Origin of the sequence: Agrobacterium sp. DSM 25558, assembly GCF_900100825.1 — a bacterium.
Lineage (GTDB): Bacteria > Pseudomonadota > Alphaproteobacteria > Rhizobiales > Rhizobiaceae > Agrobacterium.
This window is the reverse complement of record NZ_FMUD01000018.1, coordinates 1-57,671: the sequence shown is the minus strand read 5'-3', so window position 1 is coordinate 57,671 and position 57,671 is coordinate 1. Positions and strand designations below refer to the sequence as shown.

52 protein-coding genes and 2 pseudogenes (1 of these 54 running past the window's edge) are annotated in these 57,671 nt (G+C 57.3%); 21 read left to right on the top strand and 33 right to left on the bottom strand.

What is annotated here, in order from left to right:
* The 3 genes in view from DSM25558_RS16160 to traA are tightly spaced (at most 1 nt apart) and all read right to left on the bottom strand, a layout consistent with a single transcriptional unit that may run on beyond the window.
* Nucleotides 1–98, bottom strand: partial view of a conjugal transfer protein TraB gene (locus tag DSM25558_RS16160; RefSeq protein WP_077105777.1) — the beginning only. 1,045 nt of this gene lie to the left of the window's left edge; 98 of the gene's 1,143 nt are visible here — the first part of the coding sequence; the start codon lies at nt 96–98; the stop codon falls past the left edge of the window.
* A 1-nt stretch (nt 99) separates the two neighbouring features.
* On the bottom strand, nt 100–633 hold the full coding sequence (traF, locus tag DSM25558_RS16155; RefSeq protein WP_077105729.1) for a conjugative transfer signal peptidase TraF: 534 nt from the start codon (nt 631–633) through the stop codon (nt 100–102).
* Nucleotides 630–4,718 (bottom strand): Ti-type conjugative transfer relaxase TraA, encoded by a 4,089-nt coding sequence (gene traA, locus DSM25558_RS29825; RefSeq protein ID WP_077105728.1) that lies wholly within the window; start codon nt 4,716–4,718, stop codon nt 630–632. The genes traF and traA overlap by 4 nt, the downstream gene beginning before the upstream one ends.
* Nucleotides 4,719–4,929: 211 nt before the next feature.
* On the opposite strand from traA, the gene DSM25558_RS16145 reads away from it, so the two are divergent.
* The 5 genes from DSM25558_RS16145 (at nt 4,930) to DSM25558_RS16125 (ending at nt 8,153) form a co-directional block, all read left to right on the top strand.
* Nucleotides 4,930–5,154: a TraC family protein gene (locus DSM25558_RS16145; protein ID WP_077105727.1), complete on the top strand. Its 225-nt coding sequence runs from the start codon at nt 4,930–4,932 to the stop codon at nt 5,152–5,154.
* Nucleotides 5,155–5,182: 28 nt separating this feature from the next.
* Complete coding sequence (traD, locus tag DSM25558_RS16140) at nt 5,183–5,461, top strand: conjugal transfer protein TraD (protein WP_077105726.1); 279 nt, start codon at nt 5,183–5,185, stop codon at nt 5,459–5,461.
* Nucleotides 5,382–7,337, top strand: coding sequence for a Ti-type conjugative transfer system protein TraG (gene traG, locus DSM25558_RS16135; protein ID WP_077105725.1), 1,956 nt, complete (start codon nt 5,382–5,384; stop codon nt 7,335–7,337). The genes traD and traG overlap by 80 nt, the downstream gene beginning before the upstream one ends.
* Before the next feature lie 263 nt (nt 7,338–7,600).
* Entirely contained in the window at nt 7,601–7,723 is a 123-nt protein-coding gene (locus tag DSM25558_RS29670; RefSeq protein WP_256387074.1) for a hypothetical protein, read from the top strand.
* A gap of 163 nt (nt 7,724–7,886) precedes the next feature.
* Nucleotides 7,887–8,153, top strand: coding sequence for a WGR domain-containing protein (locus tag DSM25558_RS16125; RefSeq protein ID WP_077105723.1), 267 nt, complete (start codon nt 7,887–7,889; stop codon nt 8,151–8,153).
* Nucleotides 8,154–8,211: 58 nt separating this feature from the next.
* On the opposite strand, the gene DSM25558_RS29040 is transcribed toward DSM25558_RS16125, so the two are convergent.
* From DSM25558_RS29040 to DSM25558_RS16030, 21 genes are all read right to left on the bottom strand, one after another.
* On the bottom strand, nt 8,212–8,385 hold the full coding sequence (locus tag DSM25558_RS29040) for a hypothetical protein (RefSeq protein WP_200800769.1): 174 nt from the start codon (nt 8,383–8,385) through the stop codon (nt 8,212–8,214).
* A gap of 291 nt (nt 8,386–8,676) precedes the next feature.
* Complete coding sequence (locus DSM25558_RS29035; RefSeq protein ID WP_200800768.1) at nt 8,677–8,841, bottom strand: hypothetical protein; 165 nt, start codon at nt 8,839–8,841, stop codon at nt 8,677–8,679.
* Between the two features lie 307 nt (nt 8,842–9,148).
* On the bottom strand, nt 9,149–9,460 hold the full coding sequence (locus DSM25558_RS16115) for a DUF736 domain-containing protein (protein WP_077105721.1): 312 nt from the start codon (nt 9,458–9,460) through the stop codon (nt 9,149–9,151).
* 365 nt (nt 9,461–9,825) lie between these two features.
* On the bottom strand, nt 9,826–11,205 hold the full coding sequence (locus tag DSM25558_RS16110) for a Fic family protein (protein ID WP_083716508.1): 1,380 nt from the start codon (nt 11,203–11,205) through the stop codon (nt 9,826–9,828).
* On the bottom strand, nt 11,202–11,447 hold the full coding sequence (locus tag DSM25558_RS16105; protein ID WP_077105720.1) for a hypothetical protein: 246 nt from the start codon (nt 11,445–11,447) through the stop codon (nt 11,202–11,204). The genes DSM25558_RS16110 and DSM25558_RS16105 overlap by 4 nt, the downstream gene beginning before the upstream one ends.
* 174 nt (nt 11,448–11,621) lie before the next feature.
* Nucleotides 11,622–11,933 carry a DUF736 domain-containing protein gene (locus DSM25558_RS16100; protein ID WP_077105719.1) on the bottom strand — a complete coding sequence of 104 codons (312 nt, stop codon included), beginning with the start codon at nt 11,931–11,933 and terminating at the stop codon, nt 11,622–11,624.
* 618 nt (nt 11,934–12,551) lie between these two features.
* Nucleotides 12,552–12,968, bottom strand: coding sequence for a hypothetical protein (locus tag DSM25558_RS16095; protein ID WP_077105718.1), 417 nt, complete (start codon nt 12,966–12,968; stop codon nt 12,552–12,554).
* On the bottom strand, nt 12,965–13,231 hold the full coding sequence (locus DSM25558_RS16090; RefSeq protein ID WP_077105717.1) for a type II toxin-antitoxin system prevent-host-death family antitoxin: 267 nt from the start codon (nt 13,229–13,231) through the stop codon (nt 12,965–12,967). The genes DSM25558_RS16095 and DSM25558_RS16090 overlap by 4 nt, the downstream gene beginning before the upstream one ends.
* Before the next feature lie 151 nt (nt 13,232–13,382).
* Nucleotides 13,383–13,547: a hypothetical protein gene (locus tag DSM25558_RS29030; protein WP_200800767.1), complete on the bottom strand. Its 165-nt coding sequence runs from the start codon at nt 13,545–13,547 to the stop codon at nt 13,383–13,385.
* Between the two features lie 434 nt (nt 13,548–13,981).
* Nucleotides 13,982–14,908, bottom strand: a complete 927-nt coding sequence (locus DSM25558_RS16085) for an ArdC family protein (protein WP_077105716.1) — start codon at nt 14,906–14,908, stop codon at nt 13,982–13,984.
* 439 nt (nt 14,909–15,347) lie between these two features.
* The gene (locus tag DSM25558_RS16080; RefSeq protein WP_077105715.1) at nt 15,348–15,947 is read right to left on the bottom strand and encodes a hypothetical protein; all 600 of its coding nucleotides are present in this window, start codon (nt 15,945–15,947) and stop codon (nt 15,348–15,350) included.
* A gap of 339 nt (nt 15,948–16,286) precedes the next feature.
* Nucleotides 16,287–16,691, bottom strand: coding sequence for a hypothetical protein (locus DSM25558_RS16075; protein WP_077105714.1), 405 nt, complete (start codon nt 16,689–16,691; stop codon nt 16,287–16,289).
* Entirely contained in the window at nt 16,688–17,575 is an 888-nt protein-coding gene (locus tag DSM25558_RS16070) for a DUF7007 domain-containing protein (protein ID WP_077105713.1), read from the bottom strand. Before DSM25558_RS16070 ends, DSM25558_RS16075 begins: the two co-directional genes overlap by 4 nt.
* Complete coding sequence (locus DSM25558_RS16065; RefSeq protein ID WP_077105712.1) at nt 17,572–18,045, bottom strand: hypothetical protein; 474 nt, start codon at nt 18,043–18,045, stop codon at nt 17,572–17,574. The genes DSM25558_RS16070 and DSM25558_RS16065 overlap by 4 nt, the downstream gene beginning before the upstream one ends.
* A 92-nt stretch (nt 18,046–18,137) precedes the next feature.
* Nucleotides 18,138–19,916 carry a ParB/RepB/Spo0J family partition protein gene (locus DSM25558_RS16060; RefSeq protein WP_077105711.1) on the bottom strand — a complete coding sequence of 593 codons (1,779 nt, stop codon included), beginning with the start codon at nt 19,914–19,916 and terminating at the stop codon, nt 18,138–18,140.
* 330 nt (nt 19,917–20,246) lie between these two features.
* Nucleotides 20,247–20,564 (bottom strand): hypothetical protein, encoded by a 318-nt coding sequence (locus DSM25558_RS16055; protein ID WP_077105710.1) that lies wholly within the window; start codon nt 20,562–20,564, stop codon nt 20,247–20,249.
* 432 nt (nt 20,565–20,996) lie between these two features.
* Nucleotides 20,997–21,305: an integration host factor subunit beta gene (locus tag DSM25558_RS16050; RefSeq protein ID WP_077105775.1), complete on the bottom strand. Its 309-nt coding sequence runs from the start codon at nt 21,303–21,305 to the stop codon at nt 20,997–20,999.
* A gap of 86 nt (nt 21,306–21,391) precedes the next feature.
* Nucleotides 21,392–26,491, bottom strand: a complete 5,100-nt coding sequence (locus tag DSM25558_RS16045) for a DEAD/DEAH box helicase family protein (RefSeq protein ID WP_077105709.1) — start codon at nt 26,489–26,491, stop codon at nt 21,392–21,394.
* Between the two features lie 101 nt (nt 26,492–26,592).
* The gene (locus DSM25558_RS16040) at nt 26,593–26,991 is read right to left on the bottom strand and encodes a DUF3085 domain-containing protein (protein ID WP_077105708.1); all 399 of its coding nucleotides are present in this window, start codon (nt 26,989–26,991) and stop codon (nt 26,593–26,595) included.
* 12 nt (nt 26,992–27,003) lie between these two features.
* Nucleotides 27,004–27,606, bottom strand: a complete 603-nt coding sequence (locus DSM25558_RS16035) for a DUF1419 domain-containing protein (RefSeq protein WP_077105774.1) — start codon at nt 27,604–27,606, stop codon at nt 27,004–27,006.
* Nucleotides 27,607–27,748: 142 nt separating this feature from the next.
* Nucleotides 27,749–28,705: a DUF3991 and toprim domain-containing protein gene (locus tag DSM25558_RS16030; protein ID WP_077105707.1), complete on the bottom strand. Its 957-nt coding sequence runs from the start codon at nt 28,703–28,705 to the stop codon at nt 27,749–27,751.
* Nucleotides 28,706–28,978: 273 nt separating this feature from the next.
* Here DSM25558_RS16030 and DSM25558_RS16020 point away from each other — a divergent pair, with 273 nt between their 5' ends.
* Nucleotides 28,979–29,245, top strand: coding sequence for a helix-turn-helix domain-containing protein (locus DSM25558_RS16020; protein WP_083716506.1), 267 nt, complete (start codon nt 28,979–28,981; stop codon nt 29,243–29,245).
* A gap of 37 nt (nt 29,246–29,282) precedes the next feature.
* Nucleotides 29,283–29,711, top strand: coding sequence for a helix-turn-helix domain-containing protein (locus tag DSM25558_RS16015; RefSeq protein ID WP_077105704.1), 429 nt, complete (start codon nt 29,283–29,285; stop codon nt 29,709–29,711).
* A 133-nt stretch (nt 29,712–29,844) separates the two neighbouring features.
* On the opposite strand, the gene DSM25558_RS16010 is transcribed toward DSM25558_RS16015, so the two are convergent.
* The 3 genes from DSM25558_RS16010 to DSM25558_RS16000 all read right to left on the bottom strand — a co-directional run bounded on the left by DSM25558_RS16010 (nt 29,845) and on the right by DSM25558_RS16000 (nt 32,536).
* Nucleotides 29,845–31,071 carry an MFS transporter gene (locus DSM25558_RS16010; protein WP_244554226.1) on the bottom strand — a complete coding sequence of 409 codons (1,227 nt, stop codon included), beginning with the start codon at nt 31,069–31,071 and terminating at the stop codon, nt 29,845–29,847.
* Between the two features lie 158 nt (nt 31,072–31,229).
* Nucleotides 31,230–31,781 carry an FCD domain-containing protein gene (locus DSM25558_RS16005; RefSeq protein WP_077105702.1) on the bottom strand — a complete coding sequence of 184 codons (552 nt, stop codon included), beginning with the start codon at nt 31,779–31,781 and terminating at the stop codon, nt 31,230–31,232.
* Complete coding sequence (locus tag DSM25558_RS16000) at nt 31,778–32,536, bottom strand: GntR family transcriptional regulator (RefSeq protein WP_077105701.1); 759 nt, start codon at nt 32,534–32,536, stop codon at nt 31,778–31,780. Before DSM25558_RS16000 ends, DSM25558_RS16005 begins: the two co-directional genes overlap by 4 nt.
* A gap of 326 nt (nt 32,537–32,862) precedes the next feature.
* On the opposite strand from DSM25558_RS16000, the pseudogene DSM25558_RS15990 reads away from it, so the two are divergent.
* The 9 genes and pseudogenes from DSM25558_RS15990 to DSM25558_RS15945 form a co-directional block, all read left to right on the top strand.
* Nucleotides 32,863–33,117: pseudogene (locus tag DSM25558_RS15990) on the top strand (isocitrate lyase/phosphoenolpyruvate mutase family protein); the annotation flags it as partial.
* A gap of 321 nt (nt 33,118–33,438) precedes the next feature.
* Entirely contained in the window at nt 33,439–35,526 is a 2,088-nt protein-coding gene (locus DSM25558_RS15980) for an ABC transporter ATP-binding protein (RefSeq protein ID WP_083716502.1), read from the top strand.
* Between the two features lie 183 nt (nt 35,527–35,709).
* Nucleotides 35,710–36,183 carry a hypothetical protein gene (locus tag DSM25558_RS15975; protein WP_143240131.1) on the top strand — a complete coding sequence of 158 codons (474 nt, stop codon included), beginning with the start codon at nt 35,710–35,712 and terminating at the stop codon, nt 36,181–36,183.
* A gap of 513 nt (nt 36,184–36,696) precedes the next feature.
* Complete coding sequence (locus DSM25558_RS15970; RefSeq protein WP_077105696.1) at nt 36,697–37,239, top strand: hypothetical protein; 543 nt, start codon at nt 36,697–36,699, stop codon at nt 37,237–37,239.
* Nucleotides 37,240–37,584: 345 nt separating this feature from the next.
* Complete coding sequence (locus DSM25558_RS27810) at nt 37,585–37,962, top strand: restriction endonuclease (protein ID WP_143240130.1); 378 nt, start codon at nt 37,585–37,587, stop codon at nt 37,960–37,962.
* Entirely contained in the window at nt 37,963–38,277 is a 315-nt protein-coding gene (locus DSM25558_RS27805) for a restriction endonuclease (protein WP_083716499.1), read from the top strand. It abuts the gene before it with no gap.
* A 1,265-nt stretch (nt 38,278–39,542) separates the two neighbouring features.
* The gene (locus tag DSM25558_RS15955) at nt 39,543–39,833 is read left to right on the top strand and encodes a DNA-binding protein (protein ID WP_083716498.1); all 291 of its coding nucleotides are present in this window, start codon (nt 39,543–39,545) and stop codon (nt 39,831–39,833) included.
* Nucleotides 39,834–40,048: 215 nt separating this feature from the next.
* Nucleotides 40,049–42,976 (top strand): HsdM family class I SAM-dependent methyltransferase, encoded by a 2,928-nt coding sequence (locus DSM25558_RS15950; RefSeq protein WP_200800766.1) that lies wholly within the window; start codon nt 40,049–40,051, stop codon nt 42,974–42,976.
* Nucleotides 42,973–43,632: a hypothetical protein gene (locus DSM25558_RS15945; RefSeq protein ID WP_077105693.1), complete on the top strand. Its 660-nt coding sequence runs from the start codon at nt 42,973–42,975 to the stop codon at nt 43,630–43,632. Before DSM25558_RS15950 ends, DSM25558_RS15945 begins: the two co-directional genes overlap by 4 nt.
* Nucleotides 43,633–43,671: 39 nt before the next feature.
* On the opposite strand, the gene DSM25558_RS29820 is transcribed toward DSM25558_RS15945, so the two are convergent.
* Together DSM25558_RS29820 and DSM25558_RS29025 are read right to left on the bottom strand one after the other, a co-directional pair.
* Complete coding sequence (locus DSM25558_RS29820; protein WP_077105692.1) at nt 43,672–43,875, bottom strand: helix-turn-helix domain-containing protein; 204 nt, start codon at nt 43,873–43,875, stop codon at nt 43,672–43,674.
* Nucleotides 43,876–43,913: 38 nt separating this feature from the next.
* On the bottom strand, nt 43,914–44,924 hold the full coding sequence (locus tag DSM25558_RS29025; RefSeq protein WP_200800773.1) for a hypothetical protein: 1,011 nt from the start codon (nt 44,922–44,924) through the stop codon (nt 43,914–43,916).
* 155 nt (nt 44,925–45,079) lie between these two features.
* Here DSM25558_RS29025 and DSM25558_RS15930 point away from each other — a divergent pair, with 155 nt between their 5' ends.
* Nucleotides 45,080–46,636, top strand: coding sequence for a ComEC/Rec2 family competence protein (locus DSM25558_RS15930; RefSeq protein ID WP_143240128.1), 1,557 nt, complete (start codon nt 45,080–45,082; stop codon nt 46,634–46,636).
* Nucleotides 46,637–47,316: 680 nt separating this feature from the next.
* Here DSM25558_RS15930 and DSM25558_RS15915 read toward each other — a convergent pair.
* The 3 genes from DSM25558_RS15915 to DSM25558_RS15905 all read right to left on the bottom strand — a co-directional run bounded on the left by DSM25558_RS15915 (nt 47,317) and on the right by DSM25558_RS15905 (nt 50,919).
* Entirely contained in the window at nt 47,317–48,177 is an 861-nt protein-coding gene (locus DSM25558_RS15915; RefSeq protein WP_077105688.1) for a hypothetical protein, read from the bottom strand.
* Nucleotides 48,174–50,135: a caspase family protein gene (locus tag DSM25558_RS15910; RefSeq protein WP_077105687.1), complete on the bottom strand. Its 1,962-nt coding sequence runs from the start codon at nt 50,133–50,135 to the stop codon at nt 48,174–48,176. Before DSM25558_RS15910 ends, DSM25558_RS15915 begins: the two co-directional genes overlap by 4 nt.
* Before the next feature lie 400 nt (nt 50,136–50,535).
* Nucleotides 50,536–50,919 (bottom strand): hypothetical protein, encoded by a 384-nt coding sequence (locus tag DSM25558_RS15905; protein ID WP_077105686.1) that lies wholly within the window; start codon nt 50,917–50,919, stop codon nt 50,536–50,538.
* 327 nt (nt 50,920–51,246) lie between these two features.
* Between DSM25558_RS15905 and DSM25558_RS15900 the strand changes: the two genes are divergently transcribed.
* The 3 genes from DSM25558_RS15900 (at nt 51,247) to DSM25558_RS15890 (ending at nt 54,885) form a co-directional block, all read left to right on the top strand.
* Nucleotides 51,247–52,134, top strand: a complete 888-nt coding sequence (locus DSM25558_RS15900; RefSeq protein WP_244554225.1) for a hypothetical protein — start codon at nt 51,247–51,249, stop codon at nt 52,132–52,134.
* A 190-nt stretch (nt 52,135–52,324) separates the two neighbouring features.
* A complete protein-coding gene (locus tag DSM25558_RS15895) occupies nt 52,325–54,070 on the top strand; it encodes a DUF262 domain-containing protein (protein WP_077105685.1) in 1,746 nt (581 codons plus the stop codon).
* A gap of 32 nt (nt 54,071–54,102) precedes the next feature.
* Entirely contained in the window at nt 54,103–54,885 is a 783-nt protein-coding gene (locus tag DSM25558_RS15890; RefSeq protein WP_077105684.1) for an AbiJ-NTD4 domain-containing protein, read from the top strand.
* Between the two features lie 1,402 nt (nt 54,886–56,287).
* On the opposite strand, the gene DSM25558_RS15885 is transcribed toward DSM25558_RS15890, so the two are convergent.
* The gene (locus DSM25558_RS15885; RefSeq protein WP_077105683.1) at nt 56,288–57,370 is read right to left on the bottom strand and encodes an RHE_PE00001 family protein; all 1,083 of its coding nucleotides are present in this window, start codon (nt 57,368–57,370) and stop codon (nt 56,288–56,290) included.
* 90 nt (nt 57,371–57,460) lie between these two features.
* Between DSM25558_RS15885 and DSM25558_RS15880 the strand changes: the two are divergent.
* A pseudogene (locus DSM25558_RS15880) lies at nt 57,461–57,671 on the top strand (IS630 family transposase); the annotation flags it as partial.

Genomic DNA, 57,671 nt, shown 5'->3' with positions numbered 1-57,671 from the left:
GGGAAGGCAACGCCGATGGGAAGCATAAGCGCATGCCCGCTCCAGCCAATCGCACCAGTAAAAGCCCCGCCGGCGACGAACGCTGCGCTGATTGCCAGATTACGGGGAGAAGGTGAGAATTTCTCGCGCGAGGCCAAGGATGCCGTTGGACGGGAGTGGGCCAAAATATCTCGAGTCATATGAACCAACAAATTCGGAATGCAGGAAAACCTCGCCCTCAGGAATGGTGCCGCCCGCGTAGACCGGCATGGGCCGTCCTTCTGAGTCGGCCTTGAGGACGCGTGATGAATGAAGAGGATGCCCGTCAATGATGACCTCTCCACCTATTTCGACCGACTGACCGGCAGTCGCTTCCACAGTCTTGATGAGCGGACCGCTCCCGGAGGCGCACAGACCTCGCGGCAGATAGTGACGTTCAAGCGCCAGCGACACGGCTTCGCCATCGGGCGGGCAGATAAATATGCGATCCCCTGCCCTGACATCTCGATCCAGAGCGACGATCTGCCAGAGACCAAGATTGTACGACGGCGTAAAATTGATGCGGAAGCCGCCAATCGTAAATGTGCCAGCTATGCCGCCGATCAATACGATCCCGACAACAAGGATGACGAGGGCGTTGCGGCGGGCGTTCAACGGTTCATCCCCGGCTTCTGCACTTGCGCTCTCGCCTGCGCCTGTGCCTGCTCCTTTTGATGAGCAGCAACCTTCTGCGCGGCGTGAAACAGCGGCCAAGACTGAGCGAGCTTGCCGTGATCGTCAGGGGTGACTTTCGCGGCGGCCGCATCAAACTTCCTGCCCTTCGGCTCGGCGCTGCTGAAGGTGTTCGCGCCGAACTTTTCATCGAGCGCCTTATTCAATCCCTCGATTTCAGCCCGAACGATCCTATCGGAAAGCGCAAAGCCTAAATGCGAATGCAGGTCATTGCGGTCGATCGCATCGCGGATGCGCTCGAGCGTGTGTTTGGCGTTGTTCGAGATCGATGGCACATCGACCCGCTGGCGATCACGCTCCTGCCGGAGTGTGCCGGTGTGAAGCTCCTGCACTTCGGCGCGAATGCGGATATAGTCCCTGATCGATTTTGCCAGCGGATCGACATGGCCTAAAGCGTTCTGACGCTGAGCCCTGGAGGGGCCGGAAGCCAGCAGGCCGGTCTTGCCCTTGATCGCACCATAGGTTTCGGGATTGCTGGCGAGCTGGTTGATGATGCGGTCCTGAGCAGCCTTGGCGGTCGCATCGTCGCCGTTCAGAGCCGGGGCAAGATTCATTGCCTTCATCGCCTCATCCGGCTTCTCGTAGATGAATTTCATGCGCTCGTTGATTTTGATCCAATGAACGGTGAGGGTCGCGTCGCCTTGCACTTTTGTCTCCACAGCTTGCTTGATGGAACTCGCCCAGGTCGCGATACCGCGTAGCCAGGGCTGGCTAGGTGCCGCCGCTATGGCAGCCCGCTTCGAGACGGTCTGCCCCATCGGCTGATGATGGCCGAACCGTTCGATGAATTGCGAAAGTTTCGCGCCTGCTGCCGCGATCCTGTCGCGCTGAATCCTGATCCAGCGAGCCTGATCCCTCGCGAGCGCCCTGGCAACCCGAAGCCCATACAAGCCTCTGTTGTTGGCATAATCAAGCGCCTGGCCGTAGTGGCGTGATCCCGTAAAGTCGAGCGTCGTCGTCTTGGCCGCGGAACGCGACATACGGGTGGCAAGCTGTGTCAGGAGCTTCGATTGTTCAGGCTGCGGCGCGGCAGTCTCGATCCGTGAGGCCCGAGCTGTAGCCGTCTCTATGACCTCGGCCGTCCAGACGTTGCGCTGCGCGCTCTCCCATGTGGTCGTGGTCTTGCCCGTCACTGGGTCGACCTTGCGCACCGGCACATTGACATCCTCGACACCATCGCGTCGCAAGCGAACGGTGGCACCGGTGGCAGCGCCCGAATGCTCGATGGCCTTAGGCAAGGAAATGCCCCACACGCGATGGACAGCGCCATCGGGGGTGCGAATATCGGCATATGGCGTTTCGCGGCCCTTCTCATCCTCGCGGTAATGAGCCTTTCCGCTTTCCACCAATTCACCAGCAATGCCGGCGCTGTGATCGACGCGTCCGCCTTTCGTGTAAAGATGCGTGGCCGCGATGTTTCGTGCTGAAGGATCGCGATCGCCGACAAGGATGACGGTCCAGACGTTGCGTTCGCCAACGCGTTCCTCGAACGTTTTTGCCCCAGTCATCTCGTCTATGACCGGCACGGTGATCACGACTTCCTCGGTGCCATCCTTGCGCAACGTCACCACGTCGCCAACGGTCGCGCCACCCTTCTCCATCGCGTCGGGCAGACTGACGCCCCATAGGCGGTGCGTCATCCCGGCCGCGTCGAGCAGGTCGGCATAGGGCGTCGGCTTTACATCATCGCCTTCGCGGAAATTCGCCATCCCGGCATCAATGAGCTTGCCGGTAATACCGGCCGCATGATCGACACGACTGTAGCGGGCGAATTCTTGTGTCGCAGCGTAAAGCTCCACGCTGTCTCGGTGGCGGGTGAGCGCGACATAGGAAAGATGCCGATCGAACATGGACGAGGCTAGAACCTTGACGCGATCGACGGTCGCGCCTTGGCTCTTGTGGATAGTAGTGGCATAGCCATGATCGACGTTGCGATAGATAGCCTGATCGATCTCGACACGGCGTGATCTGCCGGGGCCATGCCCCTCACTGCCGACTTCTGCGACGATCTTGCCTTTCTCGGCTTCTACGACGCGGGCAATCATGCCGTTCATGACGCCAAGAGATTTCTCGTTTTTGAGGAAAACGATCTGATCCCCGGCGCTAAAATTCCGCATCCCGTCCTCGGTGCGAAACTCCGCCCCCTGCCCAACGATGCCACGCTCCTGCAACGCAGCTCTTGCGTGCTCGTTGAGCGCCCGCACGTCCTTGCGCATATAGGCGAGTATCAGGCTGGACCGGGCCGGGTTATAGTCGGCAATCCAGTCCTTGATCAAGGCGGCGATCGCATCCGCCTTGGTGGTGGTTTCGATGACGTGGCCTCTCTCGTGATAAGCGGCCAGCGCCTCACGGACATTGCCGCGCGCAAGATCCATCGACGCATCGCGCATCCACTGCTCACGCTGGCGCCAGATCGTACCCAACTCGGCATAGCCGATAGTGTCGGCAAGCTTGCGGAAGGCGCCGCCAGCTTCGATCGGCTGCAACTGGTCGGCGTCACCAACGAGGACAAGTTTGGCTCCTGCCCGATCGACGGCAGACACAAACTCTGCCATTTGCCGCGACGCGACCATGCCCGCTTCGTCGATGACGAACACGGTCTTGTTGTCGAGTGCAGCGCGGCCCTCCTTCCACTGCAATTGCCATGAAGCCAGGGTGCGGCTTTTGATGCCGGCCTCTTTTTCGAGCCCTTCCGCCGCCTTACCCGCAAGCGCCGCGCCGACCACCTTGTAGCCATTCGCCTCCCAAATCTCGCGGGCGGCTTTCATCATAGTGGTCTTGCCTGCGCCGGCACGGCCGACGACCACGGCCAAACGCTCGTCACCAGTAATGCGCTCGATGGCTACTTTCTGCTCATCGGACAGTTTGCCATTGGCGGCAAATATTTCCTTGCGTATCGACCGCGACACGTCGAAACCCGAAACGACCGAAAGACGCTGTGCCTGATCCGCCATATCCGCCTCGATGCGGATCATGTCGCGCGTGGCATAGCGGTTCGGCAGAATTTCGCCTGTTGCGAAATCAACTTCTTCCGCCTCAAGAAGCGCAAGCTCCGGGCTCTGCAGGACCCGCGCCATCAGGTTCGCAAACTGGCCTGAGTCATCAATATACCGATGGAGATATTTGGCGATATCACGCTCGTCGAACACCGATTTTTCCCATGAAATCGCGTCAAGCACGATCTCCGGCCGCTGTTCTATCCGGCGCGCGTTTTCGCGCCGTGCAGCCTGATGCAGCGCCAGTCGTTCAAGATCGACAGTGCGGCTTTCCGCTTGCGCCTCACGATGAATATTTTTCGTCGAAACGCCGATATGCGGCGTTGGCACAAGCCCGATCCCGCGCTCGGCATAAGAACGGCCGTCGACGCGAATGTCATGTCCGTTCAGGCGCAGATGCTTGTTCTGAATGGAGTACCAGGCATCCCGCAATTCGAGAAAGTCTGTCTTGTCGCCAGCCCACAGTTTGTACTGGATCTGACCGGACTTTGATCGTTGCGGCTGTCCGTTCTCATCGAGGATGGCGACCTTCTTTCCCCCGAACCCGTCATGGGTCAAGGGTCGCAGGCTCGTCATCAAATGCAGATGCGGATTGCCCGTTGCATCGTGATAGACCCAATCGGCCACAAGGCCGCGAGCCGTCACGACGGAGGATACGAAGTCCCGCATCATTGCGATATTCTGCTCGGTCGAAAGTTCGATGGGGACCGCCAGGATGAACTCCTTGGCGAGCTGCGCGTCCTTCCTCGTCTCGAACGCTTCGACCTTGTTCCAGAACGCCTCGGACGACTGCGCCGGTGTCCTGCCCTCTTTCAGCGCTCGTGCCCAGTCCGGCGCATCGTCCGGTAACGCAAACTCGCTATGGACAAGACCCGACTTGTTGGAGAAGTCGGCAACCCGCCCCTCCCGCTCGTTCTCCATGCGCGCCGTGTGACGATACGCGGCCGCGGCAACAGCCGATCGGCCTTCACCGCGGCTGATGATCTGGGGGGTGAAATGCGTAATCGCCAAGAGAGCGAACTCCGGACAGCCAAGCGCCCATTCAAAGGGCGCGTAGAGCAGACGTTGCGCAGCAACGTATCACTGCGCTGTTAGAAACAGACCAAAAAGTACCGGCAAGGCCGGTGCCTTGTAAAGTTGATTTCAGCTAACGCAGAAATCTGTGGTTGAAGGAAGCTGACGCTTCCTCCAAAACTGCCGGGAATGGAAAGGAGCAAGCACAATGGCAAAGAGAACCAAATCGCCCGCAGAGATCAAAGCGGCCATGGAAGCGCTCAAGGCTGAGCTGAAAGAGGCCGAAGCGCGAGAGGCAGAACGCCTCGGATCTCTCGCCGTCAAAGCCGGATTGCACGAGATCGACATTGATGATGCCGTTCTCATGACGGCCCTGAAAGAACTGGCCGCTCGATTTCAATCCTCGTCGCAACTGTCTCACGCGACGGCTTAGAGGCCGCATCGCTCAGAAGGAGAGACAGGTGCAGGCAGTCCGTGCCGAAGATCGCAAGAAAGACACGCGCGAGAAAATCCAACTCGGCGGCCTGGTGGTCAAAGCAGAGCTTCGGGACATCGACAAAGCCGTCCTGTTGGGCTGGCTGATGGAACTCCCCGATCGCCTGAAAAAGCATGAAGAGGAATGGGCAAGGCTGCAAGCCATCGGCAAAAGAGGGTTCGAGGATGCTGGCGAGAAAGATGATGCTCGTGATGATGCCGGCCGCCCTGATGCTGGCACTTACAATTGGAATGAAAGGGATTGAATTCTGGCTGGCCGGTTTCGGCACCAGTCCGCAGGCCTACCAGACATTGGGACGCATCGGTCTCGCCATTCCCTATGCAACGGCTGCATTCGTTGGTCTCATCTTTCTGTTCGCCACGAAAGGATCGCTTCTCATCCAGTGGGCAGGATGGAGTGTGCTGATCGGCGGGTTTTCGTCGATGGCACTGGGTGTTGGCCGTGAGGCATTGCGGCTGATCGAAATTCGAGCCAGCCAGCCGAATGTTCTTCTTTTGCCTCTGGTCGACTGGTTCACAATCGCCGGAGCCATAGCCTGCTTCTTTGTCGCGATCTTCGGTTTAAAGGTCGGGCAGCGTGGCAACATGGCGTTCGGCCGGACAGGTCCGAAGCGCCTGAAAGGCACAAGGGCCGTCCATGGTGCAAACGACTGGATAAGCCTGTCTCACGCCGCAAAACTTTTCCCGCCGACCGGCGGGATTGTCGTTGGAGAAAACTACCGGCCTGATCAGGATAGTATCGGTCAGGTTGGTTTCGATCCCCGGCGAAAGGAGACCTGGGGCAAAGGCGGCAAAGCGCCCTTGCTTAGTTTCGATGCCGGGTTTGGATCCACACATGGCCTCGTGTTCGCCGGCTCTGGCGGCTTCAAAACCACGTCCGTTGTCATCCCGACGGCCCTGAAGTTCAAAGGGTCCATGATTGTCCTTGATCCATCGACCGAGATCGCGCCGATGGTCAGCGAGCATCGGACACGAAACCATCAGGAGGTCGTGTCGTTGGATCCGCGCTCGCCTCATCTTGGGTTCAACGTCCTCGATTGGATCGGCAAACACGGCAATACGCCGGAAGAGGATATCGCATCGGTCGCCGCATGGCTGATGAGCGAAAGGCCGCGCGTCAGTTCCGGATCGGACGACTTTTTCCGAACTACGGCCGAGCAGCTCATCGCGGCGGTTATCGCCGACGTGATGCTCACCGATCTCGATGAGATCGAAGACGACCCGGACGAAGATCCCGAATTCAAGACGGGCGAGAAGTCGCTGCGCATGGTGCGCAAGCGGCTCGCCCAGCCCGAGAAAACACTGCAGAAGAAGCTGGAAAAGATCCACAAGAACACGTCATCGCGGTTCGTACGGGAGAATGTGGCGCCCTTCATCAACATGACCGAGCAGACGTTTTCGGGCGTCTATGCGACCGCGACGAAGGAGACGCACTGGCTGTCCTACGAGAATTATGCGGCACTCGTATCGGGAAACTCTTTCCAGACCGAAGACATCGCCTCAGGCAATATGACGGTGTTCATCAACATCGATCTTTCGACGCTTGAAAATCACCCGGGCATGGCGCGCGTGATTATTGGGGCGTTCCTGAAGGCGCTCTATAACCGAAATGGCGACGTATCCGAACGCGCGCTCTTCCTTCTCGATGAGGCGGCGCGTCTTGGGTATATGCGGATCATCGAAACCGCCCGCGATGCTGGCCGAAAATACGGGATAACCCTGCTGATGCTGTTCCAGTCGCTCGGCCAGATGCGGGAAGCATTTGGCGGGCGCGACGCGACGAGCAAGTGGTTTGAATCCGCGTCCTGGGTTTCGTTCTCCGCGGTCAACGACACAGACACTGCGGATTACATTTCGAGGCGTTGCGGCACGACGACCATTGAGGTGGATCAGGTGACGCGCAACTCCAACGGTGGGCGAAGCGGCCGCACACGCTCGAAACAGCTCACGCAGCGTCCGTTGATCCTGCCTCACGAGGTCACGCAGATGCGAACCGACGAGCAGATCATTTTCACCAGCGGCAACCCGCCGCTGCGCTGCGGCCGTGCTATCTATTTCCGCCGCGAGGAAATGGCATCACGGGTAAAAACCTCGCACTTTGCACCGAAAGCGGCCGGCTAACGCCGGCTCATTATACGGCGGCCTTCGGCCAGGTTTACCACAAGCTGCGGCATTCTCTTCGGCGCTATGGGGAGCGCGTTCATGCCTTCGCTCGCTTCGCGGACTTCCTATCAGGAAGTCCGCTCCGGCCCTGCGGGCTGGAAAACCAAATTCACCCGGAAAAGGAAATGGCTTGGGGAAAAGACGACGGGCAGCGATCGCCGGATAAGACCGGAGCGCATCAATTCAGGAAGAAAGGCAGATTGGGTGTAAAGAGGGCGTCTATGCTGGCGCGCTCGACCGTCAGCCAGTCCGGCACGGCGGGGGCTCACCGTAAGCTTTCGCCTTCCGCCTTGCCGCGGGAGGATCGTTACCGCATGGACGAAACCGTGCAGCGGGTTCGGTGAGCGAAGCGAATAGAGCCGTCTGATCGAAGAGCGGCCCGCCCTCCAATCTCTTGGTTCAACGGACCTGCCAACGTCATCCGCATATCAAAAACGTGAATCGAAAGTCGGTAACCGATTCAAATCTGTCATTGGACCACGTCCCCGAAATCGCAGATTCTCGGCTATGCTTGCTCAACCCTACCAGATCTACGTCGAACGGACCGACCCGGCCAGAAACATGGCCCGCTATTATGTCATGGAGATTTCCGAGACATTGTTTGGCGAGGCGTGCCTGACGAGAACATGGGGCCGCATCGGAGCAAGGGGCCAGGCGAAGACACATCTGTTCGAACGGGAAGAAGAGGCCGTTCGGCTGTTTCTTGATCTCACGAAGCAGAAACGCGCACGCGGTTACCGGCCGAGGCAGGCCGCCCTGACAGCCAGAAGCTGACGATCAATTCGAGGAGCAGGAAAAAAAGAGCCGCGCGATGCGGCCCCCCAAGGCTTTGTCATTGTCGCCGATCCCAGTCGGTTTCGAAGGACGCCTCAATCTCGACGAAGAACGGGATCTTGATTGCGAGCTTCAGGCCGAGCTTTCCCTTGCGGAAGAAGTGAACAATCACCTTACCAAGGGTGCAGAGACGTCGGCCGGTGCGGTTCAGGAACTGAGCGAGTTGTTGCATGGTGTTTCTCCTTGTCGATTGCGGTCATCGCGGGGACCAGTGGCAGACCGGATAAGGAGTGCTGCACCTGCCAAGGCCGCAGTGAAGCGGAGGACCTGCCGGCACCAGAATTTTGTCGGGCAAGGAGGCGCAAAGCGCCGGGGAAAATTCTGGTGCCACAAGGTTGCGGCATGACGAACGGGATGCATCGTCCCCGATGCAGATGAAGCAGGCCGACATGGAGAATGCAGCGGATCTTCGCTTCACCGTCATGAGGCGCCGACGTCTGTCGGCAAAGGAGTGGTACCGCCCTCAGAAGGGCGGCTCGGCGTCAATGATGCCATCCTGTTCGGCCTCGATGACAGCGAGTTCGGCCAGAGCCATTTCAAGCTCGCCTTCGATTTCGCGGCGCTCGATGACGTCCCAGGCGTTTCTCAGCTCGGCGCGCAGTTCCTCGATGTGTTGTTCGATCATCATCGTCTCATCTCCTTAAGTTTGTGAAAGACGATGACCGGCGGCGGGACGGCATGGCGGGGTCAGGGATCGCGTCAGCGACCGCCAGCGGCGGCGAGTGGGGGAGCCGATTTTGTCGCTGGCGGCAAAATTGGGGGAACCGCTCGTCCTTGACGCTGTCATGGCGGCCCGGCACCATAGGTCGATCTGATCAGACCATTCCCTCTCCGTATGGCACCGGAAAAGCTGAAGGCGGGCTCGATGCCCGCCCTTCAGCTTAGTGTTCAGACGAGGAAGAGGCCCCGCCAGGTTGGCGGGGCCGGTGGGACCGTCAGTCGCGGTTGGGGCGGGACCAGATCAGCTGGTAGCCGTCCTCACCTTCGACTTCGGACAGCGTCGCGTAGATCGGAGCCGGGAAGCTTGGGTCATCGAGCTTGACCGAGAGGTAGTCGCGGTCGCTCTCGGCGGAGCGCTTTTGCCAAGCGGCGCCTAGCTCAACATTACCGGCGTAGATGCGGAAGTGAGGGCCCTTTTCAGAGGGGGTCTCGACCCGGGCGATGCGGGCCTTGACGTTGAGGGCGAGAGTGCGGATCGAGCCGGTGAAGCCGGTCTCAGATGAGGTGAAGGTGCCGATGGTAGCCATTGTCATATCCTTTCGCTGGTTCAGGGCCGCGCTCTTCGCAGCCTCGATGGCAGTCGCAAAGACCGGGGACGATCGGACCGCACCCCAAAGGGGCTGAAACGAAGAGGAAGGCGGCCGGCAGGGGCTTTCTTGGTACCGCGAGGAATGCGAACGCAGTTCGCAGGGGAAGAAAGTCACGGACAGCCGTTGCGGGACAACGATCGAGGCGAAGCCGCTCTTCGGTCAGACATGCCCCATCGAGCCCGCAAAAGAGCCGGATGTATGAGTGTAAGGACATGACAATGGCAGACTGCCGGCAAAGTCGGGTGATTGGCATCATCTACGCAACGGACTGGTGACCCTTTGTCTTGGGGGGCCGGTACTGCCTATCGCGTGGGGCCGCCCCTTACCTGGCCCTGAGACTGCTTGATAGCCTGTGCCTGCTCGCGTGCCAGGGATTGCCCCTTGTCGAGCGCTTTCAGGACCTCGCGCGCCGCGGTGATCTGCTGTGTGTCGAGCCCATGCTTGCTGGCTAAAGGCTCGAGGTTACGTTCAGTCCGTAGTTTGCCGAGATCCTCGCCAAAACGATGCTCGAACGACCGAATGGCCTTGTCTATTTCGGCCGCCTGCGTGTCAGAGAGGGGACGTTTTTTTTCAATGGCATCCATTAGCACGGGGTCCGGCAAGCGGATCTCCACCTTACTCCGCTCTACCAGCTGCCGCTTTTCGTCAGAGATGGCCTGGCGCACGCCGTGAGCAATTGAGATCAGCTGCTCCGCTGCGCCTTTCAGACCGAATCGAGCCGTGATCGCATTGCGATGATCCTTTCTCTCCTGCTGGCTGGAGAAGATGCCGCTTGCACCCTTGTATGATCCGTAGAACTCCGGGTGCAGCTCGATGCGTTTCAGCACCGACCGATCGCCGATGGCACCTGACAGCGCCACCTCTTGAATTGCCTTGATGACTGGCGCCGGCTCCTTGTAGACACTGAAGGCCATCTTTTCTAGCTTGCTATTACTGTCGGCGAAGGCAGCGTTTGTCGCCAATGCATTCTCGACGTCGGCTTTTGTCACGATCGGGTCGATCGCGCGCTTCGGCACGATGACCGGCCTCTGTTGTGCAACCTGCGAAGGACCAAGCCCTGGCAAATTGCGAAGCATGTTTGCGGCCTGAGACGTTACGAGAGTTTCGATCCGGAGGAATGGCTTCAGGTAAACATCGAGGTGACCTTTGCCGGGAGCGTCCAGTTCTTTCGTCAATGCGTTGAGATAGTCGGTCTTGTTGGTCTGCGACCAATCGATGTAGATCCCTGCGCGACGACAAAGCTCGGCATGCACGGTCATGATCGTGCGTCCGTTTCCGTCAAGAAAAGGGTGTGCATAGGCAAGATAGCCCATGATCTCGCCGGGCCTGGACCGCATTGTGTTCGTGTCGGCGGCCATATCCAGGGCTGTCTCTACAGCCCTGCGCGAATCCCCTGGATGCGAGAAAAGATCGAAATTGCCATTCTTCCCGATGGCACTGTCAGGAGCAGTGACCGTCCGATCCTGGCCAGCCCAGGGATACAAACCGGAAAAAAGCTTGGCATGGGTTTGCAAAACGTCTTCGTAAGCCAGTTCGGTTCTGGACTTGAGATATTCGAGCGCGAAATCAAGTTCGCCGCGGAAAGCGGCATGTTCCAGCCGCTTTACCGCAACCTCATCGGCACCCCGGACATTCCTTAGATAACCTCGCGTCGCGTAATCACCGAAGGGATCGAATGTCATGCGGACTCGAGATAATCGCCGTACAGGGCTGTCGCCTGCTCAGACGTGATAATGCCCTTGCGGCGCATCGTCACCACAAGGTCCTCTATCTCATCATAGATCACTTCATCGCCCGACAGATGCGTGATGGTATCGGCCATGGCGTCAGTCGCGGTACGCTCGGCGACAATGCCATGCTGACGCGCCAATGCACGAATAGCCTGCTCGGGAGTGGTGTCGGAATGACGGATTGCATGTGCCATGACGATCCTCGTTTTGTTGGAACAACAGTAGCATAGACGGTCAGTTGAATCGAGAGCCGTGGTACGTCTGCGGTCTTTCTAGACCTTGTCGAAACCATTGAACGACGGTGAATCCCCGCTCCGCGTTCAGACGAGGAAGAGGCGCCGCCAGGTTGGCGGGGCCGGTGGTAATCCTCAGTCACGGCTGGGGCGGGACCAGATCAGCTGGTAGCCGTCTTCGCCTTCGACTTCGGAGAGTGTTGCGTAGATCGGAGCCGGGAAGCTCGGGTCGTCCAGCTTGACCGAGAGGTAGTCGCGGTCGCTTTCGCTGGAGCGCTTCTGCCAGGCGGCGCCCAGTTCGACATTGCCCGCGTAGATGCGGAAGTGCGGACCTTTGTCGGAGGGATTGTCAACGCGAGCGATGCGGGCCTTGACGTTGAGAGCCAGAGTGCGGATCGAGCCGGTGAAGCCGTTCTCGGTGGTGGTGAAGGTGCCGATGGTAGCCATTGTGATTTTCCTTTCGCTGTTTCGGGCCGCGCCCTTCGCGGCCTCGATGGCAGTCGCAAAGACCGGGGACGATCGGACCGCACCCCAAAGGGGCTGAAACGAAGTGGAAGGCGGCCGGGAGAAGCTTTCTTGGCTTGCGCGAGGAATGGTGGCGCAGCCGCCAGGGGAAGAAAGTTTCGGACGGCCGTTGCGGTAAGACGATCCGAGGCGAAGCCGCTCCCCGGTCAGACATGCCACATCGAAGCCCGCAGATGAGCCGGCAACAGACGTGAAAGGAATGCGCGGTGGTGACCGCACTCGCCGTCTATAGGCTTAACAGCGAGCCACCAGTCCCTTAGTCGTTCAACCTAGCCATAACAGAAGTCGCGACCAGCTCCATATTGAACGAGGCTGCCTTCTCGGTCAAAACGCGCAGATAGTCGTCGACCGCGTTGTGGCTTGCGCCCGTAGCACTGGCTGCCTCCGTCACGGTCAAAGCGATCGACCGCCGCCATGGAGCGTCGCAACCTCCCCGTTCGATCAGTGACGATGTGGGTTCTTCCGGACTCGACGCGTACGTCAACGGCAGTGCCAATCGCCGCCGTCCCCGTAGCCAAACGGGGTCGGTCTCTGAAGGTGTTATCGAAAGCGACTGATTTCTGTCAGGGACTTCCGGCGCGCGATGAACTCGCGAAGCAGGGGCAGGAAAAACGCCTTGCTGAACCGGCCGATCGGCGGCTCAGGCTCGAGATAAAACGAGCGGCCGATCACATCGCTGTTGAACTCGTCGAAAATGATCCAAAGCCGGAGATCGGCATCCAGCCCCGCTCGCCGCTTTTCGATCGAGGGAATTTCGGCGGCAAAGCGTGCCTGCTCCGGCTGCTTGGTGGTGATCGGAAAGAACAACACCAGATCGCCATCGGGCCGGAGAATTCTGACACCGACCGCGACCGGTCGATTTTTCCGGCCTTCGGTTTCACCTTTGCCGTCTTCCCGCGCCCAGAGATACGGATAGCGAACGATCGCTGCGGTCTGAATGTCGTCATAGCCGCTCACCGGCCAGCCTCGTCGCTTTCGGCATACAGATCAACCGCTGCCTCGAACTCACCGAGCAAGCCGTCCGGCATGGTTTCAATCGTGCCGGTCGATCGGGAATCGGACTGGCGCATCAGTCGATCGTAATCCTCGATGTTAAGCAGGACCAGGCGCGGCTTGTTGCGCTGCGTGATCGTCACAGGATGACGAAGCGCCTCTGCAATAATATCGCCTGATTTTCGCGACAGATCACTTGTCGTGTAAGAACCTCGCGGGTGGGACATGCTGACCTCCTGATGCATCGTATCGATGCCGATATTACTCGGGACGAACGCAATTACAGCATATACAGCATTTCTGTATTTGTTGAAATTGATTTCTGCGGCGGGCTTTTAGCGTTGACGTTATGCCGTGCCAGCTCAAGCCGACCGACCCCTAGTAGGGGTCGTACTCATACATCACCTCAACCTCATCGCCGTCGATTTCGTCTGCGGGCAGGACGCCGAACTCGTCGCCGGATCTGAACAGGACGACCGGGACCATCAGGGTGCGTGAGAGATTGAAGGCGTGGTTTTGTGCGAGGCTGAGATCGTGTGACATGGCAGGTTGGCTCCATCCGGGAGCGGGACCATTCCCGCTCGATGGCTCCCCCTGAAGTCGGGCCTCCGGCCGCGATCACCGCAGGCACTGCCTGCGGCGGCACGCTTGCGTAGTCCGACCCTTTACGGGTTGATCGTAGAAGGCCGGGGCTCGACGGAGCCCATCGACAAAGAGCGGGCATGGGTCTGCTCTCGGGCGGTGACTGCGGATATTGCACCCTCGTCACCTCGCTGCAGCACATCCGCCTGATCACACAATGCGTCATGCCGCCGTTCAGTTATCCGGGCGGATCAAAGTCCACACATGCCCTCCCACTCGTTCGGCCAAAGGTCGAGTTGGCAGTGATCAGCCGCCGTCGATAGGTCTACATCGTTCGGATCGTTTGGTTGACTTCCACAAAGTCAGCCCAGGCTTGTGAGGGTGATGCGCGTTCATCAGGCCGCCTCCTTTTCTTCAAAAACCTGAGGCTGAAGGCCATGCAGGTAGGCCGCTGCGCGTTGCGCGTGGGCTGCGGCCTGGAAGATCGCCCGTTTGTCGTTGGCGAGCACGGAGAGCCATGATTGCAAATAGGAAGCGTGATCGGGTCTCGGCTCCAGTTCCGGGACGATACCGAGATCGGCGCAAAGAAAGCAGCTCCCAAGCTCGGCGATCAATTCCTCCCGGGCACGCTCGCTCTTGTCGCGAGCATAGCGGCTGAGATCGCGACCAACCCGGTCTGGATGCGCTGTCCAGTGGATAGTTTCATGGCTCAGCGTCCCGACATACGCCTCTGCATCCCTGAAACTCTCGAACGGCGGCATCTGGATGACGTCGCTACCGGGAGAATAGAAAGCTTGATTGCCGCCATGGCGGATGATCGCGCCGGTATTGTGGAAGAACCGATCGGCCTGAGCGATGCGCTGGACAGGTTGTGATACCGGTTCGCCGACACCACGGTATCGGTCCGGCAGCCCGTCGATCTGCTCGACATTGAAGACGGTGTACGCTTTCAGGAACGGGATATCGCGCTCGACCTCGCCCCCGTTTCCATTGGCTTCTGTCTTGGTGAAGCGGCTGGCATAGATGACGGTGGTGCCGGTTTCGCCCTTGCGGACTGCGGCACCCAGCTCGAGCGCCTGCTTGAACGTCATCCACATCGGCGAGGAATAGCCGTGCGCCGTGCCCTCAGACCACAAAAGGAGCACGTTGAGGCCGCTATAGGGCTCGCCATTGTGACGAAGGGGCCGGCTGATCCTGCCCGTCGTATTGGCAACCGACCATGGTTTCATCCACGGGCGGACACCCTGTTCGAGATCCGCCACGATCCTGTCCGTGATCCTCGTGTAAAGATCGACGCGTTCCTTTTCATTCTTGCTTGTCATCTTTCAAAACCTCCGATTCAGGGCCGCTCCATGCGGCCCGTTACGGCGGTCTCAAAGCGGCGGGCAAAGGAGGCGTGCACCCGCAGTTCGCCGGTTGCGCCGGCGACCAGGGCCGCAACGAAGAGGAGGACAGCAAAGCTGTTGCGCGGTGACGGACCGGCGCAAGACCGATCAACCGGAACGGGCCGCATGGAGCGGCATGACAGGTTACCTCCGTCCTCTCTTGCTGTTGATCTCCAGATCAATCGGCTCAGCCGGGCAATGTGGCTCCGCGCCTCGTTGTCAGACCGAGGGACAGCTTGAAGACCTGGGCCGGAGGGTCTTTTGATTGGACTGGCGCAGGAGCTCGCCTGATGAGGGTCATATCCACTCCCGTATTGACGCGATTGGCTTCCGACCGCGCAGGGAAAAGGCGGGACCGAAGTCCCGCCATACGGCCTCACTCGAAGGCCGACATCTGGGTGGCGGCCGCCTTGCGGTCAACGGTCTGGCCGGGATTTTCGACGGGGCGGTCGAAGGGCTTCCAAGTTTCACCAACCATCTGCTCGTAGGCTGATACAGCACCCTCGGCGGCCATCCGCAGCGCATGTGCCTGAATGCCCATATCAGCTGCAAACTCGCGTTTGCGCTGGGCGGCGCTGTCGTACCCGACCGGACCGTCGAGATCCTCGTCGCGATGATCGCCTGCACCCTTCGCGGTGGCGTCACGTGCTTCGGTGACAGCCCGGCTGTAGAACTGGCCTGCGCCATGAGCGGATCCGACATAGGCACCGACGATCCGCTGGAGATGGATCTGCATCGCCCGCTCGCCAAGCCCATCGGAAAGAGCCGTGGCGGTCTCGACGAGCAGTCGCTCGTGCAGGTCGCGGACACCATCGCTGTCGAGGATGGCCGTTCCGAAACTCTCGGCAATCTTCAGCGCCTGCGTTTCATTAGGGCATGTGAGCCGGACCATCTCGATCGTGGCACCCTTGCGCAGCGGGACAACACGGGCAGATGGGCGGGAGGTTTGACGGGACTGGGTTGCGGGCTTTGCCATGATGATTTCCTTTTCTCGTTCCCGAAGCGGTTCCGGCCCTCGGCCGGTCTGTCCTTCGGTGCGGTCGAAAGGAACCGGCGCAAGCCGGGCGGTTCAGGGTCCGGGCAGGCCAGACCGAGCGAAGCCGGTGCGCGGGAAAGCAGGGCATCTGCCCTTGCGAAGCCCGCGTGCCTGCTTTGTCGAGAGCGGCATGCCCGGCCGCCCCGCGGCGCGATAGCGGCCTTGAACCGAACGGGCGCTGGTTCAGACCGTCACAAACCCGAAGGACAGGCCGGCCGGGGATCGGGCCCGGGCATAAGGCTGCGAAAGGATACCATGCAAAGCCTCACCAGGTGTCCATCAATGCATCAAGTCCCGCTGCACCGTTCGCCCGCCGCTCCGGCTTGGATCGCGATCGTCGTTAGTTCCCTGCCCTGCGCCAGCGCAATCATGCATGAGAGAGATACGAGCATGAAACGATGCGATTGCCGCTTCCTGCCGTGCGAGCCTGCTGGAGAGCGCATCGATTTCCGGCTGGCGCTCGGCTGTGATGGCAGCAAGACTGGAGCGGTATCGGCAGAGGAAGGCTTCGGGCTCCAGGCGCTTGCCTCGGTGGTGTCCGGGTCTGCGTTGCCCAAGTGACGGAACCAGCGCTGTCATCTTGCGGATGATCTGACGCTCGATGAGACCGATCTGGTGGCGTGTCTGACGACATGCCTCTTCCAGCCGCCGCAATTCCACCCGGGCGTCAATGGAGTGCATCATGTCGCGCACCTCCCCGACCAGGTGACGAAGCTTGACGGGCCATCATAGGCTGCATGCCGCGTCTCATCGATGACGAAGCCGAAACGGCCCACCTCGTATTCACAGGCTGGGACCAGAAAGCGGCGCTCCTCGAGGTGGGCATCTCGCTGGCCTCCCCGGGTTGTGATAACTTCCGTATTGCCAGGATGATGGTTCGACCGGAGAGCGGAGATGACAATCCAGTCTTCGGCATGTTGCGTTTCGAACGCATGACGATCCTTTGCGTGGGACTGGCCAGGCGCTAGAACACGTCCGAGGATCGCCTCCCAGGCGTCGGGCCGCCAGTCCCTGATCGTCATCTCTGCGCAACGCCGCTCAAGCCCGGTAAACAGATCCGGAAACGTAATTGCCACGGCTGCCCAAGCGCAGTCTTCTTCGTAAAATCCGTCTTCAACTCGCAGTGACGGGTGAACCTTGCAGTTCCGCATGGATGAGAGCTTGAAGCCACCATGGCTGGCCGTGGAGTGGCGCTCGACACCATCGGCATAGACTGTCGTGTGCTGCGACAATCCCCATGGCGTGTGCGCACGGGGGGAAATCTCGTGTCGGCCCAATACCCGGCTCTCGCGCTGATGCTCGGCATGTTCGAAGACGCGGGCGCGAAACGCCGCCTCATCGGCAAGGTCACCGGAATGCCCGTGGAAATCCGCTCGCCGCCATTTGGAAAGCGGCCCGGCAATCTTCCAGCCGGTCGCCAGATAATGCCGCTGGCCTCGACCAGGCAACATGGCAAAGGCGGTGTCGCCGACGCGGGCGACAGGATCACCTTCGATGGATCGTCCAAAGGAAACCCCTAAAGATCCGGGGGTGTTGTCGACGTCGGTTTTGGCGGGAATGGTGTTCATGCCACGGCCCTCCCTTCCACCATGTTGGCGGCGACCTCGTCGGCCGTGACCTCTTCCACAACGGCGTTGGGATAGCCGTGCCGCGACAACCAATCCTCTGCCGCCGGTCGGGACGCGGCGAGATGTACAAGCTCCGCGTGGTCGCCCGCACGGTCGAACACACGGAAACTGCCCATCGCCGGAGGCCCGATGATCGCGAATGTCAGGCTGGTATCCAATGAGAACGTCCGGTGGACCCGGATAGCGATAACGCCGCCCGCGCCATAGTCGGCCTCGTGAAGGGTGAAGCACGGCGGCATGGTATGGTTGCCGACGGTACGCTCGTCCTGATTACGGATCAGGCGACCACTGCTGTTGTTGGTCCGCCAGGCTGACAGCTTTTTGCGGTGGCGTTCAGGCGGACGTGGCCTGCCGTCCGACCAGCCAATGATCGAGCCGATCGGAGCACCCAGTGCGATATGAGCAGACATGCAAATTCTCCCTGATTTTTGAGGGTGCTGAAAACAAAACCGCCGCCAGAAGCTGGCGGCGGTCATAGGAATCTGGATGTGAGACAAAACCGCTATTCGGCGGCGATGCCGTAATGGTCGTCGGTGGAATGTTCGTCTTCCACGACATCATCCGCATCCTCGCCGGTAGCCGGATCGGATGGAACCGGCTCGATTTCGTCGTCGGCTGGAGCGGCTTCCGAGCCGTCATTATCGGCGCCATCATCGTCCGTGCCGATAGAGGCGTCGTCATTGTCATCGTAAGGTGTCGCACCCGCTTTGAGCAATTCTGCAAGCTCTTCGGTCGCCGGGGCAAACAAAGCTGACCCGTGAACGAACCTTTCCTCCTTGAAGTGATCGACAAGCGCTGCGCGGGTTTCCTTGACCTTCTGACGAGGAAGAACGGCGGTTTCCTTGGCCGAGGCTTCCAGCGCGTGGCGCGATAGGCATGACAGGAAGTCTTCCGTGCCCATGTTGGGCAGGAACGCGTCAGCTCCGATCGCGTCACCCGCGATCCGTGCTGCCACGCCACTGTTGGAGGCATTGCGCCTGCACGACAGCACATCGATCAGCACGGAACGGGCAGCGATACGCAGTCTGTCCATGTCGATATCGACCTTGCCATTCTCGTCGAGCAGCGGAACCACGTGGCGCTTGAACCGAGCCGTACCGTAGACATTGCCACCGGCTCCTGTGTCGACGCGAACGTTGAGACCGGCAAACGCGATTACCAGGAGCGCCATCAGCATATCGTCCTCGATCGGCGCCCGGCCAAGCGCTTCGTGCAAAGCGTCGGTGCGGAAATCCCCGATCATGTCCTGGCCTTTCTGGGTAACGTCCGGACGTGGCTTTGACACGACCTCCACGGCGTCATCATCGTGACCACCATCGGGCGAGCCCGCACCATCACTGCCCTTTGCCTTCTTGACCTCCGGCATCCGGAAATGAACCGACTGTACCTTGCCGTCCCGGTCGAGATACATCGCCGTCAGATCGCCCTTGCCCGGCTTGCCATAGACCCGGTCGGCCTTTGCCGGTAATTGCGGCTGGCCCCAGCTGTTGAGTTCGACGATCGCGCCCTTCTTGGGCAGATTGCTCGTCATCCATTCTTGCTGAGCACCGAGAAAGGCCTCGACATCCGTGGTGTAGCGGCTGTCTTCGTCAGCCGGTGCGAACAGGTCCTCGATCCAGGCAATGCCATAGGCCTGCGAGAGATCATCTCCAAAGCTCGCGTCCTTGGCATACATGCGGGTCTTGCTGAGACCGTTGGCAATCGCCCACCAGGATGCCGTGTCGCCCTTCTTCGGCTTCTGTGCCTTCCAGACTTCTTTCTGATCTTCCAGTGAGGCCGCGGCGATCGTGCGAAGCTGTTGCTCGGACGGCATGTCGCCTTTCGCCATCTGCTCGAGCATGGCTGGCAGCACATTGGCCAGAAGCCGAAGTTTGCGGATCTGACGGACGGGAAGAGCGAGAGCGACAGCAATCGCCTCCTCGGTCCAACCGAGCGCGACCAGACGCTCGATGCCACGCCACTGATCAACGGGGTTGAGCGCCTCGCGAACCGAGTTTTCGACCATCGAGCGCATGGCACCGTTGTCGTTGGCGGCGTCCACAACAAGGATTTCGATTTCTTCCAGTCCGGCGGCGATGGCAAGGCGCACGCGGCGATGACCGGCATCGATGATATAGCCATTTCCGCCATCGGGTTCCGGTGCGACTACGGGCGGCTGGACGATGCCGACGGCCTTGATCGTGGCCAGCATCAGGGCGTCGGCCTGCGGCGACGACATCGATTGGCGCATACGGTTGGGATTTTCCTTCAGCGCGCGCGGGTCAACCTTCATGATCTGCATGATGTCTTTCCTTTCGGGAGAGTTCCGGACCGGCGCCTTGCCAGCCCTTCCTGTCTTCATCTTTTCTCGAAGACACCTCCCGGACCGCCGAGCGGCCGGACCGCCGCAACTGCGGCCGAGCATCCCTGCTGTGCGGGACGAGCGGGGCTAAAAGCCCTGCGCAGGACAAGCGGCCGGGATCGCGCAGGCGGCGGTTGAGCGACAGCGTCGGTGGGAGGACCGGTCTGCGACCGGTTCATCCTTCCTGCTTTTCTTTTCAACCCCCTCTTCTCAGTTCGAGCCCACGCCCGAAGACGATAGATCTTGGCGGTAGCGCTACCTGGAGGGGGACTAGGTTCGGCGCCCTAGGAGGGCCAGCGCGTCAGCCATCATACGCTTCAAGATGAGAGCTCTGTTTTCCGGTGCGACAAAGACAGCTTCCGGGATAGCAACAGCAGCAGGCGACGGCATGGCGGTTTCGGAGGGCGGGACCGACAGGGGCTCTTCGACCATTGCGGGGACAACGATGGGTGTGATCGTTGTTTCATCGGACTTTACCGAAACGGTGACCTGTGCTCCGGAGCGGAGACGGTCGACCCCAGTTTGAGCGGCCTCTCGCTCGTCCTGAGCTTCTACCAGCGATGACTGCGTCACAAGAAAAAAAGGCATGTTTTTCCACGGAGTGTTGTGATTGAGGTCTCGTCTGCAAATCGGTCTCGGTCAAGGTGCAGGACCACGTTTGCGGTCGCCTCCGACGCAAAAAAGGCGCTCGACCCCTAAGGGGAGCGCCTTCTTTTGGATCCCGGGACAACATCAAACACCGCTGCGATTGCAGTGATATAATCGCTCTTCAAGCTGCCGAGTGGAGGGGTCTGCGCAAAAGCCCATGAGTACAAACCTCTCGAAATGGTCGGACGAGGCGAACGAAGAATAAAAAAATGGGCCGACGGAAAACCGTGGCCCATGAAGTGTGGAGGTCAAAACCTCCAGAGGGGAACAGCTGATACGGCGGGAACTGGGAGGAAACCCGCCAAATGCATCGACTGAAGGCAGTATGGCGACATTCTGAGCATATGAAAAGTCATTTATTGTGCAGTGCGGCTATGCGTTTGCCGCGGCATCAGGCTTCCCGTCATCATTGATGCGCTCCTTGATTTCCTTGCCAGCGCGAAAGAACGGCACCCATTTCTCCTCGATGAAGACCGCTGTGCCGTTCTTGGGGTTTCGTCCTGACCGTGACGGCCGGTGTCGCACGACAAAGGTCCCGAAACCTCTGAGTTCAACCCGTTCTCCGCGTTCCATGGCGTTTGCTATGTCGTCAAGGATAGTATCGACGATCCGCCCCGCGTCCTGGTGATAGAGGTGCGGATTGCGTGCGGCGAGAATATCGATGAGTTCGGATCTGATCATGGAGCTTTTGTAACGCATCTGTCGGGTTTTGGAAGATCCGCCCTGACTTCGATCAAAGCGATCGTGGAAGCGAGCGCAAGGCGGGTTCACGCGGCGATATCTTCCGCGTCGGAGCTGGCGCGCGCGGAACTGGCGAGCGCTTCTTCAACCTCGCGTACCTGGCGACGTTTGTCCGCCAGTTCCTCAGCGAACGCGAACGTGCCGCCCTCGCGCGAGCGATAGGATGCAAGCCGCCGGTGGGCGTCGTCCAGACGATGGCGATAACGCTGCTGCTCTCCCTCGAAATCACCCAGGGCGTGTTCGAGACGCGAGATGGCGCCAAGCGGCGTGACCGTGACCTCAAGGTCGACTTCGTAGTCGGCGCCGGTGCGCTGGAGTGCGGTCTGGAAACGGTAGCCGTCACCTTTGCCAAACCTCTCGCCATCATAAATGAGGTCGAACCCGCCAATCGTTCCAAGAACGGCTTCTCCCTCGGTCCGCAGCTGCAACAGCGTGAGGATTTCCTTCATCAGCGCCCGGCCAGCCGCCTTGCGATCATCGTAGGCCTTACCGGTCACGGTCATTGCGAAGGCATCGCCCGACGTCGGAACCAGTCGCTCGATATCATGACCGATCTCGTCGATGCGCCGGGCCGAGACCTCGATGTCGCGCTCGGCGTCACGGATCTGGCGCCGCACAGCATATTGGTCATCTTCGTGCGCAGCGCGCAGCCGCTCGAGACGAGCGATATCGGCCTCCAGTCCGGCCTTTTGCATCAACCGCTCATCGCCGGACGCGATCGCCTTGGCCATGGCGAACTGATTGGCCTGACCTTCACCCATATCTTCCAGTCGGCGGATCGACGTGTCGCCCGACAATGCCGCAGCGATAAACCGGGCCTTTCGCTCGTTGTTCTGCCACATCGAGGCGTCGAGCGAGCCTTGCGTGGCATAGGCGAAGATGTCGACCTCGTCGTGCTGGTTGCCCTGACGGACAATGCGGCCTTCACGCTGTTCGATCTGGGACGGAAGCCATGGTACGTCGAGATGATGGAGCGCCTTCAAGCGAAGCTGGGCATTGACGCCAGTGCCCATGGTCTCGGACGAACCGATCAGGAAGCGGACCTTGCCAGCCCGAACATCGCCGAACAGCCGCTGCTTGGCCTCGGTCTTCTTGTAATCCTGCATGAAAGCAATTTCGCTCGCCAGCACGCCCATGCGGACCAATTCATCCCGGATCCAGCGATAGGCCGAAAACCCCCGGCTCTTTTCGACATTGATGGTGCCGAGATCGGAAAAGATCATCTGTGCCGCGCCGGGCAACTCGAAAGGCTTGCCGTCGGGCCGGACATACTCTCGCTCTGCGGTCTCCGCCCAGATACGGTGAGCGTTCTCAACGAGCAGATTGAGCTTGTTGTCGGGCTCGTTGTCATTGTCGGGGTCGACGAGACGCAGGTCAATCGCTGCATGCCGACCATCGGTGATGACCGAGAGCAGGATATCGTCGCCGGGTTTGGCAGGTCCCTCGCGCCGCTCGATAGCTTTGATGCGGGCATCGAGAATGGCTTGGTAGTTCCTGAACGACTGCGTTGGCTTTGCGGTCAGGATTTGCCGCCGGCCCGTCGAGATCGCCGGCACCTTCACATATTGGCGGAGATCGTCCGGTAACACGACATCCGCAAAGCTGCGGAACATCGCAATTAGCTCGGGGACGTTGACGAAGCTGGCAAAGCGGCTGACAGGCTTGTATTTGCCGGACGGCTGGATTTCGAGCGCAGTTGTTGTGTCCCCGAACGTGCTCGCCCAGGCGTCGAATTCGTGTAGACCGCGCTCTGCAAGCGCTTCGTGTCCCAGCAGGCGCTGTATCGAGAACATCTCGCCGAGCGTATTGGTGATCGGCGTACCCGAAGCCAGAACAAGGGCACGGCCAGGGTTTTTCGTCTCGATGAAGCGGGATTTGACGTAAAGATCCCAGGCGCGCTGCGACCCGTTCGGGTCGATGCCCTTCAGTGTCGCCATGTTGGTGGCGAAGGACAGCTTGCGGAATTCCTGCGCCTCGTCGACGATGATCTGGTCGACGCCGATTTCCGAGATCGTCAGGAGATCATCCTTGCGGGTTGCAAGTGCCTCTAGGCGCTCCTGCAAACCTTCCTTCAGACGCTCGAGACGTTTCCTCGATACGCGGTCATCGCTTTCGACCCGCGTCAACAGGTCCTCAAAGAGCTCCAGCTCATCATGGATCATCTGTTGCTCGAACGCGGATGGCACGGCGATAAATCGAAAAGCGGAGTGCGTGATGATGATCGCATCCCAGGTCGACGTCGCAGCGCGGCTGAGGAAGCGTGCGCGCTTGTCCTTTGTGAAGTTGGTCTCGTCAGCCACCAGGATATTGGCGTTCGGATAAAGCGCTAGAAACTCGCGCGCCGCCTGTGCCAGGCAATGGCCGGGAACGACAAGCATGGCCTTGGCGATCAGGCCCAGCCGGCGTTGCTCCATGATGGCTGCGGCCATCGTCATGGTCTTGCCGGCGCCAACCGCATGGGCAAGATAGGTCGAGCCCGACGAAATGATCCGCCAGATCCCGCGCTTCTGATGCCCATACAAAGCAAAGGCGCCCGAGGCGCCAGGGAGTTTCAGGTGGGAGCCGTCGAATATGCGCGGCGCGATATTGTTGAACCGGTCATTATAGACCCGCGCCAATCGGTCTGTTCGATCCGGATCGGCCCATACCCAGGTCTCGAATGCCTGTTTGATCTTCTGCAGCTTGTCACGGGCGGCTTCGGTATCGACGACGTTCAGCACCCGGCGCTCCCCATCGGCATCCTTGAACACATCGAAGATCTGCGGGACCCGGCTATTGAGCGCGTCGGCCAGAAGCTCGCCGGCGTGTCGACGGCTCGTTCCCCATTCCGAGGTGCCGACGGCGCTGTAGCCAAGCTGGCGCGCCTCGACAGTCCAGGAGCCCAACTCCGGCATGTGATGGATGCGGATCTCGGTTCCCATCGTTACATGCACGAAGCCAACGACATCCGAAGCCGGGATCCATGGGGCACCGAGACGGGCGGTGATATCCGATGGCCGAAGGTCGGCTGGCTGAACTGCCTCCAACGCAATGACGTTGCGCTTGAAGCCTGGATCAAGGTCTGCCGCTGCCTGCGCTGCGACCAGCTTGCTACGAACCGCACCGGACAGATAGGCATCCGACGTCTGCCAGGAGCCGTCGGTAGGATCACAAAAGATGCCATCGCCCAGCTCGTCGATGACGGCGGACGGATCGCGATGCAGCAGTTCGGCAATATGGTCGATATCGACATGCCCGCGCTCATTGAGCACGACAGCGAGCGCGTCGGCCGCTGATGTGATCACCGGTGCGGCGGGCGGCGAGATCACCCGATCGGTAAAGATCGGACCGGGACGCGCCGTGTCGGTCTCCAGATCGTAGTCTTCGATCGAGGCGACCAGCCAGCAGTCGGGGTCATCCCGAAATGGCTGAAGGTTTGGCTGGCGGTGCGTTTCCCGCACTTCGCCCGTTTCAGGATCCTCACTGACCGAAACAGCGGTGTGATTGACCGGGCCGAAATCTCGCACGAAGCTTGACCAAGCGATGCGAAGCCGGACCTGAAGATCGTTCCACGGGCGGTCCTGCTCCTGCGCCTTCAGGATCGCGCGCACCGCGTCGCGGACGGGGATCAGCTTGGTGATGATGCGGACGTGTTTTTCCGGGATTCCTTCGCCGCTGCGGCCCTTACGAATGGGAACGGCGGTAGCAGTGCCATCGACAAGCTGCATAAGGCCTCTGGCATTGTCGATGAAGAAACTGCCCTCGCGGACCTTCGAGCCCTCCGGGCGCAGATCAACGATGTCGCCGAGGTCGTCTTCCAGATCGATATCAACTGGTATCGGTTCCCCGTCGTAAAGATCTTCCGGAAGAAGGGTGATAGCAGCGTTCAGCGCGGGTTCAAGATCGACGTCGGGACGGGGATGGCATGTGTATGTTTCGCCGAAGGGGCCGGATGTGAGGGCATGGTCGCCGAGCACGAAGTCACGATGACGGGCAAACCAGCGGTTGACGCGGATTGCGCCTTTGTCTTCCGTTGCGGCACGAACCTCATCAACATCGAGCCAGGTCTGGTCCCCCTCCGGTTCGCCGGCCTTGCGCTTGCGGAAGAACAGGAGGTCGACCACGACGTCCGTGCCGGCATCACGGCGAAAACTGCCTTCCGGCAACCGAATGGCGGCGATCAGATCTGCCGATTTCGCGATATGCTCGCGCGCCGTGGCGTCCGCCTTGTCCATGGTGCCGGAGCTGGTCACAAAGGCGGCGAGAGCGCCGGGCTTCAGCAGGTCGATGGACCGGGCAATGAAATAGTCATGCAGGCGAAGGCCAAACTTGCGGTAGGCTCGGTCGGAACGGACGGTGCGATCGGAGAACGGCGGATTGCCGATGGCCAGATCGTAGATCGGTGACAGGTCCGTGCGCGCAAAGTCGGCGTTGACGATGCGCGCCTTCGGCTGAAGCAACCGGACGATGCGGGCCGTGACGGGATCAATCTCGACGCCGGTGACAAAGCTGTTGTCGCGATAGATTGCCGGCATAAGTGCCGGGAACAGACCCGTGCCGATGCCCGGTTCCAGGACGCGCCCTCCACGCCAGCCGAGCCGCTGCAGGCCCGACCAGATCGCCCGGATGATAAACTCCGGTGTGAAGTGGGCGTATTGCGTGCAGCGGGCCAGCGAGGCGTAGTCGGATTCGGACACGGCAGTTTCCAATGAGCTGCCAAGATCGTCCCAGCCCTTCCGAAAATCCACTTCACCCGGACGCCGGAACATGCTGTTTGCCAACTCCGACGCGCCAAACCCCGTGAAGCGGATCAGCTTCTTCTGATGCTCGCGCGTGACGGGGATATTGTGCCTTTCGATTTCGTTGGCGGTCAGTATGGTAGCAACATTCATTCGCGCCCGCTCCTTCCAGCTGGCGGCAAGGCCACGATCCTCGCCATGGCCGAGATAGAAGTTCGTGCGGCCGCCCTGTCTGCGCGCAACCGGTTTTCGGGGGAGCACCGAGGCAGGTGCTGGCGGGGTGGGATCAGGATCGTCGTCGTTGGCCGGCTCCGGCGCAAAACTGCCAAAGGCCGTAACACCAAGACCAAGTCCCGATGACAACGCGCTGCTGCCGGACATGTCGAGGGTGAAGGGATCGTGGGACATGGACTGTTCTCCTTGGAAAAAAGCGAGCGCCATCGTCGCGCCGGGAGGCCCGTAAGCGCGATGGTCGCAACATTTGATGGAAGGTGGACCGTGGGCCGGTATCAGCGGCAGAACGGCGTGATGGCCATAGACGTTTCGCCCATGATGATTTGCAGATCGGTGCAGCCGGGACTTGCCGCGATCAGCTTCACGAGCATGGCACCCTCGAGAAACTCTATCCCGTCATCGCCCCCGAAATGCTGGCGCTTGTAGTGCCACCAGTCGGGATTGGTTTTCGGGTCGCACTCCTTGGCGTAGGCGACGTAGGGACGCTGCCCCTCGGCGAGCTTGCCGTTGGACATGATGTACACGCCCTCGTCGCCGACGAGCCAGACACCCGACTGTTCATCACGACCGGGATAAAGCCCATAGTGGGGATTGCGGAAGCCCTCCTTGCGGTAGGCGTCGATCCGTCCGCGCATCATGACGATGCGGACATCCGTTACGGAAAAGGTGAACATGTCACGCCACCGTCACGCTGCGATCGCATCGGGCAGATAGCGCAGATGCACTGGCAGTTTCGCGGAAATCTCGGCATCCGTGAGCTGATCGAGCCTCTTCAGGTATGCGCCCTCCTTGCCGCAATAGAGCAGCACCGTGCGCTTGCCACGATCAACAGAAGGCCAGCGATCGCCGGCATAACCGCGATAGTCGTCCGCAGTGGTCGACCAGATATGCTCGAGACGCTCGTCGCGGGTCATCGCCCGAACCGGTCGGGATTCGCGCTCGATGATCGCGTTGCGCATGCGCTCGGGCGAGCCCTTGTCACCCAGATCGCAATAGCCGTGGAAATGGCGGATGTGCCCGTCGATCGACAGCGTGAAAAAGATGCTGGTGATCGAGCCGGTCAGAAACTCGCGTATGGCGAACATATCACCGCGCATCCACAGCGGAGGCAGGACTTCGAACATGTAATCATGGGATGGCTCGTCGATCTCGAACCATTCGCCTCGGTAGAGCACGCTGTCGTCGCCCGTCCATCGGTTAGGGCGCTGCGCGTGGCGGTCGAACATGCGAAACATCTGCCGGCGATCGGCGACACCTTCAAAGACTTTGCGGATGGTGGAAAGGGTCATCATCGGGCTCCTTCAGCCTCGTCCGGGCTGGAGCGCGGCGGATCCTCGTGGTCGCCATCCTCTCTTCAGCCCTTCCTGACCCCTCCCCTCAGGCCGCCTCTCCGTCCGGACGGGTCAAGGGCCGGCACAGCCGGGCGAAGCTTCACCCTTGACGCGACCGGCGGGCATGCGGCAGGCCTCCCTCTTTCCATACTCTCTCTTTTTCCTCCCGACGCGTTTTCAGGACCTCGTTCCAGTCGTCTTCGCTGGGACGCAGACGCATCCAGTCGCAACCGACCTCTGTCGCGAGCGTACGCAGACGGTCCGCAAACGATTCTCCCTGAGAATTGGCGTCGGTCGCGGCAACGAGCCTCACGCCCGGCCGGGACACCAGGACTCGGATCGCGGCTTCCGTTGCGGGTGACCAACCCCCGCCGGTGCTGAGATACATCGTGCCGTCGCGGATACCCTCGATTGCGGCAAGGCTCATGGCGTCGATCGCGGCCTCGTTGACGCAGATGCGGGCTGGATCAGGGGGACCGAACCGAAACAGGATCTTCGTTCCGCCGGTCGCAAAACCGCGCCATTCCAGACCGCGTTCTTCCCAACCTGTCACCTGGCCCGCATCATCCGTGTGAGCCGCCCACATGCTGCCGTAGGGGCCTTCGTGCAGGCAGCTTGCGGCAATGGCCGCCTCGAGTACAGACGTTGGCAGGCACCGTTCTGAAGAAAGATAGCGCCACGTCGCCGAGCCCGACCATGGTTTGCGGCGACTTGCCCATCGTTCAGACGTAGAGCCGAAAGAACCGTGGCCCTTTGAAAGCGGCTTCCATTTCGGTTCCGCCAGATCATAACCAACGAGTTGCGCGACCCGTTCCAGGCTCTCCAGGAAACTGGTGCCATCGAGATGTTCCACGAGGGTGAAGACGTCCCCTTTGGCATCGCTGAGCGGATCGAACCAACCTTTGCCCTCGTGATTGACAATGATGATCTCCGGGCCACGGCGATGCTTAACTGCGCGGCGCGTGCTTTCCTTGACGTCAATAGAAAATCCCGCCTGCTCCAGGACCGCACCACAGCCAACCTTTTCTCTCAGTTCTTCAACTTGCAATTTCTTCATGATTTTCCCGCTCCTCGTGGCCGGTCCACCTTTCTGTTTTCGCTCCAACATGAGCCACCCTTCCACCGGCCGCGAAGAGCAAAGGGGGCAAGGGCGACGGCGGCAAGTCAAAAAATATGAGGTCTCGGCTGTATCGCCGGCCGGCGGCGAAGCTTCCCTTGCGGCCTGCCGCACGCAGGCGGCATAAACTCCCGCTTTAGGCGGGCAGCACAGCAATCTATCTGTATAGAATTGCCAGTTATTTAATTGACTACCGAATGCTCATGTGGAACCATGATGTCTCCGCGTGAACTGCTGGCCTGGAATGTGAAGAAACTGCGTGTCGCGAAAGGAGTGTCACAAGAGCGGCTTTCTCTCGAAGCTCATCTCGAACGGGTTGCGATCTCGCAGATAGAACGCAGACGAATTAACCCGGGCCTTGATTCACTCGGAAAAATTGCGGAGGCTCTCGGCGTCCCCATTAGGGATCTGTTCAAAGAGCCTCTACCAGGCGAATCGGAGCCGACAAACCTGCGCCCAGGACGCCGGAACTCAACCTGATGCGCTAATTGGAATTCAATTGTTTCGGGGACACGAGATGAAGAATGACCCGCATGCGGTTGATGTCGCCATCGGTCAGGCAATCCGTAAGAGGCGCTTGCTCAACGGCATCTCTCAGTCCGGCCTTGGCGAGCAGATCGGCGTAACCTTCCAACAGGTCCAGAAATATGAAAAAGGCACGAACCGCGTTTCGGCCAGCATGCTCACGGAAATTGCTTGCGCGTTGCATGTGGACGTACGAAGCTTTTTCGACAGCATCGAAACCCAGAACAGCGGGCAGCTACACCATCACACCAGCAGCGTGCCAGCGGAGGTGCCTGTCACGCGTGAAAACGTCTCGCTCAATCAGGCTTTTGCCCGGATAGCTGACCCCCGGCTTCGGCGGAAAATCGTTGACCTCGTCCGGGCTGTTGCCGGCTCGAATATTACAAACGACGAAGAACATCTAAGGGACGCCGCCGAGTAACCGCCGCAAGCGTTTCATCAGGAAAACAGACGGGTAGGCGATGCCGCCGCCGCCAGTCGCATCGATAGTCGAACACCCTGTGAAAACTTGTCCGGCATGAAGCGTCAGTGGCTGACCTGCCAAAGGACCGGTTCTATCGCGTAAGTTCACCCATCCCGCGATGCCGCACCGAAAGGCCGAGAAAGGTGCAGAAGGCAAAGATAGAGAACCCAAAAGCCAGCCACAGCGCAGCGTGAGGCCCACAGGAGGTCATGATGGCAGCGAAGACCGGCGGCGCCACCGCGAAAGAAAGATTTAAGGGCGCGGAAAGTCGGGCCGATGCGCGCGCATAGGCATCGGTGGGGAAAATCTGCAATGGAAGCGTGGCGCGCGTGACGGCCGTGATGCCGCTAGCCAAGCCATAGAGGACGGCAAAAACAATAGCTCCGTTGAAACTGCTGGTAACCAGCAGAATCATAAAACTCAGCGGAAATAACGCAGCTGCGGTTAGCCCCGGCACGAAGCCAGACCACCGCCGCCCGCCGAGAAAATCGACCAGTCGCCCCGCCCATTGAGCGATACCGATGAACGCCGCGGCCATCACTGCGCTGGCATGATCAAGGCCTCCGGCTTCAAACAAAATTATGATCGTGAGCGCGAAACCCCAGGTGAAAAACCCATTCGCAGCAAAGGTGATTGCAAGCAAGGCGAAACTCCGCCGATCGATGTGAGCGGGCGCGTTGCTGCTTTTCGTTGCGGAATTTCTGCCACGGGCACTCGGAAGCACAAGCCAGTGCAGTGGCGCGCAGATAACGATCATGAGAGCGGCGTAAACGAGCGACGTTATCCGCCAGCCCCACCCGACCTGGAGAAGCCCTGTCAAAGGCCACATGATACTCGAGGTCAGCCCGCCTGCCAGGATCAGAACTCCAAGTGCCTTGCGGGCAGTAATCTTGTCAGCGGCCTCGGCCACGGCGATCTGTGCGGGAGTCGTCAACATTCCTGAACCTGCCAGGCCGAGAATAGTCCAAGACAGGAAGTAGGAGAACGGGCCTTGGGCGAGACCCATTGCCAAAAGACCGGTTGATCCGAAAACCGATCCAACAGCCATGGCCGGGCGAGCGCCATAGCGTTCGAGGATGACGCTCAAGGGCCATGACATAAACGCCATAACAACGAGCATCACCGTCGGACCCGCCATCGCCATGGAGAGCGGTATATCCAGTTCCCTAGCCATGGCTGGTCCGGAGACCGCCGGAAGCCAGAAGGTGGTGCCCCATCCGATCAATTGCGTGACCGACAAAGCTGTAACAATCCGAGTTACTGGCGAGCATACCGCCTTCACAGATCTGCTCAACCAATTTGATAGAAACTTAGCCACTTCACTTATCTCACGGGACGGCGACATTCGGCCGGCATATCAGTGATCACATGTTGGAATTGTGACAGGATAACAGGAACGTAAACCGCACCTGGAAACTTCAAAATCAAACCTCTCGGGATACATCTCCGGGGAACAAGCGCTGGCTGGCTGTCGCCTCAGCGCCGCTTGATATGTGCGCCATGGCGCGGGACCACATGGGATCTCGTTCGCGGCCCTTTAGTCGGTGTTTCGGCTGAAGCTATTTCTACGAGCAACCCAAAATGCCTTTCGGTGCATTGAAACAAAATGGTGGAACAGAGCTCCTCGTTTCGGTTGAACAAGGCATTCACCAAAGCGGCCATCTTATCGAGGACGTCTCTCGCTGCCTCCGGCTTGCGTAATTCACACTCGCGGAACCGGCGCGTTTTTGCATTCAGGCTCCATATCTCGCGCACCATTCGCTGATTATGGGCTAGCGCGACGATCCGCTCGTGAAGATGTTCCTGAAAAATCGCAACCTCCGTTGCGAAGCTCTCGACGTCCGGCAGGTCATTGCCGGGCACCCACGCCTGAATAATGGCCGGGATCCGAATACCCGAAAAGTGGAACCCAGCCAAATTCTTTCTGATGGCATAGGTCATAATAGCCGTTGCGACCTCAAGGTCCTCACGGACCATTGGCTTCGCAATGTCGGGGTTCGGTTTTGGATGCGCGGACAATTCGATCATCTTTTCAAAGGACTTTCGCAGAGCAATGCCTCAATGGTGCTGCGCTCAAGGACTGACCGGTGCAGCACACCATGTACCAATTCGGGAAGCAACCGAGTTTTTTCCTTAAGCTGCTGTTCAAGGTTGGCGATCGCGTCTTCGCTCCGCCCACATTCAAGCAGCTCGATAAACTGCGCCATATTTTCCATGATCTGGTTTTGACGATGAGGTTTAAGAAGATCGAATTCACGGATGAAGCTCGTGCGATCGATGAAATGCTGTATGTGCGCTTCTAATATCGAATTTCCGGAGATAGCCACCAAACGCTGATAGAGGTGCTCCAGGAAGAGGACGAAGCTAGACACTCCGTTTGTGACTATGCCGCCGCGCAGAGCATCGACTTGAAATTCTTCTGGAGGCCGCAATCCTGTCAAGGAGAAGTCAGGCGCATTCTTTCTTATCGCATAGCATATAATCGAATAGGCTGCCTCGTACTCAGCCGCGAGGCGGTCGACACTTGGAACTCGGGAAAAATATCCACGGCCGGCAGATGCTTGCAGGACGAGCTCTTCATTGGCCAAGCGGATGAGAGCTTCTCTCACAGGCGTCGGACTGACATTAAGCGCCTTTGCGATCGTTCGGATATTCAAAAATGTTGATGGCTGGACCCGATAGGATGTCAGCACTGACCTGATCCGCGCGTACACCTGTCCCGCTTTATCGTGATCGTCACTCAGGTCTTCATGACTAGGGAACAGTGGCTGCTCACTTTGCATTTCGACTACCCTCCGAACGCGCGTCGTCTCCCCGCAAGAACCGAAGCGTTCCCCCGCGACGCAATCTGGAAAGAAAGACGTATCAGCTTTATTCCCGTTATGCTTGCTATATCGGTGATATTTTGATGAAATTTGTCAAGTATCTTGGCCAAGCCTTTGAAGACCTGCGGATATTTCTTCGATATAGCTCTGCTATATCCCGCCGCCCCGACATATCGCCAGTATATCATTGATATTGCTTTTATATTTCGGATATCAGCCAAATTTTTTTCTTGTATTTCATTTGATTGTCACACATCTTTGCTCCAGTCGAAGGAGGCGAGGAAATGAACAAACTGGTTTCTTCTCTGCACGATACGATTGTATCTCTAAATGCTCCGGACAATTCTTTGTCCGCCTTGATCCACTCGAAAGAGCTGGAATTCGTCATGGAGGCACATGACGGGCTCTCTGCGGCAATCGCTGCACAAGCCGGGTTCAAAGCTCTTTGGGCGTCCGGCCTCTCCATTTCCTCGAGCCTCGGTTACCGGGATGCCAACGAGGCAAGCTGGACGCAGATGGTCGATGTGGTCGAGCGCATGGACCCGAATGACCGTTTGCATAGGACAGATACGCCTCTTCGACGAGCTGGATGACTTCCGCGGGTGCGAGGTCAATATCCGCGAGTTCGGCCCTGCTCAAAATGTGAAGGGCGGGTGTATGAAGAAAAGACTTGGTCATTTGCTGTTCCTCTTCAGATCTGGTTGTGGCCGGAAGCGGCTTCTACTCATGAAACGGGCGCGTCTTTACCCAGATGTTGCGCGCCGGGGCTTGGAATTTGGGGCACATGGCGCGCCTGACCGCAGCTTGTAGCCGAGGTCCTGAAGGGGCACATCGCAGCTCGAAATCGCTGGATCGAATAGATGTCTCGTGGTCTTCAGTGGAAACAGCAGGCCACTGCGGGCCATAGCGAATATGCTTTCAGGTGTGATCGCTTCACCCTCTCGCCATGCTGTCACACGCACCTCGTGATAGCCAAGGAAGACGACCGGCAGGAAGACAAGATCCAGGCGTTTGGCAACGGTGAGACGGTGATGCCCGTCCATGATGAAGTATGCTTCGCTGTGTGCCGTTATCGGCTGCTGGACTTCGGCAAAGCCGTCACACCGCAGCAACAACGCGCAGCGACTATCGTGACGACATCCTCGGCAAAACCACAACTGACCGAAGGGGAAAAAATTGCAGCAGGCCTGACCTCATTCCAGACCTTGGGGACGCTGTTCAAGCTGATCGGCCCGTGGCGCAAGCAATTGATCCTGACCGTCACTTCCGGCGTGGGACGCGTCTATGCCTTGATCGGCGTCAGCACGCTCAGCGCGCTGACCGTGGCGGCCATCAAGACGGGCACTCCATTCGGGACCTATCTCGCCTGGATGGCAGTGCTGGTGCCTCTGGCAGCATTCTTGCAATGGAATGAATCGTGGCGTTCCCACGACATGGCCTACAGACTGCTCGCCCAAATGCGTGTCGATCTCTACTACGCTTTGGAAAAACTTGCGCCGGCCTATCTCCTGAAGCGTCGCTCTGGCGATCTCGTTTCGCTTGGGACGCAGGACGTCGAAACGGTCGAATACTTCTTCGCTCACGTCGTGGCGCCGGCAATGGTGGCGCTGCTGATACCACTGACGGTTCTCATCGCTCTCACCTTGATAGCTTGGCCGACGGCGCTTGTGCTGTTGCCATTCTTGGTCTACGCGGCCCTCGCACCGGTGTTCGAGCGACGCAAGGTGGACGCCCTTGGCGACCAGGCTCGCACTGAACTGGGTGCTCTCAACGCCTTCATCGTGGACACAGTGCAAGGCATGGGCGAACTCATCGCCTTTCACGCGGTTGCTGCGCGCCGCAAGATCTTCCACGATCAGACCGCCGACTATCAACGCACGAGGGTGGCGCTCAATGCCGACCTGTCGTTCCAGACCGCCAGGCAGGAGGTGGTTTCGGCGCTTGGATCCGCGGCAGTGCTGGTCACTGCGGCCTTCATGATCCATAGCCATGCGTTCGAGCCGACGCTTCTCCCGCTCGTCGCCTTGCTGTCCTCCGCAGCATTCCTGCCCGTATCGGAACTGGCGCAGGCGGCACGACAGCTGGCAGACTCGATCGCGTCCACACGGCGGGTCCATGCCGTCAATGTCGAGCCCATTCCCGTTATCGATGGGCCGAAGCTCCTGCCCACTTCATCGGGCGGCTCGGAGCTTGAATTTTCGAACGTCAGCTTTTCCTACGACAAGGCGGGGGCCACCGTGCTGGAGGAGATCGATTTCAAGGTGCCAGCCGGCGCTCGGATCGCGCTCGTTGGCTCGTCGGGAGCCGGTAAGACGACAATAGCAAATCTGGTGCTCCGCTTCTGGGATCCTCAGCAGGGCCGTATTACGATCGACGGCCATGATCTGCGCGACATCACCCTTGACAGTCTTCGAGAGCACATCGCGCTGGTTGCTCAGGACACATACCTGTTCAATGCCACGCTAGCCGAAAACATTCGGCTAGCCCGTCCGAATGCCACCCAGCAAGATCTGGACCTAGCCATCCAACGCGCTGCCCTCACGGAGTTTGTTGCATCACTGCCTGCCGGACTCGAAACGCCTGTTGGAGAGCGAGGCGTCCAGCTCTCCGGCGGGCAGAGGCAGCGGATATCGATCGCCCGGGCCTTCCTCAAGAACGCGCCGGTTCTGATCCTCGATGAGGCAACCTCGCATCTTGACGCAGCGAGCGAAGCGCACGTGCGGGCAGCACTCGACGAGCTCATGGTCAACAGGACAACTGTCATTATCGCCCACCGGTTATCGACGATCCGGGCTGCCGATCAAATCCTGGTCATGCGGGATGGACGGATCGTCGAACGGGGACAACACCGGGACTTGATGGAGCGGGGAGGATTCTACGCTGAGCTGATTGGTCATCAGTCAGCTGGAGCAGTTGCGGCCGAACGAGCCCTGATGGCAGGCCAATGAGATGCTTGAATGGAGATCGACGCTTGCCTATTTCGTCTGCTCGATTGTATGCCTCTTGAGGATAATCTGTAGACCGGAACGAACAAATAGCTTTAACGAGTGTCCTCGAATTGGATGATGACGACGTACAGTTGGCCAGACATGTTTGCCCTTGAACAACGTAGGGAATTGAAAAATCGTTACATGCAGCTGATCAAGCTGTATGTGATTATCTGCATTGCTGTAATTCCGATTGCCTTCATTTCGTGGGGCCTGCAATACGTGCCGTGGATCGGGATTACGAGCGACCAGTTCCTTGGGAACGCCCGAGCGCTTGCAGATCTCTCCGTGGCGCGTGTACTTTTCGCGACGTGGTGTCTGGTAGCTATTGCTGCGTTGTGGATTGAGCGCATGGCGCGCTTGTTCCTTGAGATGAGCGCCGTTTTCGAAGACGCTGCGATTGCCCTTGCCGGCGGCATGTCCGGTCTAGCTTTGGCCGGACTGTACTGGCTCCTCATCCTCAAATTATTATACATCGCTTTCATGTTCATGTTTCTCAGCTTTGCGATCAGGATTTGGATCGCAAAAGACGCGAGAGAAAACGACTGGCTACGCTGGTTTCTCACTGCTCTGGCAACGGCCGGCGTCTTTATAAGCCTTGTGTGGAGCGGAGCGTAGGCGGCCATTGCAGCCGGCGTTCTGAAATTTTAGGGACCCGCGCTATGAATATCGGTGATGCGAAACCTGCCGATCGGGATGCTATTACGACGCTCCACATTTCCTGCAGTCAACAAGCTCAGGAACCAAGTCGCTAGACGAGGGTTACGCCCGATTGCCCTCGTCCCGCTGAGACGATGAAGGCCGATGGCTTGACGTAACATGGTGTCGAGGACCGCATGCACAGTTGGATCAAGCTGCCGTTCCTTTACCGCCTCCCAATGAGCAATAGTTGCCTGGCGAGGCAGATGGACGCCTTCGGACAGCCAGGAGCGGACACAAGCAGAAATAGCCCATGCGATGGCCGGTTCGATGTCCCAAGCGTCGATACATTCTTGCCCACGACAAACTATACTCACTACGACGTCTGTTTGGGCTCTGACTGCTAGAATTTGTTAATTCTAATCGACTCTTCCAGTTGAGTTGTGTTTCATTGATTGTGCAAGCGGACTCATACGATGGGGGACTACTACAATGCGCAAAGCCGCGATCGCTTTTGCATGTTTATCTCTTACTTCCTGCACGACCGCGTATTCAGAAAAAATTGCCGATAGCGACCGCATCACTCTCAAAGATGCCGTGTTCGACGTCACAAACACTATGGACGCAGTGATAGCAGATCGAAAAAACAAGCCCAAGATTGGTATCTACCTTGACGAGGCCACGGTGGTCTTCAACGTAAGTGCAAAGCGGACCACGAACGACAAAGGAGGCTTCAGTCTGGCTCTTGCTCCACCTCAAACCGGTCAAGCCGTGGGTATAACAGGGGAAAGCACTCTGGCATCAGAAGCCAATCGAGGCAATACCATCACCTTGAAATTCAAGAACGTGGTCAACACCAAAGGTGCCAAACCTCAAGCGCACACCGCAGGAGATCAGCAAGTCGAAACACCGGCTACGGGCCACATTCTAAGTGACGATACCCTCAAGAAGACAATTCAGGACTTTAAAACGCTCGATCTTAACGACTTAGATGGCGCGAGGGGCATTCTGATGAAGCAAGGGATTGCGAAATAAGGCATAGTTCTGCATTCTGCGGTCACCCTGCAACACCTCATGAACAACGGTTTCGACTTGACCTTTCCGGGGATCGGCAAAGTCCACAGAGATCCACCCACACGAAGCCGTGAGAAACCTGATCGGCATTGTCGCACGGATGACTCCGGAGGACCGGTCGGATAAATGAAGTAACGAGTAAGGGCCGCTAAGCTGGTTTCTCATCCCCGTTTACCATGCTACCTATGCGGGACCGCCGACCAGGCCTAGATTCGTTGCTAAACTGCTTCCTGAAGGCTTACAAGTGTGTGGAAATTCGCAGGAACGATAAACTTTCAATGTACCGGATGCGGACAATCCGACGCAGTGGATATCTGTGATTTTGAGGTTGAATGTGTTGGCGGCGACGAAAGGGGAATGGGGCCGGAGTCAATTTACGAGCTGACAATGGATACCGAGTGCGCCGAGTGCGACAACAAAATTGCTTTCAATTTCACCGCCTCTGAGTACCCGATTGATTCTCTCAACTACGTAGAAAGCGAAGTTTCAGACGCTATCACCGAGGACGAGCCTTATATCGAATACCTGCCCGAGCTGTATGAGGCACAATATCTCGATTTAGCGACCGCTAGCGCCGTAGAGATTATTAGAGGAATCCAGTATGATAAGGATGTTCTTCGGGACATAAGCTCTCGTCAATTTGAAGAGGTGGTCGCAGAGCTTTTTCGAAGCAAGGGTTATTAGGTGGAGCTTACAAAGCGAACCCGCGATGGCGGGAAAGATATAATCGCCATCAGCAGAGACAACTTTGGGGTAAGCCTCAAATATTTTGTAGAATGTAAGCATTACAGCGAGGGGAATAAGGTTGGCGTGGAGGTCGTGCGGGCCTTGCACGGAGTGAGGAACACCAAAGACGGTCCCAATAAAACGATAATCGCTACAACTTCATCATTTACAGCCGACGCCATTTCTTTTGCTGAAACAGAAGCAACAAGCAGATGGGATATGACGCTCGCGGACTACAACCAGATCATGGACTGGATTGGCGGATATGGGTGAGCTGTATCCCTTGGACAGAAATGGCGCTAGGGTTGCGGATCGTCAAATAGGTATGCTGATCTCCAGGAGCTTTCCGGGCGCCCGTGGATGTTCGTGAACTTTGCTACTGGTTTGCTGTACGCAGGAATCGCGTCGGCAATGCGGGAAGCCATGCACGCCGAAAGCCACCTGACTGAGCCAGAAATCAATGCGCGGATCGGTCTCCATATCAGCAAGACATCAAGAACCTACGCTGGGCGATCGAGGACGACCAGGGCGCTGTTGCTGATACGGCGAATGCCTTCATGGCGTGCACCGTACGAGATGAACATTCCTAGGCTCTAATCTAGGCGTCATCGCCCATTCCATCGTGGAGACCCAGGAGCGCTATACAGTCATTCTGGTACAGGCGAAGAAAGTCGACACGGCAGGTGCAACAGCTCGAGTAGATCGCCTCCATGGCAGTCGCGACCAGCCTGATCGTCTTACTTCAAGTGGAATGGGGCACTACCTGTTTTATCAAACCAAACAAGGCGGCGATGGGCATCCCTAAGTCCCCAGCACCGTTAGACCAGCTTCAGAAATCTGGACCGAGGTATCGTTGGGAAAAGACTACGATCGTCGGAGCAGATTCAGCGTAGGCACGTATGGGCGGGATCTTCACGAGGCCCGTTTAGAGTTTCATTCGGAGCGGGCACCGCCTGTGATTTGCTCTGTTGGCTGCCTCTCTTACCTCGCGTATGGACCCGAGAACCGCGCGTATATTCGCCAACCCCGAAGCCGCGGTCGACACGTTGTTGCGCCACTATAATGTTGAGCAGATTGTAAACATAACGAGTAAGGACGGTCCTGGATTTCTTGAGCTGAAATCAGCCTACCAGGATCGTAAGATTAAGGTCGAAGGTGGCTACGTTGAACGGGAGAAGGACATCCTGCGCTCAATGAAGCCCCCGCTTCCGAAAAGGGTGATAATCCAGCAGGGGAAATCCCGGTGAATTCAGGCCCAAAGTAGTGCTATATATCCAGGCAGCTTTAAAGGCTCTCGAGTGTCGTTAAGCCAAAGCCCGCAGCACTCCCAGACATCGCGAGCACCTCGCTCGGCCCCCGGTGGCTGCCATCTGTCTCAAAACTGACCGCCTCAACCACATATTACTGGGCGATCTTTACAAACAGATATCGAAAACCGAACTCCGGCTAGGTATTGACGCCAAAGTAAATCACTTTACTTGCCTACACAATTTTATGTGCTAGTTTACATAAAAGCCTGTATCAGGATAATCGAGCACGTGGCCTATGCAGAATTCATATCCAACTTGGCAACAGCTGGTCTTACGGTCCGCGCATTCGCGGTTTTGATTGGTATGAATCCGAACTCGATTTCCAACTATGCCCGCACGGGTGAGTGCCCTACGCATCTCGCGCTCATCGCTGCACTGGTTGCTAACATGCATACGCATGGGCTTGATTTTCGCGCAGTTATTTCCAAAGTCGCAGTGGGATCCAAGAAACCCCGTGGCGGTGCGAGCGTGGGTCAGTTCGGCGGCGATCGCCAGGTACCACTGGATTTAAAACCGTGACCGCCCTTCAGACAATCACACTAGATCGTGCGGCTCTTGTGCTTGGATGGCCAAGCCGCGAGGAAGTCCTGCATCCGACTGGGGCAGGGCCATCGGTTTACGCAGCTTTGGTGCGCAACAAAATCGGGAGAATGCTGGGAAGATTGCCAGATGGCCGAGACGCGCGGGTCGGCATCCTAACGCCTGATGCTGCGTCAACTGAGACCGAGCCACCGTTGGCAGTCGTCGTTGAGTTCGCATCCGGTGTAAGCGACGACACTTTGCAGGAACTGCAGCGGTTGGCTTGGAATTTCTCGCATAGCCCGACGCTCATAACGCTTGAGCCGCATTTGCTACGCGTATGGACCGCCTGTGAAGCGCCAACGCCCGGACGCCAAGTCGGTGATGCTTTAGTCCACACTCTCACATCAGAGGCATTTTATTCGGCGTCTCCCCTCGATGTCGCTGCCACTCGAGCTTTGCACTGGATCAGTCTCGTTTCCGGTGATTTTTTCGCGTCGCATGCTGCTCGATTCGATCGCGATGGCCGGGCAGACCAGATGCTGCTAGGCAATCTGCGTTTCATGCGCGATCGGCTATATGCTGAGGGACTTGTTGATGACGACGTCTGCCATGACTTGCTGGCGCGAGTAATTTTTATCCAGTTCCTATTCGATCGCAAAGATACCGACGGGGCGGCGGCCCTTGACGCTGGCAAGCTCACCCGTCTTTATAATGACGGGACGCTGAAACATATTTACCGCAATTTCTCGGAATTGTTGACGCACTACGACGACACCTATCGGCTTTTTGAGTGGCTAAACATCCGCTTCAATGGCGATCTATTTCCAGGCAAAGGAGACACATCGGAGGCACGAGCGGTCGGCTGGGCTACTGAACAGCGCCGCGTTACGCCGGAACACCTCAGCGTGCTTTCCGATTTTATAGGCGGCCGCATCGATATGCCCTCGGGGCAAGGTGCGTTGTGGCCGCAATATGCCTTCGATGTAATTCCGCTAGAGTTCATTAGCAGCATCTATGAGACGTTCGTCACAGAGCGCGCCGCCAGGGATGCCATCTTCTATACGCCACCGCATCTGGTCGATTTCATACTTGATAAGGTCTTGCCTTGGCAGGGCACGGTCTGGGATCTAAAAGTTCTTGATCCGGCTTGCGGATCGGGCATCTTCCTCGTCAAAGCGTTTCAACGGCTTGTGCACCGCTGGAAACAGGCTAATCCTGGCCGACAGGTGAAAGCCGATACCCTGCGGCGGCTGCTGGAGCAAAACATATTCGGAGTCGATAAGGATCCGCACGCGGTTAGGGTTGCCTGCTTCAGTCTGTATCTAGCAATGTGTGATGAGATCGAGCCACGGCACTACTGGACACAAGTAGTGTTCCCCACCATGCGCGACCGTCGCCTCATCTGTTCTGATTTCTTTGCCAAGGAAGGTAGCGGCTTTACCGTCGGAAGCGCGAGCTACGATCTCATTCTCGGCAACGCTCCCTGGGGTGATGGGCTGGCAACGGCAGACGCTAAAGAATGGGCGAAGACAACTGAACCTCAATGGACCATCGCCAACAACGACATCGGCGGCTTATTCTTGGCCAAGGGATCAATGCTGTTGCGTACCGGCGGCCGGTTGGCAATGATTCAGTCTGCCAATTCGCTTCTGTTCAACAACAGTCCCCCGGCAGAACGATTTCGGCGCGAAATATTCTCGCGCAGGCGCATCACCGATGTCTATAATCTCTCGGCGCTGCGCTTCAAAGTATTCAAACGCAAGTCGCACACACCAAAGCGATCCACTTCCCCAGCCTGTGCAATTGTCATTGAACTTGGTGAGCCCTCGCTTGATGATCGTATCGCGTATATCAGCCCCAAATCTACGCAACCGCTGATCGACGAATTCGCTGTCATCATTGAGCCCCAAGACCGGCGTGCTTTTACGGTCCGTGAGGCGCTTTCCGATCCCCTAGTGTGGACTGCATTGATGTGGGGGGGGCCGCGAGACCGCGCCCTTTTGCGCCGGCTGCAGGAGTTTCCGACACTGAGATCACTAGAAGTCCAAGGCGTTCGAAGCAGCCGTGGCATCCAGTATGGCGATAGGAAAAAAGAGGTGCTGAGTTTGGCAGAGCATCGCCTTTTTGACGAGAGGAATTTCTCGGAAGGCAGTTTGCTCGAATTCGATGCTGACGGTCTACCGCGCGCTGGACCGTTGCAGCTGGATGCCCGGATGTCTACAGATTTTGCCGCTTTTGCATTTCCGCAACTGATAATCAAGAGAAGTTGGCGGGCCCATTCTTCGAGATTTGAAGCAAGGCTGGCCAAATCCTCCCGTCAGAACGCAGTCGTTTGCAATCAAAGCTACGTCTCTGCTCATGCACCTTTAGATGTCCTGGAGACGGCTTGCCTTACCTTCAACAGCATGCTCGCAACCTATTTTCTGCAACTGACAAGCGGTCGCACTGCCGCCTATCGTCCTGAGGCGCTAATTAGTGAAATTCGCGACATGCCACTGCCCCGACCGGGAAGCATCGCAGTCGAAGGCACCAACGATCTGGCCGATGTGGATGATCGCGTATTTAAGGCATTTGCTCTGAAAGATGCCGAACGTGTATTGGTGGAAGACATGTTCAACTACGTTGTTCCGGGCTTTCGCGGTGACGCTTCATCGCCCGGGCTCGCGCGCACCAAATCGACAGAAAGCCCAGGACCAGGCTTGACCTCGCTTGCAGATTATTGCCGCTATTTCGTGCGCGTTCTGAAGGCAGGCTTCGGCGATGATCGAGGTGTAGAAGCAACAATTTTTGATACAGACCCAGGCGGCCCGTCCCTTCCATATCGCTTGGTCGCATTCAGCCTCGTTGAGACACAAACGGATCCGCAATCGGTAAATCTTCATTGGGCGACAAGCCCTGAGTTGATACGGCAGATGGAAGCGCTTGATTTTATCTCTGACAAAAAGCGACGGGGCCTTTATGCGCGGCAAGTTGCGCGTGTTTATGATGGGAGCAGCGGGACGCCAAAAGTTTTTATTTTGAAGCCTGACATGGCAAGATTCTGGACGCGAAGCATGGCGCTTGAAGACGGCGACGCGGTTGCACTTGATCTTTTCCGATGGCAACAGAACGAAGCGAGCAAAGGCCTCTCACAACAATGATGACGGGTGGTGAAATTTCTTCAGTGGACCCTGTGTTTATCGCTCAGGCCTGCAACTGGATGCGCAATCCAGCTGTCGTTCTTCTAAAACCGGTGTTTGCGGGGCATGAACGAATGTTAGCAGAAAATCCTTTTGTCGATGGACGAGATCCAGAACGCAGCATCAGTCAATTACTGGAGCCACGCATTCGCGATGTGATGTCCGGTGATGAACCCTTCTACGTCCAACACGGTCCATATGAGCGCGAGACAATGGCAGCGCCGCCAGCGCAGCCGCCCCAATATGATCTGGCTTTCGTTCTACGGGCAGACGAGCGCGTAATGTGGCCGCTGGAAGCAAAGGTCCTCGAAACCCCTAACCAGATGGCAGCCTACGAACGCGACATTCGCGAAGAGTTTTTAACTTGCCGTTATGCGCCGTTTTCGAGCTCTGGCGCGATGGTAGGTTTCCTGCTCTCGGGATCAACAGACGACGCCCGCATAGCGATTCAGAGAAAACTTGGAACAAAACTTTGTTCTGTTAAGGAGTTGGCATCTAAACCGGCTTGGGTGTCGTACCACAGTCGGATCGTTCCTCCGGGTAAAACTTATCCTCCTTCCTTTGATTGCTACCACCTTGTCTTGGCATACCCCGATGTTCAGCGTACCAAAAATTGACTGACAAGACTTCCCACGTCCGAAACCTTCCTCTGCCGGTCATTCCCGGAGCGGCAGCTGAGCTGCCAGATGCCGCGCGCTTTGCGCGGTGACCCCGAGTTTACGCGCGATCAGGTTGGCGGAAACGACGTGCCGCGCTACGACCAGGTCGACCAGCCGCGACAGCTTTGAATTCACACCTCTGGCAGATGTTTGTCGCTCCAGCTGCTGCCGGGCAAGGAGGATGCGGCGATGCTCCTTCATAGGGGTCGGAACAAGGTTTGTTCCCACAAGGCTCGATCTCAAAGGCGCTCTAGAAGCTTAGCCTCGATTTCCTTGGCCAAAGATGCCAGCTCCTCATCCGATATCTGCCATTTTGGCGCTTCAGAAAAGTTATCGAACAAGGCTTCTGCATCGAGCCAATATTGTTCTGTGGTCATCTCGGCGAACGGCATGAGTCGCTCGAATGTCGAAAAGAGGCCAGAAGGAGAGAGGTGCGCCTCATCATAAAAGAACGTCTTTGCAAAATACGCCAGACCTGTGTCCTGTGTAGCAATCCAGAAGTCTGCCTCCTGCTTCTGCCCATAATGCATAGATTGCGCCGCACGTAAGAGATAAGTGTCCAGCATCTGGTTGAGGGCAGCTTTCAGAAGGGTCCTTTTGGAGCCGGCCGGCTTAGAGAAATTCGTTCGAATTTCGCCGCAGAAGGCCTTCCAATCTTCGTTGCGGGCACGCATCCGGTCATAGAATAGAAACTGCGCGATGCGCGCCTCTAGGGGTTGGAATTGCCCGAGGTACCGCAGCACATCCGACAGGTACCCTTCAAGCTGGCGGAGTGGTGCCGCGTCGGTCTTGCGCCATGAGATCAGCAGCAATTGGCTGATGTAAGATGGTAAATGCACGGCCTGAGCCGTTTTTGGAAGATCCCAGAAGTTTTTCATCGGGGAGCCGCTCGGATCCCAAGTGGCGTCGGGGGTATCTTGGTATTCCGGAGCGAATGTCGTCAGATATTCGCTGAATGCGCGCCAATCGTTCTCCACGAAGCGCTCTTCCATTTCTCGAAAGGCCAAGCCGGGATTTAGTATGATGCCGGGGTTGGCCAAGACTTCCGCAAGATCAAAAAGTCCGAGATCCTTCAATTTCACCGGATCGCTCCCGGCTTGGTTAAACCGAGCTGCAACGTTCAAATCGAGACAAAGATTGATACGTTTGCCTCTGAAAGCAGCAGCCCTTGCGCTAGTTGCGATATCAGTCTCGTCTTGGAGCCGACGAACGGGCTTGAAATAACAGGTTGCCACTGCTTGTCCGATCATTTGATTTTCATATACTTATTGTGCGGTTCCGCGGTTCAAACACGCGCGCATAAACGATAGCAATCTAATCGAGCAATTTCTTTAAGGATAAGCAAATATAAAGGAGTATCTGTAGAGAGGTTCGAATTTTGGTGAGACTCCCTTGGCCCTACCCTATGCATGGCGTGCGTCTGCCCCAACCATGGAAAAATAGTGATGGGCGTTATGTAAATCTGGTGCTTCACGATCGTCGCCAGATGCCCGTTGGACAAGGAGGGTTTCATGTTGGCTCCCTCCGACACGTCAAGGGTGGTGAGTATCGGCACCCACCGTTCGATGATAGCGCCAGATTCAAAGGCGCGGAGTTCCTATACGTTTACGATTGTGGGTCATCGCCCAAAACAGAAGTTGAGCGGGAAATAAAGGATCTCATTTCGCATCGTTCCGAACGTCACCTGAACATCCTTTTTCTATCGCACTTCGATCTCGATCACATATGCGGCACGCCGATGTTGCTCGGCGCGAGACGAAAACGATTACCCGGTTTTACGGTTGACACGATTGTTCTCCCCTATGTTGACCACGTGGAGCGGCTTATCTCATTTGCAAGAGCAACTTCGATAAGTCTCGAGCGAGGGCGCAGCGTTCCCGACTTTTTCCGTAGAATGATCATCAACCCCGTTGCAGCTCTCAGCGAATTCGACCCGCGACAGATTATCTTTGTCGAAGGCGATGAGCCCCCTTCGGATGGCGACGCCGGAACGATGCCGGATCCAGATCTCGGTCCTTGGTCGGGATCTGGGCCAGAAACGCGGTTGGAAATCGGATTCGGTTTCAGGATCGAGGCCTCTTATACTGTTTCCGACTCCGATCCAGCACGATCCGCCTTACGACCGGAGGTCCGCATTCGGCGACTCGGGGGTGGCCAAGGATCTGCTGCTGTGTCCAGTCTGCTTGCGCGAGATTTCGCTTTCCGCGTGCATGATTGGGGAGGAGTGCTTGGCTGGCGGCTGACGCCACACGTCCGCTCAGCTCCGAAGGCGGCGATAGAAGCCTTTGAACGGGCCGCCGAAGTCGAACTGAAGTGGGCAGCGGGTTCGTTTCGATCGAAGATCGCTGTATCGTCGGTTCGCCTTGAGACGGTCACCAAGCACAGGATGAAACTCGCTCGCGCTTATGGGGCCATCTTCGGAAAAAGCAACAAGAACCTTACCTCGATGTCGCTCTACTCTGGTCCGGCAAATCCGGAAGAGGCCGACGGTTGGACGATAACGCCAGTCCTTTTGCCACATCTGGAAACGAAGATCGGTTGGATGGGGACGGGCGATACTCCGCTCAAGGATGTCCATGACATCTCCACTTTTGAAAGGTTCTACTCAAACGATATGAAACGGATCACGACTTTTATGTTCCCCCATCATGGCTCCATCGAAAACAGTGAGCCGGGCCAGCTGGTATCTCAAGCCGATACTTTTGTGGCGGCAGCCGATCCTTCTCACGATTGGGAGCATCCGAGCAAGCAGCTTTGCAAAGCAGCGAGCCTCACGGGAGCTGCGGTCGAGGTCGTTATGAAGCAGCGAAAGACGGCTTTCGATGAGAGCGTATTGGTTACCTGGGGTGACGACCGCGACGAGCTTGAAAAGCTGTTCAGCGCCGGGCCCGGCCCAAACAGCGAAGGAGCCAAGACATTTGCAGGCATTGAAGGAATCGAAAATGCGGCCTTGGTCAGGTGATGCCAACGAACTGAATATATGTGATGCCGTCCTCTGTCATCTCATAGGAATATTGTCATGACACGAGAGGGATACGAGCACGATCTATGTGCGAGAAATGGGACCGCGTCTTTCGTGAGCGTCAATCAAGATGCCGGATTTGATGGATGGGAGCCGAAGGTTGGCGGTTGTCACGACAACGTCGATTATTGGGTGAAACACCACGCTGGGCATGCCGCGGTTCGAGGGTGGATAGCATATATGAGTGGTGGGCCCGACCACGTCGTTTACACGGCCCGATCGGTGGTGCGTGGCGCTGTGACTACGAAAGGTGAAAAAGCGACACGAACAAGCACCAGCGAACCCATTCCGGGAATATGAAGGACTTCAAGACTTGGGCTGATGTATCCTGCTCGCGCAACAAATCCTTCGTCAAAGATTCAATCGAATCTCCTCTCATTCTCCCTTTTTGCGACCTGTGGCACTATCAGTTTATTCCTGAAGCGAATCTTTCCATGCTTGCATGCAATGGTACTTTTGATAGCCGAGAGACCCTGCTGGACCTCCGGCGTGCCCCCAGTTTGTCAATCGGCCTGGAATGTTGACCCCCCGTGGGGGTGTCCAATTTTGGAGCACCAAATTGTGTTATAATCCTACATCGAGTTGCGCCGTCACATCAGTCTGTCGAAATGCTTGATGGACTAGAGAATACTCTTGAGCGCCGCCACGACTTTCGAATGAGGTAGGTAGCCGCTAATCCCGTGGGCATTGCTGGTAGTATTGTCGACTGTACCGTCGTCGATGATGTCGGTATCGAGCTCGGATTTCAGCTCCTTTCCGAGCGAAACGAAGTCGGCCGGGTCGTAGAAATTCTCCCATCTCGAAACAATTGCGGGTTTCTCGAACGAAGGGCCGAGCTTTGATTGGACGGATTCCAGTCCCAGCGGCGATCCCATGGTGATGAAGAGAGGAACCCTGGTCCCGGTTGCCGCCATCTCGCGTAAAAGCTTGAAGGCGATAACCGTCCCAAGCGAATGCGAGATAATAACGACCTCTTTCCCCGTGAGGTGCGGTTTAACCAGCGCATCGACCGCTGGGCCAGCACCTGGGGCGGCCAAATATGTGTGAGCCTGTTTGATGACCTTCAAAACGACGGCACCCTTGGCGGGAGAGATTTTCTCAAGTGCGCGAACGAGCCCCACCAGGCGACGTCCAAGCCAAGTGCCCATAGGAACGGCCTCATGATCGGCCGCTTCATCAGCCGCAGCGGCGATAGCCTGTTCTGAAATCTTATTCTTCCTCGCGGCTTCTTCCAGCGCGGCGACAAGAAAGTCGAGTTCAGCGTTGTTACCGGGATCAAAGTGGATGTCATGCGGGCCCATCTTGATCGCAGCGCTGCCCTTCGTCCAGTCGGAAAGCGTTGTGCCATAGTACGCCATCGACAAGTCGTGCTTGTCGAATAATCCCGGAGCCTTGCCGTGGACTAAGTCTTTCCACTTTTTCAACAGCTGGACTTGCGTTGAATCCTGCTGATTGATGCCATGAATCATCACTACCTTCATCGGTTATCCTCCATGCCAAACCGTTCAATGAGAATGCGAGCCCCTTCTTCGCGGAAAGCCGTAAACTGGGAAGGGAGCAGATACTGTGTAAGATCCTTTAATGTCTCCGCTGCGACTTTTTCTGTGTCTTCTGGCTCATTGATGTAGTCCCAGCCTTGCCTCAACCATGGCCAGAGCCCACCGACCTTGCCGCGCGCTTCGGGAGTTGCTTGGGCTACCCATTCCGGCAGTCTCGAGTTCCTTGCTGCTACCGGGAGCGCAGGGACGGGCGGAACAATGGCTCCCCAGCCGCGGTCATTTTTCCTCAGAGGCATGAGCCCCATGAATGCAATATCGAACGGGATCGATTGAGAATGGGCGCAATAAAAAAACGCCATTCTACGGATGCTACTGACATCTCCGCTGTAGTCGTAAAGATATGCGGCGATTGCCCCCAAAGTGGGATTAACATGTTTCGTCGATCTCATGCGGGCAGCCAGGACATCAACCATCTCCGGCGACATGTCGCCGAGTTGAAGATCCGCGATGGCGCGCGAGGATACATCCAACTGCTTGTGCCATTCCGGCTCATTCCAAGGATCGACGCATGCCCAGCCAATCGAGCCACTGTTGCTCCGACTTACTATGGTTGTAAGGCGCCCATAAACAACTGCGGACCCGAATTGGCCGTCCATAAACTCTATCAGAATTTGGGATGAGTGATCCGCTGGCGCAGGCACCGTGAAGCGGTCCGAGTTGTTATGCGGCGGCACTCTCATCGCAGATCGTTCGGACCAGACCGCTTTGACCGCTCCTCCGGTGACCAGCAAGTTGCCATCGTTGAACCCCTCCTCGGGAACCCTGAAGCCCTTCCGTATTTTGACGCGAGCCCGCTTTTTCCAGTTATCTACGACGAGGTGCTCCACCCGATTTTGCGCACGAGCAACGTTCCACTCGGCGCCGGACCAGTCCGACGTACCTCTATCTATTTTCTCGACTGCAATCCGGGCCGCCGCAAGGTCATCAATGGCATCCTGCGCTTCTCGCGGAAACGTCGTAATCGGGACGTCGGTATCGATTTCGGGGTTGGACTGTCCGAAATCATCACCGAGCACGGATTTGAGCTGCTTTGCATTTTTCAGATCGATCGTTGGAATCGCGATTTTACCGACGGGCTGCAGCTCAAACGAAGGGACAGGCCAATCCGGCGCATTAGGTCGCCCAACCAAGGGAAGAGCCTTGTCGTAATAGATTATATGGTCTCGCGGTGTACCAGCGTGATTCTCTGGGGAGCAGGCCAACCGGTAGCGATCACCGATTTCCTTCATGCGCGCCTTCAGGAACAGATCTAGGGACTCCGGCGTGACACGGTTAGGGATGTACTTGTCGAATGCATCATCGCGGTGGCCCCACAGACCTTCGATCAACGCTGTCGAGAAGATGCATCGGGGGTCGGCTTCTTTGCCGGAGACCATGTAGGCAGGCAGGCCATCGGCGACCGCATTGAACCGATCAATGACCGGAGCTTTCCCTTCGAAAGGCCCACGACCCAAGACAGCATCGGCAACGATTTGGGTGATGTCCAGCTTGTCCGGGAGCGAGCGGCAAGCGTCGCTGAAGATAGTCAGGTTGTCGATACGATAGTGATATAGCCGTTGGCGGAGTCCTTCGACGGACACAGCTCTCATCTCCTGATGCCAGTCGCTTGGGAGCCATATGTTGTTAGCTGCGCCGTCCCGGAAACCGTGACCAGCGAAATGCAGGACAAGAGATTCAATGATCTTGTTTTTAGGGAGTATGCCTTCCAGCACCTCCCGCAGGAGCGGGATCGTGACCGGCTTGTGTTCATCGGTGATAACTGTCGTCGAATAGCCGGATTTTTCTGCCCAATCCCCGACTTCTTTCGCAGCCTTTACCGCTCCTGATAAATAAGAAAGCGGACTGGAATCCGCCACGCCGATCGTCACGCATAGCTTCATTGTAGATTACCCCAAGACCATCCCCTAGATGAACAGTACTACGACATGATGGTTGTTGCACCGTTTTTAGTTGAACTATGAAAAATTATTCACTTGCTGCTGTGCAGTATAGCGCCATACGGAACAGCCATCCAAACATGATAGCAAGGTGAATTCTCTAAAGTCTGAAACTTACTTCAATTATGATAGGGAAATCAGAATGGATAGATTTCCTATGTCAATACAAAGCTCCAATGCATAACATGATCCAATACATTTTTACGTAGTAATCACAGGAGATATTACCGTTATTGCCGATGATTTTACATCGTGAGGGCTCTGGTGGTGCGGCGATACAATGCGGCCGTGAACTATCAAACTTCTCACCGTCCTCAATCGTTGAAAGCTATCAACGCATTGGTCAGACAAAGGCATTAACGCACATGGGAACTATGGCTTTTACGTCATCGGCCGCGATCGGTTTGGAAACAATGGCACAAACGCTTATCGAAAAGCTCATGTCGCAAAGCCTATCGCCACGCCTTATGAAGCCATAATTCACCGCTTCAATTAAGCGAAAAACTGTTTGCGCACTTGAGAATGCGACCGTCAAGCTGGAGAAAACCAGCGGCGCAATGCGATCTTGTATGTCATCCAGCTCTGCCATTGCTTCCTCGAAGCCGCCATTGGTCCAGATTTCGTTTCCATCTTTGCGCGAATGCGTAGCGGTCGTCCCATATTCTTCGGTTGGCCCAATTTTGAAAACCAAATACGGACCGATCGTGCCGTTCCCCTTACCATTCATCCTCTTCTTAGACGAGCTCGTAATCGACAAGAATGTGTCAGGTCGTTCACATTCCCACCGATGGCGAGGGTACCGGGATGGCCTTCGAGGGTATGGTTCAGTGGACCAACAATCGGTAGATCCGTCTTGAAGCCTTCAATGTGATAAATGAGTAAACGGCAAGAACGGCCATGTAGCGCTCACTCTCATCAAGCTTGCTGTAACCCAGGTTTCCCAGACGCGACTGGACAGACGGATCATTTTGCCTTCCTTCCAAATGCTAAATAAAGTTTCCGTCTGCAATTATTACGATTATCAATCTGAAATACCTTCTGTATTGGTAAGCCATTGAAAAGTATTTCGCAGGGGGAAATTGTGGGCGAGGCAAAAGCGAAAAGGCTACTGGGACAACCTTCGACGCAGGCATCAAATGCTCGCCGGACGGCGATGGTCGCGGTGTTCCAGGAATTGGACATCGACATTAGCCAGCCGGGTTTTTATGATCATCCCAATTTTGTTGTACAGGAACAGAAGAACTCACGGTTTGCGGAAAACTATGCCGAGTGGGTATTGCTGCGCGAACGGGATCAGGACTACGACGCGCGTGTGCAGGCCATCGTTCCTCAGGTGGCAAAAATCCTGCAGCGGCGGATAGTGCAGCACAACTGGCACGGCGCTTGTATTGCGATGACCGCCATTCTGACACGTATTTTGGACCGGCTCGGTATTTGGAATATTCCAATGCGCGGTTCCGCATCTGTCTACGCCGAAGGCGCATCACGGCATTTCGCGATCATCGACCAAAACGAAGGGACCGGTTTTGATACGGGTCACATGTGGGTGATCGCACCCCCATACGATATCATCGACGTAACCTTGCATTATCAACGGTGGCAGGGGGACACTTTCCAACGGCATGTTCCGCCAATCATCCTCGGCATGGGGCTCGCAAGTGTTAAGGCGCGTGCGCAGGACGTCATCGCCCCTGAACTTCGGTCGCAAATGCCGCGCGATCCGGACATCCATTACAAAGTTTTCCCGGACCAGAGGCGAGTTTTGGAAACATTTCCGGCAAAGCAATTTATTATCAGCTCGACCGACATACGCTACGTGCCCGGTGGCGTCAGTCTCCCGGATTCGCCACTGGAACGGATCAACGAAGAGGCGAGAGCCGGTGTGCCGGCAATTCAGATCTGGACCGATGATATCCTGCCGACGTTAGGCAAGCCTATTTGATATGAAATCCGACCCGACGTCACACTTCGGAAGCCAGACTGTGCAGACCTGTCAAAGCACAAAAAACTGGGAAGAACCTGCGTTTGTATAGGGGCGCTTGCTATCGGATAGCAGCAGCGTCTGAATGGACTGGCAATTATGCAACTTAGCTATGTCTCGCACCTAATTCTGAGACAGAAGAGGATATCAAATGTACAAGCCTGGCGGCACCATCAAATCCCTGCTCGATAAAATCGCAAACCAGGATTATGTCCTGCCTGCGATCCAGCGCGAGTTCGTATGGTGGCCCGACCAGATCTGCGAATTGTACGATAGTCTCATGCAGGGGTACCCGTTCGGGACATTCCTGTTCTGGAAAATAGAGCAGGAGCGGCGCACCGAGTACAAATTCTATGATTTCGTCCGTCACTATCACCAGCGCGACCGCTTCCACTGCGAGTTTTTGCAGAACCCGCCCAACCGCGAATTGACGGCGGTCCTCGATGGCCAACAACGAATGACCGCTCTGAATGTTGGGCTCCGAGGTTCCTACGCCCGGAAAATGCCGGGCAAGCGCTGGGCTACCGATGCTGCCTTTCCAGTCCGTTATCTTTACCTCAATCTCCTCAGCGAGCTCGATCCGGAGAGCGGATGCCGCTATCATTTCGAGTTTCTGACGGAGCAGCAATCGGTGAAACCGGAGTTGGACGAGGTTTGGTTCAAGTGCGGTCGTATCATGGAGGAGGAATACGATGATCTCATCGACAGCCTCGATGACCTGATCCTGGATAAAGACGCCGTCAAGACGGCGCGCGCGACACTGCGTCTGTTCCACAAGACGATTCACGACAAGGATCTGATCACCTACTATGAGGAGGAAAGCCAGAGCCTCGAGCATGTCCTGAATATCTTCATTCGCATGAACAACGGTGGCACACCGCTTTCCTACTCCGACCTTCTTCTGTCCGTGGCCGTGGCCCAATGGGAAAAGGTTGATGCCCGAGAGGCTACTCACTCTCTCGTCGATGAGATGAACAAAGAAGGCGACGGGTTCAAGTTCACCAAGGATCTAGCCCTCAAGGCTGGCCTCATGCTGTCCGATATCGGCAGTGTCGGCTTCAAGGTTGAAAACTTCAACAAGACCAACATGGCGATCCTGGAAACGAACTGGCCGCGGATCCACGACGCAATGCTGCTTGGTGTGCAACTGCTCGCGTCCTTCGGTTTCAGCAGCCAAAACCTGCGCGCAGAAAGCTCAATCCTTCCGATTGCCTACTATCTCTACGCTCGCAAGCTTGACGGAGCATATCTCCATCGCGCCGAGTTTGCCGCAGACCGCGAAGGCATTCGCCGCTGGTTGATCCGCAGCGTCCTCAAGGCATCTGGGATTTGGGGCAGTGGCCTCGATACGCTACTCACAGCTTTGAGAGAAAAGATCGGTGCAAATGCTGCGAGCGGATTTCCGGTCACAGAACTGGAGGCAACCATGGTCCTTCGCGGGAAGTCACTGTCGTTCACGGACGTGGAAATCGATGAGCTTTGCGACCTGCCTTATGGTGATGGCAGAACGTTTGCATTGCTGTCGCTGATCTTTCCTGGCTTCGACCTGTCTCGCCACTTCCATGTGGATCACATCTATCCTCAGGGCCGATTCACCGCCGCGCAACTGCGCAAGGCTGGTGTTCACCAGAACCTCTGGGACGCACTTCAGGATAAGCATAATCGCCTGCCGAACCTTCAGCTTCTCGAAGGCTCGATCAAGAATCAGAAACGCCAGAAGATGCCGCACGAGTGGTACGCCTGGATAAAGCCGGACGAAGTGGCGCGCCAACAATACCTCGCTGGGCTCGAGATTGCGTCGCTGCCTGAGGATCTCAATGCTTTCCAGGAGTTCTACGATCACCGCCGCAACGCGCTGAAGGCGCGTATCATGGTGGCGCTTGAACAAAACAAGTAACACCGTATCGTGTCCATTTCCAGGGAGAGCCAATGAACAGATTTTTCTCCGACCGGCACGGCTATCGCGATCCCGAAGCCGAGATCACGATTCGGGAAGACGCCCCCGCGCTCCTGCGCTACCAAGTCGCAGTACTCGCTCGCGACTGTGGCCTGAGCGCCAGCACTATCCGAAAGATCGTCTGTAATATCCTCCTGGAAGTGCCGGATTCCAACAATTGGAGCGATCCCAATATCTTTGACGAGGCCGTGTCGCTGCTGCAACATTGCGAATGGTACAAGGTCTATGACGTTGCTGAGGCGCTTTGGCGCTCCCTTGAGTATCGCGAGGAGGAACAGGATCGGTTTGCGGACGATCTCAATCGCCTGTTCCGGGAGAAGGGGATTGGTTGGGAGCTAAAGAGTCCTGACGGTATCGTGTTTCGAGGCGATCAGACCTTTGCTGTCGCAACTCAGGAGGCGGTCGACGCGTTCGCGAAAACCGGACGGCACACGGCGGCCAGCGAGATACGGGAAGCGCTGAAAGATATATCGCGGCGCCCGGAGCCAGATCGCACCGGCGCAGTTCAGCATTCGATGGCGGCGCTCGAATGCGTAGCCCGGGATTTGACGAACTCACCGAACCAGAACCTCGGACAGATCGTCAACGGATTGTCGCTCACACAGCCGCTGGGCGAGGCGATCCATAAGCTGTGGGGTTATGCGTCACAAAATGGGCGGCACGTTCAAGAAGGTCGAGACGCAACTGCGGCGGAAGCAGAGCTTGTTGTCAGCGTCGCCTGCAGTGTCGCGGTCTTTTTGTTACGGAGGAGCTGATTTGGGACCAAAATAGCAAAAGAGGTCCGCCTTCTCCGACGCTGAAGTCAATAAAAGAGAAGGCGTCGATCAGCTAGAACGCCACAAACTTCTTCTCGTTAGGTTGTCGCGGGCGTTCTCAAGAGCTCAAACGATAGCCGTGTGTTTCGTTCGTACATGATTCGTCCGAAGTATAACGTCTGCCCGTGTCGCAGTTCTCGAAAGTCCCAACGCCGCCGAGTAGTTCGCTCGTCGGATCAATGACATTGCGCACGATGATAAAGGTGTTGAAATGAGCAGACAGGCCTGTGAAGGCAATGCGATTGCCATCCAGTATGGCATAGCCGTCGCTGTTATATTCGGTGACAGAAGAGTGAGGCGAACTTGTCGCCTTGAGATTGACGATTGGAAAAAGGGGTTTCCAGAATTTGGATCTTCATCTTCCCGAATTCCAACTCATCGTGAGGGATACTTGTTTTGATCCGATAAGAACCTGCGTTTTTATTCGCGTAGAGCGCGCGACCAAATCCACCCCGTGATCCGCCTCCGCAAGTTTTGCCTGAGCGCCTCTCACATCCATGTCGTTCAAGTCGCCTATACGTGACGAGAAGACCCGCCGAACGAGCTCGCTTCTTAGCGGAACCCTTTTTCGTAGCATTGGAAGCAGACCCGGTCGCTATGCACGCCGCCATGGCGCTTTCCGCATTCCTTACAGATGTAATTACCTTGCTTCTCTTGCATGCTTGCCTCCGAATTTACTTGTTTTAAATACCATTGCGTCGACGCGCTTCAGCAGAGCGTTCAGATGGGGACATTTGCAACGACCGCGCCAGTGCAGCGGCATCACGAGCATTTGAATTCGGTGAAAAATGTCTTTGAGTTTGGGAAGCTGCGTGCTCTCGCTCCCGCGTTTCGGATTGTTCGCGTGAAGTCTTTCGAGATTTTGAGTAGAGAAACCAGCCAATCCCGACAACTGCCAGAAGTATAAGAGTACCCATGATCCCACCCCCTTCAGATGCTTTGAGAGGATAATACATCGACTTGATCGCGTGGCAATATTTTCTTAGCCTAGACCAAAAGAATCTTCGGCAACCTGTCTGATCCGGTGGAATAATTTTTCGAAACCGATCATGCGGAAGGCATGATCTTCGGTCACGGCTCGCTGCTTAATATTGCAAGTTGGTCGTCATTATTTTCGGAACACGGTAGGTAAATTACGAACATGGACGAAAAGTCGCCGCGCTATAATCGTAATGTTGTCCAACCTTCCCGCTGCAAGTACATTGTTTAAAAGGTGCATTACGTCTCCGACATGTCTGAACTAGCTGCAACTCCGTCACGCAGTCGGAGCACAATAGTATTTTCCAGGTTTCCATCACCACCATGAAATGGCAGCTATTATCCCGTAGCGCTTCCACGTCCTCTAAATTACTCCCCACGCCCTAAACCTCCCCCTCCCCGTCATCTCGCGCAGCGGCAGCTGCGCCGCGAGGTGTCGCGCACCTTGCGGCGTGACGCCAAGCTCCTTGGCGATAAGGTTGGCCGATACGACCGGCCGCGCCACGACAAGGTCGACGAGCCGCGACAGGTTAGAGTTGGTGCGTTTGGCGGATGCCTGGCGCTCCAACTGCTGGCGGGCGAGCAAAATCCGGTCATGCTCCTTCATCCCTAATTCCGCCGCCGCCGCAAATGCTTCGAGCAGCGCCAGCAGCCGCGTCATTTGACTTCTGGAATGCCGCTGTTCACGTCGGACGCTGCGCAGCCCGACATTGAGCGCCGGCAGATGGGACGGCGTCGTGCCGTCGCGGCGCAGGAGTGAGGCGACCAGCTGACGGCCGAGCTCGGTGCGGTGCTGAAGCACCTCGATCGCGCTCCAGGCATCGAGCAAAATTGCGCCGCGCAACACCGGTGAGAGGCCGTCGGTTTCGTTAAGCCCCCCACGCCACTGTTCCAATCGTTCGTCCTCGTCCCAGTCGGCGTCATAGACCAGCGGGTCGCGGGCATCGGCCGGTCGGGGGATGGCCGCTCCGTTGAGAACCGCGGTGCTTCGTGCCAGCACAGCATCGATCTCGGCGAAGTCGTCGCCGTACGAGCCATCGTCCAGCGCCAAACCACCGTCATCTGCGCCGACTGGGCGCGTCAAACCGGATCGCGCCGGAACGGGATGGTCACCTGGCACTCCCCTCCCCCGCAAACGCGCAATGCCTGCGGCGCTGAGCGCCCAGTCGGGCGGATGTGCAAAAATTTGCCGGCGGACCCGCAGGATCGAGTGCGCGATGGTCAGTTCGTGGGTCGGCGTGCGGATATCGAGGCGCGCATCGTGCAGGACGATGTCCTCAAGATGGACGAGTTCGCCGTCGACCCAGAGCGACGCGATAGCGTCGGCAAAGTTCTGCCGCTCGAGAAAGCCGTCGCGGATCGGCGAGCGGGCGATGCGCTCATCCAGACGCGCCAAAGCTTCACCGGTGTGGCTTTTACTTTGCCATTTCAAAATGTAAAAAGTCATGAGTTATACCAGTCGTCGGTAAGACTGACTCTCTTGGGGATTCCCAACGACGGACGAATCTGAATCTGTGGAGCAAACAGGAGGTTTGCGATGGGTTCAGCGCTTTCATTGCGGTCGGATTTCGACGGGGTCAGGTTGCGGCGGCTAGCTCGTCAGACGCGTGATGCCGATCAGGCGCGGCGGCTTCTTTCGCTCGCATCGATCTATGACGGCGGTTCACGCGCCGATGCCGCTCGGCTCGGCAGTGTGACAGTTCAGATCGTGCGCGACTGGGTGGTCCGCTTCAATGCTCGCGGTCCCG

Bases quoted from the DNA above. Each gene is read 5' to 3' on its own strand.
- DSM25558_RS16145 (WP_077105727.1), top strand. From the start codon at position 4,930: ATGGCAAAGAGAACCAAATCGCCCGCAGAGATCAAAGCGGCCATGGAA.
- DSM25558_RS16045 (WP_077105709.1), bottom strand. From the start codon at position 26,491: ATGTCCCACGATCCCTTCACCCTCGACATGTCCGGCAGCAGCGCGTTG.
- DSM25558_RS16085 (WP_077105716.1), bottom strand. From the start codon at position 14,908: ATGACAAGCAAGAATGAAAAGGAACGCGTCGATCTTTACACGAGGATC.
- traG (WP_077105725.1), top strand. From the start codon at position 5,382: ATGCTGGCGAGAAAGATGATGCTCGTGATGATGCCGGCCGCCCTGATG.
- DSM25558_RS16090 (WP_077105717.1), bottom strand. From the start codon at position 13,231: ATGTCCCACCCGCGAGGTTCTTACACGACAAGTGATCTGTCGCGAAAA.
- DSM25558_RS15910 (WP_077105687.1), bottom strand. From the start codon at position 50,135: ATGAAGCTATGCGTGACGATCGGCGTGGCGGATTCCAGTCCGCTTTCT.
- DSM25558_RS16075 (WP_077105714.1), bottom strand. From the start codon at position 16,691: ATGATGCACTCCATTGACGCCCGGGTGGAATTGCGGCGGCTGGAAGAG.
- DSM25558_RS16070 (WP_077105713.1), bottom strand. From the start codon at position 17,575: ATGAACACCATTCCCGCCAAAACCGACGTCGACAACACCCCCGGATCT.
- DSM25558_RS15890 (WP_077105684.1), top strand. From the start codon at position 54,103: ATGAACAGATTTTTCTCCGACCGGCACGGCTATCGCGATCCCGAAGCC.
- DSM25558_RS15895 (WP_077105685.1), top strand. From the start codon at position 52,325: ATGTACAAGCCTGGCGGCACCATCAAATCCCTGCTCGATAAAATCGCA.
- DSM25558_RS16105 (WP_077105720.1), bottom strand. From the start codon at position 11,447: ATGGCACATGCAATCCGTCATTCCGACACCACTCCCGAGCAGGCTATT.
- DSM25558_RS16055 (WP_077105710.1), bottom strand. From the start codon at position 20,564: ATGCCTTTTTTTCTTGTGACGCAGTCATCGCTGGTAGAAGCTCAGGAC.
- DSM25558_RS16030 (WP_077105707.1), bottom strand. From the start codon at position 28,705: ATGAAGAAATTGCAAGTTGAAGAACTGAGAGAAAAGGTTGGCTGTGGT.
- DSM25558_RS16005 (WP_077105702.1), bottom strand. From the start codon at position 31,781: ATGATCGAATTGTCCGCGCATCCAAAACCGAACCCCGACATTGCGAAG.
- DSM25558_RS16015 (WP_077105704.1), top strand. From the start codon at position 29,283: ATGAAGAATGACCCGCATGCGGTTGATGTCGCCATCGGTCAGGCAATC.
- DSM25558_RS16065 (WP_077105712.1), bottom strand. From the start codon at position 18,045: ATGTCTGCTCATATCGCACTGGGTGCTCCGATCGGCTCGATCATTGGC.
- DSM25558_RS16040 (WP_077105708.1), bottom strand. From the start codon at position 26,991: ATGTTCACCTTTTCCGTAACGGATGTCCGCATCGTCATGATGCGCGGA.
- DSM25558_RS29025 (WP_200800773.1), bottom strand. From the start codon at position 44,924: ATGATCGGACAAGCAGTGGCAACCTGTTATTTCAAGCCCGTTCGTCGG.
- DSM25558_RS15945 (WP_077105693.1), top strand. From the start codon at position 42,973: ATGATGACGGGTGGTGAAATTTCTTCAGTGGACCCTGTGTTTATCGCT.
- DSM25558_RS29040 (WP_200800769.1), bottom strand. From the start codon at position 8,385: ATGCAACAACTCGCTCAGTTCCTGAACCGCACCGGCCGACGTCTCTGC.
- DSM25558_RS15915 (WP_077105688.1), bottom strand. From the start codon at position 48,177: ATGAAGGTAGTGATGATTCATGGCATCAATCAGCAGGATTCAACGCAA.
- DSM25558_RS16100 (WP_077105719.1), bottom strand. From the start codon at position 11,933: ATGGCTACCATCGGCACCTTCACCACCACCGAGAACGGCTTCACCGGC.
- DSM25558_RS16110 (WP_083716508.1), bottom strand. From the start codon at position 11,205: ATGACATTCGATCCCTTCGGTGATTACGCGACGCGAGGTTATCTAAGG.
- DSM25558_RS15905 (WP_077105686.1), bottom strand. From the start codon at position 50,919: ATGAATGGTAAGGGGAACGGCACGATCGGTCCGTATTTGGTTTTCAAA.
- DSM25558_RS15975 (WP_143240131.1), top strand. From the start codon at position 35,710: ATGCAGCTGATCAAGCTGTATGTGATTATCTGCATTGCTGTAATTCCG.
- DSM25558_RS15980 (WP_083716502.1), top strand. From the start codon at position 33,439: ATGTCTCGTGGTCTTCAGTGGAAACAGCAGGCCACTGCGGGCCATAGC.
- DSM25558_RS15970 (WP_077105696.1), top strand. From the start codon at position 36,697: ATGCGCAAAGCCGCGATCGCTTTTGCATGTTTATCTCTTACTTCCTGC.
- DSM25558_RS16050 (WP_077105775.1), bottom strand. From the start codon at position 21,305: ATGATCAGATCCGAACTCATCGATATTCTCGCCGCACGCAATCCGCAC.
- DSM25558_RS16080 (WP_077105715.1), bottom strand. From the start codon at position 15,947: ATGGCAAAGCCCGCAACCCAGTCCCGTCAAACCTCCCGCCCATCTGCC.
- DSM25558_RS29670 (WP_256387074.1), top strand. From the start codon at position 7,601: ATGCTGGCGCGCTCGACCGTCAGCCAGTCCGGCACGGCGGGGGCTCAC.
- DSM25558_RS16060 (WP_077105711.1), bottom strand. From the start codon at position 19,916: ATGCAGATCATGAAGGTTGACCCGCGCGCGCTGAAGGAAAATCCCAAC.
- DSM25558_RS16115 (WP_077105721.1), bottom strand. From the start codon at position 9,460: ATGGCTACCATCGGCACCTTCACCTCATCTGAGACCGGCTTCACCGGC.
- DSM25558_RS16020 (WP_083716506.1), top strand. From the start codon at position 28,979: ATGATGTCTCCGCGTGAACTGCTGGCCTGGAATGTGAAGAAACTGCGT.
- DSM25558_RS16000 (WP_077105701.1), bottom strand. From the start codon at position 32,536: ATGCAAAGTGAGCAGCCACTGTTCCCTAGTCATGAAGACCTGAGTGAC.
- DSM25558_RS29035 (WP_200800768.1), bottom strand. From the start codon at position 8,841: ATGATGATCGAACAACACATCGAGGAACTGCGCGCCGAGCTGAGAAAC.
- DSM25558_RS29030 (WP_200800767.1), bottom strand. From the start codon at position 13,547: ATGTCACACGATCTCAGCCTCGCACAAAACCACGCCTTCAATCTCTCA.
- DSM25558_RS15885 (WP_077105683.1), bottom strand. From the start codon at position 57,370: ATGACTTTTTACATTTTGAAATGGCAAAGTAAAAGCCACACCGGTGAA.
- DSM25558_RS16035 (WP_077105774.1), bottom strand. From the start codon at position 27,606: ATGACCCTTTCCACCATCCGCAAAGTCTTTGAAGGTGTCGCCGATCGC.
- DSM25558_RS16125 (WP_077105723.1), top strand. From the start codon at position 7,887: ATGCTTGCTCAACCCTACCAGATCTACGTCGAACGGACCGACCCGGCC.
- DSM25558_RS15930 (WP_143240128.1), top strand. From the start codon at position 45,080: ATGCATGGCGTGCGTCTGCCCCAACCATGGAAAAATAGTGATGGGCGT.
- DSM25558_RS29820 (WP_077105692.1), bottom strand. From the start codon at position 43,875: ATGAAGGAGCATCGCCGCATCCTCCTTGCCCGGCAGCAGCTGGAGCGA.